The following is a 57,671-nucleotide window of genomic DNA, read 5'->3' as shown; positions in this document are numbered from 1 at the left end:
GCGACCCAGGAGCAGACCGACACCGACTCGTTCCGGGTCCTGGAGCCGCGTGCCGACGGTTTCCGCAACTACCTGCGTGCCGGCGAGAAGACCCAGCCGGAGGTGCTGCTCATCGACCGTGCGTACATGCTCAACCTGACCGCGCCCGAGATGACCGTCCTCATCGGTGGTCTGCGCTCTCTCGGCGCCAACGTCGGTGGCAGCCGGCACGGTGTCCTCACCGACCGGCCGGGCGTGCTCACCAACGACTTCTTCGCCAACCTGCTCTCGCCGGGCACCCGGTGGAACGCGTCGAAGTCCGACGAGCACGTGTACGAGATCCGCGACCTGGCCACCGACGAGGTGAAGTGGACCGCCACGGCTGTCGACCTCATCTTCGGGTCCAACTCGCAGTTGCGCGCCCTCGCCGAGGTCTACGCCAGCCAGGACGCCCGTGACAAGTTCGTGGGCGACTTCGTGGCCGCCTGGACCAAGGTCATGGAGCTGGACCGCTTCGATCTCGTCTGACCGGTAACCACCGACGAGCCCCGGCCGATCATTTACTGATCGACCGGGGCTCGTCCGCGTCCGCGGGCCGTTCGACGCGGCACCTGCGCCGTGCACCTCGATGTCATCTCCGGTGCCATTCCCTTCGCAAAGAATCCCATGGATGATTTTCTTGTCTCATTGATCAGCTCGCGGACGGCCCCATCCATGGCAAGGTGTTGACCCTGTCCGGGCGGCGGGCGCGGGTCTAGTCACGCAGGGAGTCAACGTGGGCCATCCCCACCTGCAGGCCGAGGACGTGGACCAGCACGCCGGGAGCCCGCCGATTCCCCGACAACGGGTGCTCCCCACCCCGGTGCCCACGCTGGGCGCCGCCGACAGCGGCACCACCTGGCGTCCACTGCGGATCGCGATGATCGGCCAGAAGGGGATGCCGGCGACCTACGGCGGGATCGAGCGGCACGTGGAGGAAATGGCCAGCCGCCTCGCCAGCTACGGGCACGAGGTCACCGTCTACTGCCGCCGCAGCTACGGCGAGACACCCGCCGACGGCTACCGGGGCGTACGACTGCGCCAGACCCACACGATCGCGAGCAAGCACCTCGACGCCATCGTGCACGCGGCGATCTCGACAGTGGCGGCGATGACGGCACGACCCGACATCGTGCACTACCACGGGCTCGGGCCGGCCCTCGTCGCCCCGCTCCCGCGGGCCCTGTCCCGGGCGCGCGTGGTCCTGACCGTGCACGGGTTGGACAACCAGCGGGGCAAGTGGGGGTTCGCGGCGCGGGCGGTGCTGGGCAGCGCCCACTGGTTCAGCGGGTACGTCCCGCACCAGCGGGTGGCGGTCTCCCAGGGGCTCGCCGCGCACTACGGCGCCCGGTTCGGCCGTCCGACGACCTACATCCCGAACGGCGTGAACCCGGCCCGACCAGCGCGGACCCGTCAGCTCCAGGACCGGTTCGGGCTGATCCCCGGCGGTTACCTGCTGCTCGTCGGTCGGTTGGTCCCAGAGAAGGCAGCCGACCTGCTGATCCGGGCCTTTCGCCGGACGAGGACCCCGATCCGCCTGGCGATCGTCGGCGGGTCGTCGTTCACCGACGACTTCGTGGACCGGTTACGTCGGCAAGCCGGGACGGACGACCGGATCGTCTTCACCGGATTCGCCTACGGCGACCTGCTCGCCGAGCTGTACAGCGGGGCGGCCGGCTTCGTGCAACCGTCCCGGTTGGAGGGACTGCCGTTGACGTTGCTGGAGGCGGCGGCGTACGGGCTGCCGGTGGTCGCGAGCGACATCGCGCCGCACGTCGAGGTGCTGGGGTCCGACGGTGCCGGCGGGCGGTTGTTCCGTGACGGCGACGAGGACGACCTGGTGCGGGTGCTGACGTCGATGCTCGCCGACCTTCCCGGTGAACGGGCCGGTGCCATGGCGCTGGGCGAGCGGATCACCGGCAGGTACAGCTGGGACACCGCCGCCCGCGAGTTGGAGGGGCTCTATCTCCGGCTGTCGCCGGAGCCGGGCCGATGGGCCAGGGCACGAAGCGCCGAGGTCGCCGGCTGACCGGGCGGCCTTCATCGTGACGAGCTCGGGTCAACCAGCAGGAGGACGGAGCGGTCGGTGCAACGGCCCCTTCTGCCGCCGGGGTGACCGGGGCTAGATTGAACCGATCTTGTGCCGGGAGGACATCGGTGGGCCGCGCCCGGCAGCGGCCGGGCAGCGCCGATTCAGTTCAGTGGGATCAGTGGAACAACACACGCAGCAGGTCACCCCGCTCCTGACCAGGCGGCTCGACCCGACCCGCCTGTTCACCGTCGGCGCGGCGCTCGCCGCCGCGGTCGTGGCGGTGATCGCCGGCGTCTCCCTGGCGGCCGGTGACCGTCGGGGCATGGTGCTGCCGCTCGCGGCGGTCGCGGGGATCGCGGTGGCCGTCCTCGCGCTGACCCGGTTCGCCGCGTACGTGCTGTTGATGCTCGCGGTGCGCTCCTGCGTCGACCTGTTCAAGCTGACCGGCCCGAGCGCCGGCCAGGCCGACCCGGCCGGATCGGCGCGGGCGGTGGACCCCTCCACACTGCTCGCGGTGCTGTTCCTCCTCGCCGCCGGGCTCTGGCTGGCCGCGCAGCTCAGCAGACACGGGCGGCTGCACGGATCGCCACTGAGCTGGGCCATGCTGCTCGTCGGCGTCAGCAGCGTGGTCAGCGCCCTCGGTGCCAGTCGGCCGGCGAACAGCCTGTTGGAGGCGTTGCGGATCCTCACCGTGGTGGTGATGTTCGTGGTGCTGGAACAACTCATGCCGGACACCGCGGCGATCCGTCGGGTCCTGCTCGCCTGCTACGCCTCGCTGGTGCTGGCGCTGGGCTACACCGTCGTGCTGTCGCTGCTCGGCAACCCGCCGGCCGAGGTGAAGGGCGACTTCACCAGGATCAGCGGCACGTTCAGCCAGTCGACCACGTTCGGCCGCTACCTGATGTTCATGGTGATCTTCGGGTTCGCGGTGTACCGCTTCCTGGATCGTCGACTGCGGGTGTCCCTCGGCGTGCTGCTCGCGCTCTCGCTGCTGTTCCTGCTGCTCACCAACACCCGCAGCGCCCTGCTCGGCGCGGCGATCGGTCTGGTGGTGGTAGCGGCCCTGCACCGCAGCAAGCGGATGCTCGTCACCCTCTGCGTGGTGGCGGTCGCCGGGGTGGCACTGGTGCCCGCCGTCGGTGAACGCTTCGCCCAACTCGGTACGTCGCGCGCCGTCGGCGGAGACCCCACCGGAAACACCCTGGCCTGGCGGATCGGCTACTGGACCGAGATCGTCACGCTCGCCGACCGGAACCCGGTGACCGGCATCGGGCCGAACATGACCCAGCGCGAGACCGACGAGGCGAAGAAGCCGCACAACGACTTTCTGCGGGCGTACGTGGAGACCGGACTGCTCGGTCTCGGGGCGTACCTGCTGATGCTTGTCGCCTTTCTGCACACCGCGCGCAGAGCGCTGCGGCGTGCGCCTCCGGGCAGCTTCGAGCGTGGCGTCGCGGTCGGCTTCGCCGGCTGCGCCGCCGCCTTCGTGGCGGTCAGCGCCGCGTCCAACGTCATCTCCAACGTGGTCACCCTCTGGTACTTCGTCGCGTTCGCCGCGGCGGCAGGTGTGATCGCTCGCCAACCGGCTCCGAACCCGACCGGCGAGCAGCCACGAGGCACGTCCGTCCCGGTTTGACTGAACGACAGCATTGGGGAAAAAGTGGAGATCGTCGACTACCTGCGGGTCGCCCGGCGGCGCCTCTGGGTACTCGTGGGGGTGCCGGTGCTCGCCACCGGCGCCGCGGCCGCCATCGTCCTGTTCGCGCCACAGCAGTTCAGCGGGACCGCGTACGTGGCGGCGCCGGCGCTGGTGGGCGGCGCCGCCGGGACGCAGTACACAGGTACGCAGGCGGCGAACCAGTTCGTGGCGGCGTTCGGCGCGGCGGTAACCTCGCCCCGCGTCCTCGCCGACGTGGCCGGTGACACCGGGGTGCCGCCGGAGCGACTGCGCGACGGGCTCGCCGTCACCCAGGTCGGCGCGAGCAGCCAGTTGGAGGTGACGTACGCCGCCGGTGACCGGGCTTCTGTCGCACCGGTGCTGACCGCGACCACCACCCGGGCGTTGGCCTTCCTCTTCTCCTCGCAGGTCGGCATCGCCACCGGTGAGGTCGAGGCGGCCAACGCGGACGTCACCGCGGCGACCAGGGCGATCGGCGATTGGGAGAAGACGAACAAGGTCTCCCAGCCGGACCGGATCTACCAGGCGACGCTCGGCGAGCTGACGAGCCTGCGCCAGCAGCAGCTCTCCATGCAGGCGGTTGGCAACAGCCGCGGCGTCGACGCGGCGACCGCCGCGATCACGACAGCGCAGAAGAAGCTCGACCAGTTGGGGCCGAAGCTCCCCGACTACCAGGCCCTGCTCGCCCAGCGGGACGCGGCGACGAACGCCCTGTCCCAGGCGCGGGAGGGGTTGCAGGCGGCGCGGGCGCAGGCCCAGGCCGCCGACCCGAAGCAGGTGACGAGTATCGGCGAGGCGCACGAGGTGAGCCGGGTGACGGAGCTGGTGCGCACCGCCCTGCCGGTCGGCGGCGCCGGTCTGCTGCTCGGCGTGCTGCTGGTGGGCGTACTCGAACTGCTCTCCCGGGGTCGTGCCGCCGCCCGGCCGGTGTCCCCGGCGGCTCCCTCGGTGCCGGCGGAGACCGTGACCGCGGCACGACAGTGACCGTCGCGGAACGGGCCGCCGGGTGGGCGCGGTGACCGGCCGGTCAACGGCCGCGCCGGAGGCCGGCGACCAGCAGGTACGCGGCATGGCCCGCGGTGGTGTGCTGAACCTGGGCACCGCCGTGCTCAGCCAGGTGGCGCTCTTCCTGGTGATGCTGGTGCTGGCCCGGGCCCTGGGGGTACGCGAACTCGGCCGGTACGCCCAGGTCTACGCGGTGCTGTCGTTGCTGGGGTTGCTCTCGCTCTCCGGCTTCCGGGCCGGGCTGACCCGGTTCGTGGCGGTGCATCTCGCCGACGACGAGCCGGCCGCCCTCCGGGGCGCGATCCGGCTCGGGATCGGCATCTCGGCGGTGGCGTCCACTGTGCTCGCCCTGGGCCTGGCGATCGGTGCGCCGTGGCTGGCCGACGCCCTGCACGACCCGCGGCTCACCACCGGGCTGCGGTTGGTGGCGTTGTGCCTGCCCGCCTCGACCGTCTGCGAGGCCGCGCTCGCCGCCACCCGGGGGTGGCGCACGCAGCGGGCGTACGCGCTCATCGGTCAGGTCTACGAGCCGGCCGCCCGGCTGGTGCTCACCGCGCTGGCGCTCGCCCTCGGGGCGGGCCTGACCGGCGCGTTCTGGGCGCTGGTGGTGGCGAGTTGGAGCGCGGCCGGTCTCGCCCTCGTGGCACTCGCCCGGATGGTGCGCCGGGTGCCCGCCGCCCGACCCGCGTACCGGCCCGGCGAGTTGTTCCGGTTCTCGACAGTCAGCTGGGTCTCGTCGCTGTCGTCCACCGGGCTGATCTGGGTGGACGCCCTGCTGCTCGGCTTCTTCGACTACGGTCCCGACGCGATCGGCGTCTACCACGTGGCGACCCGGCTGGTCACTATCGCGGTGTTCGTGCTGGCACCGGTCAACGCCTCGTTCGGTCCGCACCTGGCGCACCTCTACCACCAGGGCCGGTGGGACGAGGTACGCCGGATCTACCGGGTCGCCACCGGTTGGGTGCTGCGGCTGTCGCTGCCGGCCTTCGTGGTGTTGCTGGTCTTCCCGGAGCAGTTGTTGCGGCTGGTCGGCGGGCCGGGTCTGGCCGGGGGAGCGGCGGTGACCGTCGTGCTGGCGCTCGGCCAGCTCGTCAACGCCGCGACCGGGCCCTGCGGAACGCTGCTGAACATGTCCGGCCGGGTCTCGGTGAACATGGTGGACAATCTCGCCGCCCTGCTGCTCAACGTCCTGCTCAACCTGTGGCTCATCCCGGCGTACGGCATCCTCGGCGCGGCGGTGGCCTGGGCGGTCTCGTTGGCGGCGGTGAACGTCGCCCGGGTCTGGCAGGTACGTGCGCAGGTGCACACCGTTCCGGTGACGGCGGGCATGGTCAAGGGCCTGGTCGCCGCGCTTGCCGCGATGGGAGTCGGGTTCGGTGTGCGCTGGCTGGTCGAGGGTTGGACCGCGCAGCTCGTGGTCGGTCTGGCCGCGATAGCGGCGGTGTACCTCGCCGCGGTGCTCGCCCTCGGGCTCAGTCGGGAGGACGTCATGGTGCTGCGCTCGGTGACCCGCCGGGGTGGTCGACGCCCCGACGCCCCTCGCCAGGCCGCCCGGGCCGGCTCGTGACCGGCGGCACGCGACGTCAGGTGACCGACCGGCTGCGCCGGGGTGTCCGCGCGGCGCGGGCCTGGGGACGGGCGGCCCGGCCGGGGGAGCCGGGCCCGTTGCCCGACTTCCTGGTGATCGGTGGGCAGCGCTGCGGCACCACGTCGCTGTACCACCACCTCGCGGCGCATCCCCGGGTGCGGGCGGCCAGCGGCAAGGAGTTGCAGTACTTCAGCGTGCACCACGATCGGGGGGTGCGGTGGTACCGGGGGCACTTCCCGCGCCTCGCGCCGGGTGAGCGGACGTTCGAGGCGAGCCCCTACTACCTGTTCCACCCGAGCGTGCCGGCCCGGGTCGCCGCGATCCTGCCGCAGGCCCGCTTCGTCGCGCTGCTGCGGGACCCGGTCCAGCGGGCGTACTCGCACTACCTGCACACCCGCTCGTACGGCGTGGAGCCGCTGTCCTTCGCCGACGCCCTCGACGCGGAGGAGGAGCGGCTGGCGCGGGCGACGCGGGGTGGCCCGGACACCCCCGCCGCGCACCGGGCCTTACGGAACTATTCGTACGCGGCCCGGGGCCGCTACGCCGAGCAGGTGGACCGGTGGTTCGCGCACGTTTCCCGGGAGCGGATCCACGTCGCCCGGACCGAGGACCTGCACGCCGACCCGGCCGGGACGTACGGCGACATCGTGCGCTTCCTCGGCCTGCCGGCCTTCACCCCCGAGGCGTTCACCAGGCACACCCGTCGCGTCGACACGGGCGTCTCCGAGCTGACCCCGGCGCTGCGGGAGCGCCTGGGTGAGCACTTCGCGCCGCACAACGAGCGCCTGGCCACCCTGTTGGGCTGGCCCGACACCTGGCCCGACTAGCGGACGGTGGCGAGGATCCGCTCCACCGGCTGGTCGGCGCGGAGCAGGACGGGAACGTCAGTCACAGTGGTGCCGCCACCGGCCGCGCGAAGCGGGGAACCCACCGCCCCGGTTCGTCCGCCCGGTGCCGCGGGCACTGTCACCGGCGTTTTCGCCGCCGACCAGAGCACCAGCGTGCTCTGTCCACCCCGGACGAACGCGACCCCGCTCAGCCGGCCAGCGACCGATGCGGGCAGCGGCGTCACAGTGGCGTCCCGGGCCGCGTCGGCCAGGGCCGCCAACATCCGGCCGGCCTCCCGTTCGGTGCCGTCCGGGTCGAGCAGGCCGTAGCGGACCTCGCTGCCGGCCGCGTTGTTCGGGTTGTACGCCAACGGCAACCAACTGATCTCACCGATGCCACCGGCGGCCAACAGGGTGACCGTCTTGACCATCTCGGCCGCCCGGCTGGCCGGGTCACCGTCGCCGTCACGCCAGAACTGCCCGACCTCCCAGGCCTGGATCGGCGTACCAGCCGGTGTGGTGGCGCGCAGGTGGTCCAGCAACGGTGCCACCCCGCTGAAGTGCTCGTAGAAGTGCACCTGCCGGACGTCGACGGTGCGGTCGGCCAGCAGCGACTCGGTCACCGCCAGGAAACGCAGACTGCGGCTGTTGGTCTCGGTGCCGAGCGCCCGGCGTAGCTGCGCCTCCCCGGTCACCGTCGGGATCTGCTGCCCCCGGGTGCCGACCCGGCGCTGGAAGTACGCCTGGTAGGCGCTGACGGCCTCGGGCACCCGACCGGCGCGCACCAGCCGGTCGGCAACCCCCATTCCGTACGCGACGCTGCTGATGCCGGAGTCGACCACCAGCGCCTTCGGGTCGGTCGCGCGGATCGTCTCGGCGGCGGCCCGGACCAGCCGCGCGTAATCCTCGGGACTGCCGGCCCAGTAGCTCGGCGCGTTCACCTCGTTCTCAATGGCGTACTCCCGCACCCCGTACGGGCCGTAGCGCTGCACCACCGAGCGGACGAACCGTTGGTACGCGCCGAGGTCGGTGGGCATCGCCGACTCGGTCTTGTTGGCCGCCCCCCGGGTGTGGCGGGCGGTGCCACCCGTCGCCCAGCACACGCCGGTGCGGATCTTCAGGTGCAGTGTGATCCCCAACTCCCGGCTGCGCGAGGCGATCTCGTCCAGGCCGGCCCAGTCCACCTGCCCGGCGGTGCGTTCGATCTCGCACCAGGAGATCTCCTCGTACGTCGCGGAACCGGCGAGCCGGCGCAGGTACGGCTCGAACTGCTGGTACCGCGACCAGTCCCAGTGCGCGCCGAAGGGGTTGCCCACCCCGTCGACAGTGCCGGTGGCCTGCGGTGCCGCCGTCGGGGAGGGGGTGGCGGCCGGCGGCGGGTCGTCGTCGTGGGCGGTGCAGCCGGCGGTGAGCAGGAGCGTGGCGGCGAGGGCGGCGACGGCGCGGAGCCGCAGCGGGCGGGTCACCGGTAGCCCAGCGCGCGCAGGGTCGGGCCGGAGAAGACCCAGACCAGCAGACGCAGGAACGGGTCGAGTTCGCGGCGGTGGCTGCCCACCCGGGAACCGTAGATCGGTGCGGTGTCGCCGGCCGACGCCCGCCGCCGCTCCGCCTCGGTGGTGTACTTCTGGGCCACGTCGTGCTGCTTGCTGTCGTAGTCGAGGATGCCGTCCTCCCACGGCTCGCCGAGGAACTCGAAGAGACCCCGCATCGTCTTCTCCGGTTCGCTGACCGCCTGCTCGTACCGCAGCTCGTGGTAGCGGTCCGCGGGCAGTGTGGCACCGACAGCCCGCGCGGTGCGGATGTAGCGTGGCCACTTCACCACGCACTTCACGGCGGACCAGTAGCCGAAACGCTTGCGGTGCGAGACCACCACGTCGCGCCCGTCCCGGATGAGGTGCACGATCTGGGCGTCCGGGAAGACCTCGGTGACGAAGTCCAGCGACATCGCGTACAGCGGCGTCTTGTCGGCCCACCGGCTCTTGCCCCGCGCGGCGGCGTAGTCGGCGTGCACGCCGCCGAAGAAGTCCCGGATCCGGCGGAGCCAGTCCTCCCGCGGAAAGCCGAAGCGGGCCAGCCGTTCCCAGTCCTGGCCGACGATCCGTCGCAGGTCCGGCAGGAACCGGGTCTCCGGGCCGCAGCTGATCCGCGAGTGCGAGTCGAGGACGAGGCGCACCATCGTGGTGCCCGACCGCTGGCAGCCGACCAGGAAGATCGGCGCGGTACGGGTTCCGGTGTCAGCCACTGTCGACCGCCTTCGTCGTCTCGGATCGGGCGTCGGCCGCGGCGCGGTCGAGCCGTTCGCTCAGCTCGTCGCAGCGGGCCCGGACGCGCCTGTCGACGGGTAGCCGTCGGTCACCGGTCGCGCCGTGCGACAGGCGTGGGGCGATGTGCGCGTGCAGCCGGGGATGGTAGGGGAAGTCGAGGAAGGCGCAGAGCCGCCGTAGCTGCGCGGCGGGCTCCGCGACCAGGCTGTCGTAGCGGCAGAGCAGCACGTCCGCCCGCCGGTCGAGGCCGAGCTGGAAGACGAGCGAGTTGCGGACGTACCAGAACAGCGCCGCCCCGCTGTGCGGGTCCAACCGTTGCGGGTCGTGGGCCCGGATCAGCTCGACGGTGTCGGTGTCGAGCCGTTGCCCCTGCCACCGTCGCCCGATGCTGCCTTCGGCGATCGCCCGTAGGGCGCGCAGGTTGGCGTCGCCGAACTTGGCGACCTCGGAGCGGGCCCGGTCGTCGACGTCGCGGTAGACCCAGAGCGCCCGCCCGGGCGTCAGCCCCGCAAGGGCGAGCAACTCGTCCACGCGGTGGCTCTCGCAGAGCGGCTTGACCAGGACGTACGCGTGCCGGCTGCGCCGCACCGTGGCGGTCAGCACCGCGTCCGGGCGGAGTTGGAAGCGGTGGAACACCGCCCTGTCGTTCTCGTTGTGGACTTCGAACTCGGGGGCGGCGTCCAGGCCCCGGACCAGCATGTTCGTGCCGGAGCGTTGCAGACCGACCAGGTAGACCGGCATCGCCGTGCCGGGTGGGCGGCCGGCCCGCCGTCGCCAGCGCCGCTTCGCCAGGGCCGTGCCGATCCGGTCGACCGGGTTGAGGCGGTCCTCCTCGACCAGCCGTCCGATCCCCTCGGTGCGTGCCCAGCGCAGATGCCGCCGGACCCGCCGGGCGGTGTACGCGAGCGCGGAGACCTCGTCGTCGGCTGCCACGGGTCCTCCTCGTCGGGCACCGGCCCGGCCCGACACCAGAGCGGGTGCGACCGGCGGCAGCCAGGCTATCGGGAGATCATGGCGGGAGGCCAGGCTGCGGACCGCACGGGTAGACGAAGATCAACCGTTCAGCCACATGCGAAACGTGAGCTGGACTCGCCGACTCAGCCTGCATACCGTGGGCCCTGGCCGGGGCGGGCAGACCCCGGTCATCACCTCCGGGCCGGTTCGCCCGATCGACGTGAGCAGGCCGAGTCGATGCGCGTGCTGCATGTGAACAAGTTCCTCTACCGCCGTGGTGGCGCCGAGGGGTATCTGCTCGATCTCGCCGACCTGCAACGGGCCGCTGGTGACACGGTCGCCTACTTCGGCATGAGCCACCCGGAGAACGAGTCGCCGCTGCCGTACGCCGCGCGGTTTCCGTCCGAAGTGGAGCTGGAACCCGCGCCGAGCGGCCTGCGGCCCCGCGCGGTGGCCGTCGGCCGGATGCTGTGGTCACCGACGAGCCGCCGCGGGCTGGCCCAGGTGATCGACGACTTCCGGCCGGACGTGCTGCACCTGCACAACATCTACCACCAGCTCTCCCCGTCGGTGCTCGCCGCGGCCCGCGCGGCCGGTGTGCCGTGCGTGCTGACCATGCACGACTACAAGCTCGCCTGCCCGAGCTACCAACTGCTCGACCGGGGCCGCCCCTGCCAGGCGTGTGTGACCGGTGGCCCGTTGCAGGCGGCCCGTCGCCGCTGCAAGGACGGATCGCTGTCCCGCAGTGGCCTGCTCGCCGTCGAGTCCTGGTTGCACCGCAAGCTGGACGCGTACGACCCGGTGCAGCTCTTCGTCAGCCCGAGCGGTTTCCTGGCCGACGTGATGCGCCGCGCGGGCGTGTACCCGGACCGGTTGCGGGTGGTGAACCACTTCGTCGACCTGTCCGGCGTGGCCGCGAAGCAGACGCCGGGCGGCGGTGTCGTCTTCGCCGGCCGGCTGGCGGCGGAGAAGGGCGTCGACGTGCTGATCGAGGCGGCCGCCGCGCTGCCCGACGGGGTGAGCGTGGACGTCGCCGGCGACGGCCCGGCCCGCCCGGAGCTGGAGGCGCTCGCCGCGCGGCGGGTGCCCGGCCGGGTCCGTTTCCACTGTCGTCTCGACAAGCCGCGCCTGCACGAGCTGATCCGGTCGGCGGCGGTGGTCGCCGTCCCGTCCCGGTGGCACGAGAACCAGCCGATGGCGGTGCTGGAGGCGTTCGCCTGCGGTGTGCCGGTGGTCGCCACCGACCTGGGCGGGCTTCCCGAGCTGGTCGAATCCGGGGTGGACGGTCACATTGTCGCCTCCGACGACCCGACGGCCCTCAGCGACGCGCTGAACGACGTCCTGGCCGACAGTGAGCGGGCGTACCGGATGGGTCGGGCCGGCCGGGCGAAGATCGCCGCCCAGTTCGCTCCGGACCGGCACCTGGAGCGGATCCGTGGGCTGTACGCGGAGGCCGCCGAGGCGATGCCGTTGCGGCGGCGGTCCGGCCGGGCAGCCGTCGGCGGGGGAGCGGCCCGGTGAGCCAGGTGCGGGTGCTCTACCTCGCCGGCAGCGGTCGCAGTGGCAGCACGCTGGTGACGACCGTGCTGGGACAGGTGCCGGGCTTCTTCGCGGCCGGTGAGCTGCGCTACCTGTGGCGGCGCGGCCTCCTGGAGAACCGGCAGTGCGGCTGCGGCTCCCCGGTGGCCGACTGCCCGCTCTGGAGCCGGGTGCGCGCCGACCTGACCGACGCCGACCCGACCGGGATCGCCGCCCGGTTGGCCCAGCGGCTGCGGCTGCGACGGCTGCCCACCCTGCTGCGTCGCCACCGTCGGGGGCAGCCGCCGGTCGCGGCGCACCCCGACGACACGCAGGTGGCCCGGCTCTACGCCTCGATCGCCGCACACGCCCTGGCCGGCCGGCCGGACGGTGTCATCGTCGACTCCTCCAAGCTGCCGCCGTACGGGGCCCTGCTCGGCAGCCTGCCCGGCATCGACCTGTACGTCCTGCACGTGGTGCGCGACCCCCGCGCCACCGCGTACTCCTGGCGTCGCCGACGCCCCCTGGACGGGCCCGCCGACGACCAGCTCATGAGCCGACCCCCGGTGGGCAAGGCCGCGCTGCTGTGGCTGGTCTGGAACACCGCGACCGTACGACTGTGGGGCGACCCCCGCCGTGCGCCGGGCCGCTACCTGCGGGTCCGGTACGAGGACTTCGTGGCCGACCCTGCCGGCACCACCGCCCGGATCGCCGGCTTCGTCGGCGCGACCCCCGACGAGCTTCCGTTCCCGACACCTGCCACGGTGCGGCTCGCTCCCACCCACTCGGTGGCCGGCAACCCGTCGCGGCACCGCACCGGGCTCATCGACGTGGTCGCCGACAGCGAGTGGGTGACCCGACTACCCACCAGCGCGTACGCGGTGGTGACCGGGCTGACCGCCGTGGCCCTCACCCGGTTCGGCTACCCGGTGCGCCGCCCGGCGTCCGTGCCTCCGGCCACCCGCCTCGCCGCGGAACCGGCCGTGTCCCCGTCACCCGCCACCCGGCAGGAAGGCTGAACGATGCTCTCACTGGTGGTGGGCACCGGTCGCTGCGGTTCGACACTGGTCCAGGAGTTGCTCTCCCGACATCCCGCTGTCGGCTTCGTCTCCGGTCTGGACGACAAACTGGCCCGGCTGAACCCCAGGGGCAGGTTCAACGGCGCGCTCTACCGGCGTTCGGCGCCGCGCCCGGCGGGGATGACCTCGCTGCGGCACAGTCGACGGTTGCTGGAGCGGGGTCGGCTCCGCGTGGCGCCGTCGGAGGCGTACCACCTGCTCGACCGGCAGGTGCTCGCCGGTTTCTCCCGACCCTGCCGGGACCTGCTGGCCGAGGACCTGACGCCGTTCGTGGCCCGGCGGCTGCGGGCCTTCTTCGACGAGCGGATCGCGCGGCAGGGCTGCCAACAGTTGGTGCAGCACGTCACCGGGTGGCCGCGGACCGGCCTGCTGCACGCCGCGTACCCGGATCTGCGGGTGGTCAACGTGGTGCGCGACGGCCGGGCGGTGGCCAACTCGTGGCTCCAGATGGGCTGGTGGGACGGGTGGCGCGGGCCCGACAACTGGATCTACGGCCCACTCCCGTCCGACCTGCGGGAGGAGTGGCTCGAGTCCGGTCGCTCGTTCCAGGTGCTCGCCGCGCTGGGCTGGAAGATGCTGATGGACGCGTTCGCGCAGGCCCGGCTGCGTCACCCGGCCGGTCAGTGGTTGGACGTGCGCTACGAGGACCTGGTCGAGCAGCCGCGCGAGCAGGTCGGCCGGATGCTCGACTTCCTCGGCCTCGACTGGTCGGTCGCCTTCGAGAAGGGCTTCTCCCGGTACGACTTCACAGTGGGTAGGGCGGAGGCGTACCGGGACGAACTCAGCCCGGCGCAGCTCGCCGCCGTCGAACGGGTGCTGGAGAAGTCGCTGGCCGAGTGGGGTTATCCGGTCTACGGCACGCTGCAGGAGTAGAGGATCGCCGTCAGCATGCCGAGCGTGCCGGTGACCGGTGTCGACGTCCAACCGCCCGGGCCGTTGGCCACCAGTCGGAAGGTGCCGCTTCCGATGCCCAGCAACCCCCCGGGGACGGTGACCGAGGTGGCGGTGGCGCCGAGGGTTCCGCCGCCGGTGAAGCCGCCCGACAGCGACCAGGTGAAACCGGTGCGGGTCAGACCTCCGGCGGCGGGCAGCGTCCAGGTGAAGGTCGGCGGGGTGAGGACGCCCGCCGAGCACTGAAGGTTCGTCGGCGGATTGACAGTGCCGGCTTGGAGGGACCCACGCCCGTACTCGGTGGCGGTCCAGGCGGCTAGCGTCGACTGTGGTGAAGGAAGCACGACGACGGTGCCGACGAGGAGCACTGCCACGGCACCTGCGAGCCGACGCATTCGGACGGGGCCGGTCGGCTGCCGGAGCGGCGGGGACGGCACGCGGGGCCGCCTCACGGCCGCTCCACTCTGACCCGGTGGCGGCGTGCGGCGAGCCTCAGCAGCAGACCGGTGCAGAGCGCGCCGCCGCCGGCCAGCAGCGGGGTCCACAGATTGGTGCCGGTGCGCGGAAGTGGGCCGACAGTGCCGCCCGCCGACGCGCTGTCGCCGAATCCGGTCGCCGTGACGATCAGGTCCGCCGACCCCGAGGCGACCGAGTTGGCGAGCAGGCTCGCGGTGACGAGCACCCACCGCTGCTGGTCGGCGCGCATCGCGCTGATGGTGACGGGGCGTCCGGTCAGTCTGGTGGCGGGACCGTCGGCGAGAACCTGCTCGCCCCGGCCGGTGGGGCAGGCTCCGTTCACCCAGCGGAGGGCGCAGATGGCGGCAGCGACCTGAAGTCCGTCCGGCCGGACGGTGAGGGGGCCCAGCGCCGACAGTGAGATGGTCACCTCGCCGGGCTGCCCGGCGTGCGCCGAGACGCCCACCTGCCAGGGCACTGGCTGCTCCGGTGCCAGGTTCGCCATCCGGTCGTCGTCACCGATCGAGACCACTGTGAGGTATCTGCTCCGGGTGACCTCCTCGGTGGTGTCCGCGCGGGCCTGGCCGGGCGTCGCCAGGAGCGCGGCCGCGACGCCGGGCAGCACGGCCAGCACGACGAACATCCGCCCCACTATCGACTCGCCGTGCGCCGCCGTGCCGCTCGGCTCGCCCTCCGGCACCGATCCCGCTTCCTCCGGCACCGCCGAACCCGACGGCCGGCGCCGCCACGTCCCGCGCCGCCGGGCCCCCGGCTCGCCCCCGCGCGGCCAGAACGCCCACGTCACGATCACCGCGGCGCCGATCGTGATCAGACTCGTGGCGTACACGTTCGACACGGAGCGCACCGCGTACCCCAGCCTGGGTGCCGAGAACTCCACCAGCCGCACCTGGTTGACCGCGTACGGCGCGGCGTCGTTCGACTGGTTCGCGTCGCCCCGCAGGGTGAGCAGGCGAGTGGGTCCACCGCCGTTGACGATGTCGACCACCCGGTGGGTGATGGGTGGCAGCGGCGTGCGGTCGACGGTGACGACGTCTCCCACGTGGACCTCGGACGCCGGGATCTCCCGCACCACGGCCAGTGAACCGGCGGGAATGGTGGGGCTCATCGACCCGGTCTTGAACAGGATGAGCGTGATGTCGAAGACGAACGCCAGCGGGACGAGGACGACGCACACCGTCCCACCGACGGCGAGCACCGTCAGCACCAGGTCGCCGACACGGGCGAGGGTGCCGTGCCGTCGACGTGCGCGTCCCACCATCTGAAGGTCCTTTACGTAGACGTGGCAGTGAATTCCCAGGTGACGATCCCGGTCGTGCCCTGGTACGTGTTGCTGGCGCCGGACTGGACCCGGACCTCGAAGCAGAACCGCAGCTGTGGAGTCGCGCCGGCCGGCACGGTGATGGCCGACGAGACCGGCGAGCCGGGCACCGCGGTGATGGCTGAGTAGCTGGGCCCGACGATCCAGGTGGGCGAACCGGAGAAGGCGGCGGCGGCACACGTGGTGCTCGTGGTGGCGGTCCGCACCGCCCGGTACTCGAGCGCGGGCAGCAGGGCACCGGAGTTGTTCGACGAACTCGTCAGCGCGACAGTGCCGCCGACATTCGTCGTGGAGGTCGTCCGGATGTCGAGGAAGGCGTAGAACGACACCGAGGGGGACATCGCCGTCGCGTTGAACGCCAGCGTCGCCGCGTTCGCCACTGGTGTGTGGCTGGCCCAACTGCTGGAGGCGGTCTGCGATTCGGTGCCGAAGATGCTGGCACCGAACGACCCGGTGCCGTACTCGCTGTCGGTCCACGCGGCGAGCGTGGACGTCGTTCCCAGACCGAGAACGAGCGCGCCAGCGAGTACGGCACGGGTCCGGCGAAGCCGTGGTGTTCCGGCCGGCGTACGACGGTTGACCACGGCCACCACCTAGACGGACTCGGCCAGGAGTTGCCAGGTTTCCGTTACCGACGTGCCCTGCACGAGGGTGCCGCCCGCCGTGACGACGAAGCAGAGGTTCACCGCAGCGCCGGGCGTGGTGGGTGGAGTGCCCTGCGTCAGGTTGAACGGCACCGCACCGGCCACCGAGTTGAGCGGGGTGCCCTGCGCCACGATCCAGGTCGGGGTGGTGGGTGTCGCGCTGCAGTTGGCGAAGGCCGGGACCGTCGCGATCCCGTAGGTGAGGCCGACGAAGGCGGGTGGAGCGGGGCTGGCCGACGCCACGGTGACGGTGGCGTCGTACGTGGTGGTCGCGGTCAGCCGCACGGCGAACGGTGCCGCGACGACGTCACCGGGGCTGATGTCGTCGAAGCCGGTGCTGAAGGTCAACGCGGCCGCCGTGCCGGCGGTGGGGTGTTCGGCGTAGGTGGTGCCGTTGGTGCTGCCCTCCATGCTGAACGTGCCCGCCGTGAACGTGCCGGTGGCGTATTCCGAGTCGTTCCAGGCGGCGAGGGTGATCGTCGCGCCGAGGCCGAGGACGATCCCTCCGGCCAGGATGGCCTTCAGCTTGCGGCGAGAGCCTCGACCGCTCGAACTCTGCACTGCCGTCCCTGTCGGTTCACTCAATTTGTCCTCCTCGGTGCAACGCGGTTGGTTGTCGTGGGCCGGTGCCAGCGGCGCAAGCATCACGATAAGGATCAAAAACCCATAAAACGCCCAAAGACCCCAAGTCACCCCGAGGGGGTACGTGGGCGCGCGCGGCCCTATCGACGGGCGTCCAGACCGGCGGCTACCCTGTGGCCCCCAGACCATCGATGTGAGGAGATGCGATGGCGCGCCGCACCGGCCGACCCTCCTACCAACTGGACAAGGCCGACTCGCGCCACCGACGCACAGTGCGCTTCGCGGCCGTCGCGGGCGTGATCGCACTTGTCACCGCACTGCTCGGTGGGCTGATCGGCTACCAGGTGGGCCGTCCGGACGCCACCGAGGCGACGATCGCGAACCTCAAGCAGGACGAGGCGAAGCGGGATGCCCAGCAGATCGCGGAACTGATTGAGACGGCCCGACGCGTCCGCGACCAGGTCGCCCCGGTGTTGGCCGCGATGAAGACGGAGGCGACCGGTGGACGTGCGCCGGACCCGGCGAAGGCGCGCCAGTGGCAGGAGGTCATGCGCCAGGCGGCCGAGCCGTTCGCCGACCCGCCGTCGGGAACCACCGCCACGAACGTGGCGCGGGGCGGGTTGCGCGGAGCGGTCCAGCAGGCGTCACTGGCCGTCGACGCCTACGCGCTGGCCGCCGCCGTCCCGGCCGCGCATCGTGCGGCAGTGCTGGACGTCAGCGCGCGGCAGGCAGCCGAGGCCGCGACCATCTGGTCGGTCGCGGCGACCCAACTCGACCAGATCGGCGTCGATGCCGGGCAGGGCCACCAGCACGTGTTCCTGGACACAGACCCGCACGGAGGGGCCCTCACCCCGGACGGGGCAGCCGAGGGAACCGGTGGCTGAGGCCCGTTGCGGGGCAACTGTCGGGTTTCCCGGCGGGGCTCGACGTGCCGCGTCGGACGAGCGGTCGCCGCGCGATCTGGGGCCGACGCGCCGAATCGGGTACGGTCGCTATCGCAAAGTCTACGAACCAGATTGGCTTTCTAGGTAATGGAAGCCGAATCGGAGGGGCACAGCCGTGAGGTTCCCAAGCGTCGTCCGTCAGGCCGGCCTCGTCGCAGCCGTCGCCGCCCTCGCGCTGACAGCGGGTTGCGCGAAGAAGGACGACAGTGAGGTCCAGGCGAGCGGCGTCAAGCTGGTCGCGGCGGGCAAGCTGACCGTCTGCACCCACCTGCCGTACCCGCCGTTCCAGTCCAAGGACGCCAGCGGCAAGGTGACCGGCTTCGACGTCGAGATCATGGACCTGGTCGCCAAGGACCTCGGCGTCGAGCAGACGATCATCGACACCCCGTTCGAGGGGATCAAGTCCGGTCAGGACCTCAACACCGGCAAGTGCGACGCGGCCGCCGCCGGCATGACCATCACCGAGGAGCGGAAGAAGGTCATCGACTTCTCCGATCCCTACTTCGACGCCACCCAGGCGATGCTCGTCAAGACCGGCAAGACCTACAAGTCGCTCGACGACCTCACTGGCAAGAAGCTCGGCGTCCAGGCGGCCACCACGGGTCGTGACTACGCCAAGAAGCTCGAGGCGGAGAAGGGCCTGAAGCTCGTCGAGTTCGAGGACCTCGCCGCCCTCCAGCAGGCGGTCGCCAACGGTCAGGTCGAGGCCGCCATCAACGACCTGCCGGTCTGGACCGAGTACCTGAAGAAGAACCCGGGCGGGTTCGAGGTAGCGGCCGAGTTCGACACCGGTGAGCAGTACGGCTTCCCCGTCAAGAAGGACGCCAACCCGGAGCTGCTCAAGAAGATCAACGAGGTGCTGGCCAAGGCCAAGCAGGACGGCACGTACAACACGATCTACGAGAAGTGGATCGGCAAGCAGCCGAGCGCCTGAGCCGCAGCGCGGCCGAGCGCCTGAGCACCGCGCAGTACCGGAGGGCGTGCGTCCCGCGCGCCCTCCGTGTCGGTAACCTCCGGGAAGGCAACGAGCGAACGTGAAGCTGCGACGCCGCCAGCGGGAGCGGCTGTCCCTCGGGCTCCAGTACCTGGTCTTCATCGCCATCATCGCCACGGTGCTCGTCGCCGCGGACTGGGACAGGCTGGCCGACGCGTTCTTCCGCGTCGACATCATCAAGTCGATGTTCCCGACGATCATCACCGTCGCGCTGCGCAACACCGTCCTGTACACGCTCGGCGCGTTCGCCTTCGGGCTCGTGTTCGGCACCGTCCTGGCGCTGATGCGGCTGTCCCGGGTGGCGCCGTACCGCTGGGTGGCGACGGCGTACATCGAGCTGTTCCGGGGCCTGCCCGCGCTGCTGGTGCTGTTCCTCGTCGGGTACGGCATCCCGATCGCCTTCCCGGAGCGCGAGATCCCGGGCGGGGTGTTCGGATCGATAGCTATCGGCCTCGGGTTGACCGCCGCGGCGTACATGGCGGAGACCATCCGGGCCGGCATCCAGGCCGTGCCGAAGGGGCAGATGGAGGCGGCGCGGACCCTCGGCATGTCGCACTTCACCGCCATGCGCACGATCGTCGTCCCGCAGGCGTTCCGGATCGTGATCCCACCGCTGACGAACGAGCTCATCCTGCTCACGAAGGACTCGTCGCTCGCCTACGTGCTCGGGGTGACGGCGCAGACCATCGAGATCACCAAGTTCGGTCGGGACATGCTCAACGACCGGGTGAACGCGACCCCGCTGCTGGTGGCCGGACTGGCCTACCTGGTGATCACCCTGCCGCTCTCGCAGGTGGTACGACGCCTCGAACTCCGCTACGCCAAGGCTCGGTGACCCCGATGACGACAAGCCCGTCCCGCCCCGCAGTGGAGATCCGCGACCTGCACAAGTCCTTCGGCCCGCTCAAGGTGCTCAACGGCATCGACTTCGAGGTCGGCCAGGGTGAGGTGGTCTGTGTCATCGGCCCGTCCGGCTCCGGCAAGTCGACACTGCTGCGCTGCGTCGATCTGCTGGAGGAGCCGACAGCCGGCAAGATCTGGGTGAACGGCGTCGAGATGACCGACCCGGACGTCGAGATCGACGCGGTTCGCCGGGGCATCGGCATGGTGTTCCAGTCGTTCAACCTGTTTCCGCACCTGACCGTCCTGAACAACCTCACCATCGCCCAGCGGCGGGTGCTCCGGCGAGGTCGGGCCGAGGCCGAGCGGATCGCGCGGGCCAATCTGGAGCGCGTCGGGTTGACCGACAAGGCCGACACCTTCCCGGCCCAGCTCTCCGGCGGTCAGCAGCAGCGGGCGGCAATCGCCCGGTCGCTGTCGATGGAGCCGAAGCTGATGCTCTTCGACGAGCCGACCTCGGCGCTCGACCCGGAACTCGTCGGCGACGTGCTCACCGTCATGCGCAAGCTGGCCGAGGACGGGATGACGATGATGGTGGTCACCCACGAGATGGCGTTCGCCCGCGACGTCGCCGACCGGGTCGTGTTCATGGACGGTGGCGTGGTGGTCGAGCAGGGCCCGCCGCAGGAGGTGCTCGGCGCGCCGAAGCACGAGCGGACCCGCGCGTTCCTCTCCCGGGTTCTCGACCCGACCCGCGTCGCGCAACTCGGTCAGCCCGACCAGTCGCCCGAGCCACCGCAGGCGCTCGGCCTGCCGGCGGACGACCGCCACCACCTCTGACCCACACTTTCCGTACGCCTGACCGCCGGGTTGCCGCATTGACGGTAGCCCGGCGTCTGCTTGTGTGTCAGCTCCATGTCAATCGATGGACGTCGTGATGTCAAGGTAATCTTTTTGCAATCAGAGCTTTACTTACGTCGATGGATTACATAAGTTGCTGACATCCATCGAAAGTTCTGAGTCTTCCGAGCAAAGTCCGCGACGAGCCTCACCCTCGGTCGTGCCACCGCCCCGTGCTCGGCGGTCGATGCACACTGCCCTCGTCGCGTCTTCGCCCGGTCGGGAACGGAGACCCGTGGACGATCACGCTGGTGGCCCCCACCGCCACCTGTCCCGCAGATCGCTCATCGCCACCGGCGCGCTCGCCGCCGGGGCGTTGGGCGCGTCCGCCCCAACGATCGGCACCGCGTTCGGCGGCAGCCCCGCGCGGGCCGCCGCCGGTGTCACCAAGAAGATCACCATCTACGCCGAGCAGTTGCCCGGCAACCTGTTCGGCTACGGCCTGGCGCCCGGTCAGGCCACCGTTCCGGGCCCGATCCTGGAGATGTACGAGGGTGACACACTGGAGATCACCCTGGTCAACACCACGAACCAGCGGCTGTCGATCCACCCGCACGGGGTTGACTACAGCACCGACTCCGACGGCAGCCCGTTCAACGCCTCGTTCAACGATCCGGGTGAGACGCGGACGTACGTCTGGCGCTCTCACGAGATGGTGGCCGCGGCGGGCCGGCGGTACATGCCGGGCAGCGCCGGCTACTGGCATTACCACGATCACGCGATGGGCACCGACCACGGCACCGGCGGTGTCGCGAAGGGACTGTACGGCGCTCTGATCGTCCGTCGGCGCGGCGACATCCTGCCGTCGAAGCAGTTCACTGCCGTGTTCCACGACATGATGATCAACAATCGGATGGCTCCGGCGACCCCGATGTTCGAGGCGAACCTGGGCGAGCGCGTCGAGTGGATCGCCATCGGCCACGGCAACCTGTTCCACACCTTCCACCTGCACGCGCATCGCTGGGCGGACAACCGCACCGGGATGTTGGAGGGGCCGAGCGACCCGAGCCTCGTGGTCGACAACAAGGACCTCAACCCCGGCAGCTCGTTCGGCTTCCAGGTGCTGGCCGGGGAGGGCGTCGGACCTGGCGCGTGGATGTACCACTGCCACGTGCAGACGCACTCCGACGGCGGCATGGCCGGGATCTTCCTGGTGCGCAACGCCGACGGCAGCATGCCGCCGGGCGCCGAGGAGGCGATCCACCGGTTCCAGGGCCACACCCACACGCACGGAAGCTGACCGAACCGAAAGTGGGGACGGGCATGACCCAGAAGTTTCGACGAACCCTCGCCGCGGTAGCGGCCTTCGCGACTCTGATCCCGGCGACGACGACGGCGGCCGCAGCCGCACCACGAACGGCTGCCGCTCCGCAGGCGGCGCAGCCACGGCAGACCGCTGTGCTGGTGTTCCACGGCCCGGTGGCCGAGCAACAGGACCCGGTCTCGCGCGCGGTGGACACCATCGAACAGCTTGGTGCCGTCCATGACATCGATGTCACGGCCACCACGGACCCGGCTACGTTCACGGCGGCCGGGCTGTCCGCGTACCGCAGCGTGGTCTTTCTCTCCGCGGCGGGCGCCGCGCTGAACCGCGACCAGGAGGCGGCGTTACAGAGCTACGTCAAGGCCGGCGGCGGTTTCGTCGGCATCGCCGACGCGGCCCGCGCCCAGGTCGACTCCACCTGGTTCACGGGACTGATCGGCACCCGCCCGGCCGGCGCCATCCCGGTGGCCGAGCCGGTGGCCCGGGTCACCGCCAGCGGCGAGAACGCACCCAACGAGACCAAGGAGAAGCTGACCGACGGCGACGCCAACACGAAGTGGCTGGTCCGCACCCCGACCGCGTGGGTGGCGTACGAGTTGGCAGCACCCAAGCGGGTCACCGGGTACGCGCTCACCTCGGCGAACGACTCGGCCGGTCGGGACCCGAAGGACTGGACCCTGCAGGGCTCCACGGACGGTCAGAGCTGGACCGACCTGGACCGCCGCACCGGGCAGACCTTCCCGGACCGGTACCAGACCCGGCGGTTCGACATCGCGACGCCGCAGGAGTTCGCGCGCTACCGGCTGAACGTCACAGCGAACAGCGGTGAGCCGTTGGTCCAACTCGCCGACCTGCGCCTGTTCACCGGCAGCACCACAGTCCCGGAGCCGCCCGCTGTGAACCGCGCTGTGGTTGACATCCTGGACCGCAGGCACCCCGCCACCGCGTCGCTGCCGCTCACCATCACCCGGTCCGACCGCTGGGAGAACTGGGACCCGAACCCGGTCGGCACCGTGCACACGCTCGCCCAGGTCGAGGAGCGGCACTACAACCCGGGGGTCGGCGCCAACGGCGCGTTCCACCCGGTGTCCTGGTGCCGGGACTACGACGGCGGCCGGTCGTTCTACACCGGCATGGGCCACACCGAGGGCAGCTACGGTGAGGAGGCGTTTCGCACCCACCTCGCCGGGGCCCTCAACTGGACCACCGGTCGGGTACGCGGTGACTGTCAGGCCACCATCGCCGCGAACTACAAGGTGGAGCGACTCACCGCCGCCAACCAGACCGGGCAGCTGGACCAGATCGGCGAGCCGCACGGGCTCACCATCGCGCCGGACGGCACCGTCTTCTACGTCGGCAAGGCGGCCTGCCCGAGCGGCCCGATCGCGGACTGGAACAACCCGAAGGTCGGCCTGGGCTGCGGCACCATCCACTCCTGGGACCCGCGGACCAGGCAGGTCAAGCTGCTCACCACGCTTGAGGTGATGGGCAACCGGGGCAGCGGCTCCGAGTTGGTCAAGAACGAGGAGGGGCTGCTCGGCATCGTGCCCGACCCCTCGTTCGCCGAGAACGGCTGGCTCTACGTCTACTGGATGCCACACGACTCGGTCGACAGTGTGAAGCGGGTCGGTCAGCGGACCGTCTCGCGGTTCACCTACGACCGTCAGGCGCAGACCATCGACCAGGCCACCCGCAAGGACCTGTTGCAGTTTCCGGTGCAGGTCCACAGCTGCTGCCACGCCGGCGGCGGCATGGCGTTCGACGCCAAGGGCAACCTCTACGTCGGTTCCGGCGACAACAACTCCTCGGAGGGGTCGCAGGGCTACGCCGGCAACAACTGGACGCAGGAATACCAGGGGATCTCGTTCCAGGACGCCCGCCGCACGTCGGGTAACACGAACGACCTCGCCGGCAAGATCATCCGGATTCACCCGGAGCCGGACGGTACGTACAGCATCCCCGAGGGCAACCTGTTCCCGCCGGGCACCGAGAAGACCCGACCCGAGATCTACGTGATGGGCGTGCGCAACATCGCCCGCCTCCAGATCGACCCGAAGCACCAGTGGCTGACCGCCGGCTGGGTCGGCCCGGACGCCTCGTCACCAAGCCCCACCCTGGGCCCCGCGAAGTACGAGACGGCCACGATCATCACCTCGGCCGGCAACCAGGGTTGGCCGTACTGCATGGGCAACCGGCAGCCGTACCGCGACCGCAGCACCACCGACGCGACGGTGCTCACCGGCTGGTACGACTGCGACAACCTGAAGAACACGTCACCGCGCAACACCGGGCTGGAGAACATCCCGGCGGCCCGCGACAACATGATCTGGTACTCGCCGGACGGTGGCGGCCCGGTGTTCCCGAAGCGCACCGACGGCAGCGGTCTCCCGACGTACGTCGCCGCCGACGCCACCTACACGCAGCCGTACCTGCGCGGCGGCGGGCAGGCCATCATGTCCGGCCCGACGTACCACCGCAGCCTCGTCGACACCGCCAGCGGCGTCGCCTGGCCGGAGCACTGGGACGGCAAGTGGTTCATCGGCGACCAGTCGAACGCCACCAACCGGGTCGCGGTCACCGTCGACCCGGCCGGTGTGCCAGTGGCCGCCCCACCGGTGTACGCCGAGTCGCTGCGGGCCATCATCCCGGGTGGGAACGGCGACACCAAGTTGCAGAGCTGGATGGACGCGACGTTCGGCCCGGACGGCGCGCTCTACCTGCTCGACTACGGCGGCGGGTTCTTCAGCCTGCATGCCAACCAGAAGCTGATCCGGATCACCTACACGGGCGGCGCGCCCACCCCGGCACCGGCGGCGACCTCGACCGCCGTCCAGAACAAGCCGCTGACAGTCGCCTTCACCGGTTCCCGCTCCGGCGGCGTCAGCCACCGGTGGGAGTTCGGCGACGGCACCACGTCGACCGAGGCGGACCCCCGGCACACGTACGCCAGTGTCGGCACCTACACCGCGAAGCTCACCGTCACGTACGCCGACGGTCAGACGGCTACGGTGCAGACACCTGTGACGGTGGGCTGTGCGGTGCCCGACGACCGGGCGACAGTGTGGCTCGGCGACACGGACACCGGGGTGCCCAGTCGCACGGTCGGGCAGGGCTGCACGGCCAACGACCTGATCGACGACGAGAGCACCTGGGCCGACCACAACGGTTTCGTCCGCCACGTCACAGCGGTGGCCCGCGCGTTGCAGGACGACGACCTGCTCAGCACCCGCGAGGTGGGCACACTGACCCGCCTGGCGGCCGCGTCCGAGATCGGCCGGGACGGCCACACCGGTTACGAGCCGCTCTTCGACGGCACCACCGAGTCGCTGCGGGGTTGGCAGCAGGCGCCGTCGGGGCAGTTCACCATCCAGCCGGACGGGTCGCTGCGCTCCAGCGGTGGGCTGGGCATGCTCTGGCACACCAGGGAGCTGGGCGACTTCTCGCTGAGGGTGCAGTTCCGCGACATCGCACCGGGCACCGGCCGGGCCAACACCGGAGTCTTCATCCGGTTCCCGGACCTGCGAACCCCCCTCGACCAGCGTCCACCGGACAGTTGCGGCACTGTCGGGTCGGCGCGGACCTCGCCGGCCTGGATGGCGATCTACTGCGGACACGAGATCCAGATCTACGACGGCGACACCGGCGAGCCGCAGAAGACCGGCTCGGTCTACAACTTCGACCCGGTGCCGCTCGCTCAGGCCGGCGTGACGCCGAAGAACGAGTGGAACGACTACGAGATCCGCGTCGTCGGGCAGCACTACACGATGATCCGCAACGGCGTGGTGATCAACGAGTTCGACAACACGCCCGGCAAGCAGTCGTCGCGCGCCGGTGACCCGCCGACCGACCTTCGACAGTTCCTGCGCGGCTTCATCGGCCTGCAGAACCACGGTGACAACGACCTGACCGAGTTCCGCAACATCCGTGTGCGGGAACTCTAGGAGTGACGATGACCCGACGACTCACGGCCGCACTGGCGGCGCTCCTGCTCACGGTGATCCCGTTGACAGTGGCACCCGCCTCCGCCGCCCCGCGTGTCGCCGCCGACCAGGTGTTGACCTGGACCGCCGACGACAGCATCACCCGCTACAAGTCCACGCCCACCACCGCCGTGGCCGGAGCGACCACGATCATCTGGGAGAACAGCGCGGCCACTGGCAACACCACCGGGATGCCGCACACGCTGACCTTCGACACCAGCACCGAGGGCTACAACCACGACGTCACACTCAACATCCTGGCCAGCCCGTTCGACGCCAACGACGGTCGCCACCAGGCGACAGTCACACTGACCCCGGGTCGGTACCGGTACTTCTGCTCGATCCCCGGGCACAGCGCGATGGTCGGTGAGCTGGTGGTCACCGAGGGCGGTGGCGGCGGCGACACCACAGCGCCGACGGTGACCGCCACAGTGGCGGGCGACCAGGACACGGACGGCAACTACCTCGGCGCGGCCACGGTGACCGTCACCGCCACCGACGCCGACTCCGGCGTGGAGACCATCGAGTACCAGGTCGACGACACCAGCTTCACGCCGTACACCGAGCCGGTGCGGGTGACCGCGATCGGTGACCACGCGGTGCAGTTCCGCGCCACCGACCAGGCCGGCAACACCAGCACCGTCGGCTCGGTGTCGTTCCGGATCGTCGAGCCGGGGGAGGAGGACACGACCGCGCCGGTGGTCACTGCCGCACTGGCTGGCGACCGCGACGACGACGGCAACTACGTCGGTACGGCCACCGCCACGGTGACCGCCACCGACAGCGGGTCAGGTGTCGCCACCATCGAGTACGCGCTGGACGGGGCGGCCTTCACCCCGTACACCGATCCGATCGTGGTGAACACGGCCGGGATGCACATGTTGCACTACCGGGCGACCGACGTCGCCGGGAACACGTCAGCCGAGCAGATGGCCCACTTCACGGTCGTCGAGCCGCAGGCCGAGGACACCACCGCACCCACCGTCGGGGCCACCGTGGCCGGTGACCGCAACGAGGACGGCGGGTACGTAGGTGGCGCGACGGTGACGGTGACCGCCACCGACACCGAGTCGGGGGTGGCGACTGTCGAGTACGCGCTCGACACCGGAGGCTGGACCGCGTACACCGCTCCGGTCGCCGTCCGCGCACCCGGCGCGCACACGGTGCGGTACCGGGCGACCGACACGGCGGGGAACTCCTCCACCGAGCAGTCGACCAGCTTCACGGTGGTGGCCGACGGCACCGACCGCTGCCCCGACTCGGACACCCGGGCCACTGTGGTCATCGACGGCGACGACACACGTGTGGCAAACGTGGACACCGGCGACGGCTGCACAGTGAACGACCTGATCGACGAACACGCCGACTACCCCGGTCATGCCGCGTTCGTCAGGCACGTCGAGGCGGTCACCGCCGCGCTCGTGACCGGCGGCACGCTCGACCGGCGGCAGCAGGGCGCCATCGTCCGGGCCGCGGCCCGATCGGACGTCGGCGCATGAGTCCCTCAACCTCACCCACAGGGAGTACGACGATGCCCGGACGTACCGTCGCCAAGCTGGCCACCGTGAGCGCCGTCATCGCGGCCTCGGTGCTGGCCGTGGCACCCAGCGCCCACGCCGACCTGGTCACCCACTGCATCGGCACCGGCGGTGCGGTGACAGTGCCCAACGACCTGCTCGTGCCCGCCGGCGAGTCCTGCGCGCTGACCGGCACTACGATCACCGGCAACGTCACAGTCGCGGCCGGCGGCAACCTGGTGGTGACCGGTGGCCGGATCAGCGGTGAGGTACGCGTCGCCGACGACGGGTACCTCGACGCGACCGAGACGACCGTCGACGGCCAGGTGGTGCTCGCGGCCGGGGGGTACGGCATCTTCCTGAAGGACGCCCGCACCGGCACCGTGACCGTACGGCCGAAGGGCGCCACGACCATCGACAGCTTCCTGTTCGCCGAGCAGTCGACTGTCGTCGGGAACGTCACCGTCGGTGCCGGTGAAGTCCGGCTCGACCGGGGCACCCAGGTGCAGCGCAACGTCAGCAGCACCGGCACCTACTACACCGACCTGCACGACTCGTTCGTCGACGGCACACTGTCGGTGCTCAACAGCGCCACCGGAAGTGTGGTGTGCGGCAGCGCGGTGCGCGGCAAGGCCACGTTCGCCGGCAACCTGGGTGGTGTGCAGCTCGGCCCGAACGGTGGGCTCGACAGTTGCGCCTCCGGTGGCTACTGGGGTGCTGACGTCAGCATCACCAGCACCACCGGTGGTGTCACGGTGGACGACAACATCATCAACGGCCAGTTGACTGTCACCGGCAACGACCCGGTCGCCCAGGTGGCCGACAACAACCGGATCCGTGGTGGCGTGACCGGTGACCAGGCGGCGGCGACCACCAACCGGGCGGCGCGGGTGGCCGCTCCGGACCGGGAGAACGCCGGCGACCAGCGGGCCGAGGTTCGTCGCACCTCGGCGGTGCAGGAGGCCACCGAGGCGGGTGCCGCCCGGCTCTGACCGATCGACGCGACGGTGGCCGGTCACTCCTCGGGGTGACCGGCCGCCTCCGTCGGGCCGGGTGCCGGAGCGTCGCGAGCCGCGCTTGCGGGCGGCGCTCCGACTTCGCCAGCAGGAAACTGGCGGAGCTCGACGAGGCCAGCCGGAGCGCCCAGAACGTGCAAACGAGGGGTTATGAGGATCTTGGCTGCTCGGTAGCGTTGACGCTACGTCGGCCCTGGATACGGCTGGTGCTTCCGCGCTAAGAGGAGGTTCGGGATGGATCCCCTGCCGGAACTGACCTTCGGGCAGCGGTTGAAGGCATACCGTGAGCGGTCCGGCAAGACCCGCGCGGTGCTCGGGGGATTGGTGGGCCGCAGTGCCGAGTGGGTCAAGGCGGTGGAGACCGATCGGATCCTGCCGCCGCGCATTCACATGCTGGACCGGATCGCGCGTGCTCTGAAGGTCGACGTGTCCGCCCTTGCCGGCGAGTTGGGGGCCCGGTCTGCTGTGGTGAACGGGCCCGAGCATCCGGCGCTGCCGTCCGTCCGGGACGCGGTCAACCGCTTCGCACTTTCCGAGGATGTTTGCCCGGAGCCGTTGACGAGCCTGAGGGACCGGCTTGCCATGGCATGGCGTGCGCGTCATCAGGCGTCGGACCACCGCACCGTGCTGGGCGGGTTGTTGCCGGGGCTGCTACGCGACGTGCAGCGTGCCGCGTTGGCCTACGAGGGTGATGAGCGGCGGCGGGCTCAGGCCCTGTTGGCGGAGACGCTCGGGCTGACGCAGATGTTCCTCGCCTATCAGCCCGCTGCCGAGTTGTTGTGGCGGGTCGCGGACCGGGCGATGGTGGCGGCGCAGGAGTCCGGCGACCCGGAGGCGGTGGCGTGCGCGGGGTGGTTCCTGTGCCAGGTGCATCGGGATGCCGGTGACTGGGACACCGCGATGTCGGTGACAGTAGACCTCCTGTCGGCGCTGGAGTCGCGTGCGGCCGACGGGAACACGAACCTGTTGGCGCTCTGGGGCGCGTTGAACTTCGAGGCCGCGTACACCGCCGCCCGTGCTGGTGAGGAAGGTCGGGCCTGGCGGCACTGGGATCGCGCCGATCGGGTGGCGCAGCGCCTGCCGCAGGGTTTCTATCAGCCGCAGACGTCGTTCTCGCAGGTCATCATGGGCGCTCACGCGGTGACCGTGGCAGTGGAGTTGCAGAAGTCCGGTGAGGCGGTGCGACAGGCACGCCGTCATGATTCCGCGGCGATCCCGTCGAGGCCGCGCCGGGCACGCCATCTCATCGAGGTCGCGCGGGCGCACTACGGCAAGGACGACAAGGAAGCGGCCGTGATGACCCTCCGGCAGGCGTACGAGTCGGCACCGGAGACGATTCGCTTCAACGGGTACGCCCGCCAGATCACCTTGGATCTGCTCGACGGCCCGCGTTCCACGCGTGACGACGCCCGAGACCTCGCGATGAAGGTCGGGCTGCTGTCCTGAGCCAGGGGTAGAAACCCTACCCATCCCGCTCCGATACCCACCGAAGCTTCTTGCTCACGGGATGCGGCGGGCGGTGCGGGTATCGCCTGGTCGCCGCGTCCCTCAACGACACGCTGAAGGGCCAACTCGACCTCGAACTACACGGCGGACGCAGCATCGAAGGCGTCGCGGCACGCGTCGCGCAACGCCTCCTCGCAATGACCGCCGCGATCTGGCACAACCGAGCCACCGGCCAACCGCTGACCAGGTCCCTGATCGCCTACGACCACTGACCAGACTTCGGACTTACTCGTCTAGGTCAAAGCGTGTCTCGTCCAGTTCGGATGCCTATGCCCGGCACGGTGACCAGTACAACGCCAAGTGTTGAAGGCTTACTGCTGTGGCGGGGGAGTGAGCCAGGCGAGGGGTTGTCCGGTGAGGGCGGCGTCGGCGAGGCGGTGGGCGCTGGCGGTTTTCAGGGCGGCTCGTGAGCTGTCGATCCAGCGCTGCACGTTGTCGATGCCCTGGTGGCGGTACTCGACGGCTTGGACGAGGCATTCCAGCTTGTCGGCATCACGGGCGACGGCAGCTTCCAATGTCTCGCCGGCTTCGTATTCGGCGACGGCGGCGGTGATGACGTCGGCGACGGCTGGGGGACAGGCAGCGACTTGGTCGGCGGTGACGGCGGTGTTGGGTACGGCGGTGAGATAGCGCTTGGCGATGTGTGGGATGTCGGTGATTCGGGTTTCCTGGGTGTCGTGCAGGGTGCAGAGCATCGATACTCGGGCTGGGTCGGCGCCCTCCATGGCGGCGAGCATCATTCCGATGAGCGCTGTTCGGAAGGAGTGTTCGGCGATGGACTCGGGTTGTTTGACGCCGGCGAACCACCAGCCGGTGCGGGCGGCGCGTTTGAGGACGCCAGCTTCGAAGATGAAGTTCATCGCTCCGGCGGCGTCGTGGTCGTCGGTCATTTGCCCGTCCCTGTGCCGGTGAATCCGTCCGCCCGCAGGCTGTAGACGATAGAGGTTAGTTCCTTGCATGACTGCGCGGAGATCCGGTCACTGTCCAGGAGCGGGACACTGCGGTTGAGGAGCGCCCGAGTCACGGCGAGGTTGTCGAGAGCGAGACCGCGTCGTGCAGCCAGCAGAGCCCAGGCGTTGTGGATGTTGAGGTCGACGAACGGGTGCCCTGGTTCGAGGCGAGAGACCAGGTGCCGAAGAAGGATTGAGCCGTGCCAGTCCGCGAGCGCTTCGGGCATGAAGGAGTCGTCGCGGTGGCGGTACGGGATCTCGCCCACCCAGTAGGCCGAGTAGTTGAGGGCTGCTCGCTCGCAGGCGTCATCGGGATGTGCGCGAGCGATGAAGTCTCGTAACGGCTCCGGGTCGCCCTGGTTGGCGAGGGACGTGACGACGGAGCGGGCGTCGGGCCACAGCGGTGACCACGTGCGAAAGGTGGTCGTGCGGTGTGCTCGGGCGGTGGTCTGGGCGAGCCAACCTGCTGCCGCCTTGCTCGGGTCCATGCCGGCGAGGAAGCAGGCTTGCCGGTGCAGCAGCACGCTCCGGTGCCGTCCGGCTGCGGCGCGATCGGCGAGGACGTGAAGGTGAGCGAAGAATGCACGTTGCTCGTCGGCGGGCAGGGTCGGCCCGGAGGCGACTGGACCCCGCCGGGGATGGGTGATGCGTAGCCCTCTGGTGAAGGTCGGTGTCTGCCCGAGGACGGCCCAGAGGATCAGGTCGGTCAGGCGGTGGGTGAGTACGGACCAGCCCAGCGGCTGTTCGGCGAGGTCGCAGCGGTCCACGTGTTCGTTGAGGACGGCGGCGAGGATGAGATCCGCCTCGGCGGCATCGTCAAGTGCTGCGAGTAGGAGCGTGTTCGCGCCGAGCCGTCCGAGCCGTCGTCGGACGGCGATCGCCTGCCCGAGCGGTACCGCGGTGAACGGCCGGCGCCCGGATTCCCAGCTCTGCACGGTCACCCGATCGACGTCCAGGTCGACGGCAAGCTGCTCCTGCGTGAGCGGGATCGACTCGCGGATCAGCTTGAACAGGTAGCCGGTCACCGCGCCGCGATGTGGTGCTGATCGTCCGCGACCTGTCATCCGTCACCCCAAACGTTGACCCGTGGTCGACGTTCCGCCGTGAAGCCAAAGCTGCGGCAGCCCATCTGGCCTGCTCACGCGTACTGCGGGTTAGTCCCACCGTCGTCGTCGTGATCGTAGCGTCGCAGTTACCGAACGTCCCAGATCCGGACGCGTCGTTTCGGGGTCGGCCATGGACTGCTGCCCGGTGGAGGGAGCCAGCGATGCGAGACAGAACACCACCATGGCGACGAGTGACCTACGACCAGTACCTGATCGCCGTCGCGATGACCCTGGCACGGCGACACCGCCCGGCATGGTCGTGGCCGAATTGGAGGTGGACCTGCCGCTGCGGGGCGGAACTGCCCTGCCGCAGCCGACACCGCATCCCCATCAAGCGGACGCACTGGCCCGCCGAGGAGGAGCAGTGAGCAGCGAAGCGGAGCAATGGATCCTGGTCGCGCATCTGCCGGGCAAAATGGCCTGTGCAACGGCTGCTGGGCATCGTGGTCACGGCTCACGCCGTACCCGTGCTGGCAGGTGGATTGGGCGACCAGCCGGCAGGCGCGGTCGATGACGGCGGCGCTGCTCGGAGACCGCGCATGACCACGCACGGCCCTGTGCTGCCGATCTGGAGCTGCGGTGGCTGCGATGCGCCCTGGCCCTGCCGCACGCGGCAGCGCGAGCTACACGCCGAGTTCGATGACGCTCCGATCTCCCTGGCTCTCTATATGGGTGCGCAGCTGGTGCGGGCCTCCGAGGACCTGAGCTGGGTGCCGGCGGATGCGCTGCACAGACGCTTCCTCGGCTGGCTCCGATGAGCATCCTGCGGGTGGGTGACGAGAAGTTCCACTACAGCGACGGCTCGCACAAGTGGATTCCGCCGGACCCGGACTACGACCAGGAAGTTTGGAACGAACAGGTCCGCCAACACAAGCACAGCCACCTGAGAAATGTGCACCCGAAGGTGCGGATCCAGCGCCTCGTCTGATGCATGGCTCTGACTAGGCGAGGTCCCCGGTCTTCAATTCCGCCCGGTGGCTGAGCCGTCCACCGGAGACCTCGCTACGTCTCGATCACTGGCCCGCGACGATCCGCGGGCCAGCTCACATCGACGACCGCCCTAGAAGTTACCGGCCGAGTTGCACTTCACGCCCTGGTCGAGGCAGTTGCGCACCCGGGCGGCGAGCGCCTCGTCCTTCCACGCGTTGAAGAAGTCCGCGTGCATGGAGAACGACGTGCCGGACGCGAGGGTGATGCCGTCGGTGTTCGCGCTCAACGGGTACGAGATCACGAAGGACACCGACGGGACGGGCACCGGGTGGCTCTTCGGGCACGCCCCGGTGTGGTCCCCGTTGGCCATGTGCGCCTTGTGGTCGGGGCTGTCCAGGTGCTTGCCGTCCCAGCAGTCCGGAAAGGTGACCTGCCGGACGATGTTCGCGGTCTTGGCGCAGACCGGGAACGTCTTGTCGGCGCTGCGGCCGATCTCGCCGCCGATGCCGGCGCACCAGAAGTGGTTGCCCTGCTTGTCCGGGGTGTCCACCTGGTTCTTGGCGTTACCGGTGATCATTCGCAGGCCGAACGGGAAGGGCTGGGTCTTGCTCGGGTCCTTCAGGCGGGAACCGTAGTAGACGGTCACCTCCTTCGGGTCCACGACCTTGCCGTTCTGGTACATCGTCGGCACCCAGTAGGCGGACTGGTCGTCCGGCGAGTTGCAGGTGGTCTTCTTCGACGCCCGCAGCGACTCGGCTGTCGAGTTGGCGTCGGTCGACTTGTTGCCCCAGAACGTGTGGTTGTGCGAGCCGCCCGCCAGTTTCGGCAGCACGATCGGGTCGTCGCTGTTGTGGTGGCTGGTCGTGCAGCCGACGTTGAATTCGGGCACCTTGACGGGGTTCCCGGTCACCGCCTTGGGCTTGCGCGCGAAGAACGCCTTCGTCGCGGCGGCCTGCGCGGCGGCGTCGATGGTGATCCAGCCACCGGACGCGGTGGGCGGGGCGGCGCTTGTCGCCGGGGTTCCCGGCTTGCCCGGCGCGGACGGGGTGGCCGAGGTGCCCGGGGCGCTCGGCGTGGCCGACGGGTCTCCCGGGGCACCGGCCGTTGGTGCGTCGGGGCCGGGCGAGCCGATGCCGGTGTCGCTGGACGGGCCGGACGCGCCGGGAGTGCCCGGCGCCTCCTTGCACCCGCCGGCGAGCGCCACAGTCACCAGCAGCAGGGCGGCGACGGACCGGGGGTGTCGAGGGGTGGAGCGGAGATTCATCAACGGGGGCGCACCTTTCATCCGAGCACGAAGAATACGAGTCGGCGCCTTGCCCGTTTCCAACTGAGACGATTAATTCTCCCTTAAATATCGCTCAGCGATTATCTGGTGAGCGTTGCGGAGCCGCCTGGATGTCGGCCCGATCTCATTTACTTGATTCTTCTCGAAAAACTGTAATCGCCGACCCGCTGCGACGCTCGACATTCTTGGGTGGTCTGCCCCGCCCTCGTGCACCTGCGGCGGCGGGGCAGACCATCTCGATGCCCGGAGGCGCCCGCGAGGGACGCACCACGGACAGACCGGCGACGCGCACCGTGCCCGGCCCTCCCCCGTTCGCTTCGTGATTGCCGGAAACAGCGCAGGGTGCCGCCGTCGCGGAGAGAATTGCCGCCACGGAGCACACGGAAGCCGGGGGACGTTCGATGGGGTTACGAAGGCGCACGGCGCTCGTGGCGGTGACAGTAGTGGCGACACCGCTGGTCGTCGGCGGGTGCACCACCGACCGGAAGCCCGTCGCACGCCCCGCCGAGCAGGTGGTGCCATCACCGGAGGTGACCCTCACCCCCGCCGACCTGTCCCGGAACGTGCCGCTCAGTGCCGAGGTGGTGCCGCTCGTCACGGGCGGGGAGATCACCGCGGTGCGCCTCGTCGACGACACCGGCACCCTGGTCAGGGCGGAGCCCCGCGAGGACGGCTCGGCCTGGGTGCCGACCGTTCCGTTGCGGCCGCAGCGCACCTACACCGCGGCGGTGACCGCCACCGCCGACTCCGGACGGACCACCACCCGCACCACCACCTTCACCACCGCGGCACCGTCGACGAAGCCGCAGGTGACCAGCACCCTTCACCTCGCCGACAAGCAGACGTACGGCACTGCCATGCCGGTGACCATCGGCTTCGACCCGCCGGTCGCCAGGGCGGCCCGCGCCGACGTGCAGCGTCGGTTGTTCGTCACCACCAACCCACCCCAGCCGGGTGCCTGGTCCTGGGTGGACGACGGCAGCCAGGTCTCCTACCGGGCACCCGACTTCTGGCGGCCCGGCACGACGATCAGTGTCCGGGCCGGCCTGGCGGGTCTGCCGATCGGCAGGAGCCACACCGGTGACGCCGATCGGACCGCGACGTCCCGGATCGGGCGTCAGGTGGCTCTCGAAATCGACAACGCCACCAAGCAGATGCGCGTGCTGCGGGACGGCAAACTGATCCGCCGGATCCCGGTCAGCCTGGGCAAGCGCAGCACCCCCACGTCCAGCGGCAAGATGGTAATCATGGAGAAGCACCAGTACACCACGTTCGACACGCGCGGCGAGCCGAACGGCGGCTACGTGGTGGACGTCGAGGACGCCCAACGGCTCACCTGGGGCGGCGAGTTCATCCACGGGGCACCATGGTCGGTATCGGATCAGGGACACCGCAACGTCTCGCACGGCTGCACGAACATCTCGGCAGCCAACGCCGACTGGTTGATGGGCGTCACCCAGGTCGGTGACCTGGTCACCGTCACCGGCACCGAGGTCCGGCTCGAGTCGGGCAACGGCTGGACGGCCTGGAACACCAGTTGGGGCCAGTTCGTCAAGGGCAGCGCACTGCCCGTACCCCCGGATCTTCGCCCGGCTCGGGCGCGTGCGCTCGCCGGTGGCGTGCCGACGCCGGGGCCGTCCGCCTCAGACGGCTGAGCCACCGGGTCGGCACGCGGGTCACCGTGCGGTCGCGGTGTAGAACTCGCTCGGGTCCTTGGCCAGGGACGCCTTGACGTACGCGCTCCACTCGTCGGCGAGCACCTCGACCCGGCCGGCCTCGATGCCGTCCAGCGCCGCGCGCACCACGTCGGCGGGGTCCATCTTGTCGCCGTCGTAGCCGGCCATCATGTCGGTGTCGGCGCTGCCCAGGTGCAGGCCCGTCACGAGGGTTCCCTGGCCGGCGAGTTCCAGTCGGATGCCGTTGGTCAGGCTCCACTCGGCTGCCTTCGCCACGCCGTAGGCGTTGGCCCCGTCGTAGGAGAACCACGACAGCGCCGACAGGACGTTGAGGATCCCCCCGCCGCCGTTCGCGCCGAGCACCGGCGCGAAGGCCCGGACCATGCTCAGCGTGCCGTAGAAGTGGGTGTCCAACTCGGCTCGGATCTTGCTGAGATCGCCAGTGACGAGGTTGGTGAAGGTGGAGATGCCGGCGTTGTTGACGAGCAGTGTGACGTCGGAGGCGACGGCTGCTGCCTCCTCGACGGAACGTGGGTCGGTGATGTCCAACCGGAGCCTCTCGACGCCGGGGACGTCGATCTGCTCCGGGTTGCGGGCCGTGGCGTACACCTTGGCCGCTCCACGTTCCACCAGTTGCCCGGCGAAGTGCCGGCCGATGCCACGGTTGGCGCCGGTGACGAGTGCGATGGAACCCGAGATCCGCATGGTTGCCTCCTGGCAGGTTCAGGTCGGGCGGTACGCGAGCTACGGTAAAACCTGACGCGCGTGTGAGGGACAAGGTTGTGTGGCTGGCGTCACCAACCGGGGGAGGGGCCCATGCGGATCGGGGAACTGGCCACGAAGACCGGGGTGTCGGTACGAGCCCTGCGCTACTACGAGGAACAGGGCCTGCTGGCCGCCGCGCGAAGCAGTGGCGGCCAGCGCCACTACCTCGACGACGCGATCGACCGGGTGTACCTGATCCAGATGCTGTACGCCGCCGGCCTGTCCAGCCGAACCATCCTTGACCTGCTGCCCTGCGTCGACGCGAAGGTCAACACACCGCAGTCGCGGGCCCTGCTCCGCGCCGAACGCGATCGCATCGATCGGCAGATCACCCAACTCCGGCAGGCGCGCGAACGTCTCGACGCGGTCATCGAATTCAGCGAAAGCTCTGCCAGCGGCTGCACCCGAACGGACTCGGAAGCGCTGTCGACACCCGCCACCGTCTGACCTCGCGTCGATTGGTGGCAGCTCAGCGGGGCAGCGCTCGGCGTGTCGAACTGCTCGACCGCCAGCGATCAAGGAATGACACCGGCCCACGCGGCAAGGTGGGGGTCAGATCGGGCTCAGCTCGGGGATGCCGTAGTGCCTGTCGAGGATCTGCATGGCGGCGCCCGCGGCGATCACGTCCGCGCCGAGGCTGGACAGCGCCACGGTCGTGCTCGACCAGGAGGCGCGTCGCGCGTCGGCCTGGACGGCCTCGGTGACCGCCGTGAGGTAGGTCTGCGGGTGGCGGAGGAGGTCGGCGCCCGCCAGCACCACGTGGGCGAGGTCGAGCGTCTGGAGCAGGTTGACGACGCCCACGGCCAGGACGCGGGCGGCGTGCGCGACGTCCCCGGCCTCGACGGCGTGGTGGTGCACGATCTCCAGGCACCCGTGCCGGCCGCAGACGCAGCGGGGCCCGGACAGGTCGACGACAGTGTGACCGAACTCGCCGGCGTTCGTGTGCGCCCCCCGGTGGGCCGCGCCACCCAGCCAGAAGCCTCCACCGATGCCCGACTCGACCATGATCAGGGCCGCGTCGCCGAACGTCGCGCCGTGCCGCCAGGCCTCCGCCGTGATCCCCGCGGTGACGTCCTTGTCCAGGTGGACGGGGAGGCCGAGGTGCTTCTCGGCGATCTCGCGCAGGGGTACGTCGTGCCAGTGCCGCAGACCGTGGGCGTCCCGGACCAGGCCGTTGGCGTGGTCGAGTGGGCCGATCATGCCGATGCCCAGCCCGCTGAGTCGGCCCCGCAGGTCGCCGATGCCGGCCATCGTGTCGATGCCGACGCCCAGGGCGTCGAGGAGCTGTTCCGGGGTGAAGTCGCGGGGTAGGGGGCTGACCGCCGAGCGGTGCACGGCACCGGCCAGGTCGACCAGGACGAGGCGCAGGCTGCGCCGGGCCACGTGGGCGCCGATCGCGTACCGGCTGTCCGGGACGAGTTCGTAGACGACAGCGGGCTTACCGATGCCCGGACGTCGTACGCCGGCGGGGCGGATCAGGCCGTCGGCGGTCAGCCGGGCGATGACCTTGGACACCGCCTGTGGGGTCAGGCCGGTGGCCTCGACCACCGTCGCCCGCTCGAACGTGCGAGCGGTACGCCCCACCGCCATGACACGTGCCTGGTTGTAGCCGCGCAGGAAGGTGACGTCGGCAGTGACGCGAGTCATCTCACCACCCTATTACGCAACGCTGTTGCTAAATTTTTTCGGTGATCGAGTTGAGTAGAGGTCGACGGTTGGCGGCGCTTGCCGCCCTGGCCCTGGGCGGCGTTGCGGTCGGCCTGACCGAGTTCGTGGCGATGGGGCTGCTGCCCGACATCGCCCGCGGTCTGCTCCCGCAGGAGTACGCGCGGTCGTCGTCGGACGCTGTCGCCCAGGCGGGCTGGATGATCACCGCGTACGCGCTCGGCGTGGTCGTCGGCGCGCCGTTGATCGCCGCGTTGAGCGCGCGCCTGCCCCGCAAGAAGCTCGTCCTCGGGCTGCTCGTGCTGTTCGCCGTCGGCACCGTCGCATCCGCGATCGCCCCCACCTTCGACCTGGTGCTGGTGGCCCGGTTCGCGGCGGCGCTGCCGCACGGCGCGTACTTCGGTGCGGCAGGTCTGCTCGCGGCGACCCTGATGGGTCCCGGTAACGAGGCCCGTGGTTTCGCCACGGTGCTCGGCGGTCTGACAGTGAGCAACCTGGTCGGCGTACCTCTCATCACCCGGCTCGGGCAGGCCGCCGACTGGCGGGTCGCGTACCTGGTCATCGCCGGCTTCTTCGTGCTCACCCTGCTGGCGGTGCTGGCGGTCGTGCCGGAGGTCGCCGCGGCTGTCGACGGCTCGCCGGCCGCCGAGTTGCGGGCGCTGCGGACCTCGCAGGTCTGGCTGGTCGCGGCGACCGGCGCGGTCGGGTTCGCCGGGTTCTTCGCGGTGAACACCTACATCGCTCCGGTCACCACCGACGTCACCGGTCTCTCCGCCGCGACGGTGCCGTGGGCGTTGGTCGCCGTGGGTCTCGGGATGACTGTCGGCAACGCCCTGGGTGGCTGGCTGGCGGACCGTGACCTCCAGCGGAGCACGCTCATCGGCTTCGTGGCGATGATCGTCAGCATCGCCGTGTTCAGTCTCGTGGCGTCGTCACCCGTCGGCCTGTTCGTGGGCGCGTTCCTGGTCGGTGCGACGAGCCTCTACCTCGGCCCGGTGCTGCAAGCGCGCCTCATCACCGTCGCCCCGGGAGCGCAGCTGATGGGTGCGGCGCTCAACCAGTCGGCGATGAACATCGCGAACAGCCTGGGTGCCGCCCTGGGCAGCGTCGCCATCGCCGCCGGCCTCGGTTATCTCGCGCCGGCCCGGGTGGGCGTGGCGCTGGCGATCGTCGGGTTGATCCTGGGACTGGTCAGCTTCGCCGTCGCGCGACGGACGCGCGACCGGGTTCCGGCCACCGTCTGACCGGGTGAGCGGCCCGGCCACCGTCTCGAAGCCAGGTGGCCGGGCCGCCCACGAGACGCGGTCAGAAGTCGTCGACGCCCACCGTCACCCGGTCGGTGCTCGACCTCCAGTTCGGCACGTTGATCACCTCGTAGCCGCCTCCGCGTTGGCCCACGGTGATCCGGACCAGGCCGGGGTGCTTCGGCGTAGCCGGGATGAAGACGTCCATGCCGGTGATGAAGGTCTGGCTGAAGAACTCCGGCAACGGGGCCGTCAGGTCAGTGACGCCGTCGCTGCCGTCGTCGAAGGCGAAGATGCCGATCGTCCTCTTGGCCCGCGGTGTGTTCGCCGCGTTCAGCACGTCCCTGCCGTTGATCCAGAGGTGGTCGCCGGCGTCACCCTGGTCGCCCCACCACTCCTTCTGGCGTTGGATCGTGAGCGCCGTGTGCCGGTCGCTGGTGTCGACGAGAGCGCTGAGACCCTCGCCCGGCGCGCTGGTGGCGAGGCGGACGAACGAGTCCGAGCGGAGGAACGGCTGGAAGTAGAAGTGGTGGGTGGCGGCGCCGGAGCGCACGATGGCGAACTCGTAGCGGGCCGTAGCGAGCACCGGGAGGGGTCCGAACGAGCCGTCGCCGGCGAGCGGCAACCGGTACGCGGGCCGCTGTGACAGCCGGTTTCCGGTCAGCGGGCCGACCGGCCAGACCTCGAGGGTCGCACCTGTGACACCGACGTTGCTCGGAAAGAGCACGGCGCGGCCCGAGACCCGGGCGGTGCCGAACAGTTGGGGCACGATCCGCGTCGTGTGCGGCGCGCGGCCCCGGAGAAACCCGAAGATCTCGCCGAACGACTCGGCCGACGACACGGTCTGGGTGTGCGACTGGTCCGGCAGGTGCACGTTCGTCGCGCCGACGATGCTGCGGGCCGGGTCGCCCTCGCCCCAGATGGCGAGCGTGGGCACACCACCGGGCGGGGAGGTCGCGGTGCGCCCGTCCAGGTTGACGTAGTGCGCCACCCGGGCGGCACGCTCCGGAGAACTGCTGAGATAGCCCTGGGTGACGAAGGTGCCCAGCGAGTGTGCGAGCAGGTCCACCCGGTCCGCGCCGGTGGCCGCCAGCAGTCGGGCGATCCGTGCGTCGAGCCCCGCGTACACCTGCTGCAGGATCGCCGCGATGTTCGGGGAGTCGTACTCGTGGGCTTCGATGATGTCGATCGGGTACCCGTTGCTGGCCAGCCGCTTGGCCTGGGACTCGAACTGCGCCGCCGAGCCGGCGCTGCCGTGCACGAAGATCACCGGACGGTACGTCGGTGTGGCCGAGGCTTCGGCGGCGTGTGGGACGGCGACGGCGGACAGGCTGGCCGCGAGGGCGACCCCGACCAGCACGGAGAGCATTCTCCGGCGAGATGTGTGCATCGATCCTCCACCTGGACGACGAAGTATTTGCACTACTAGCGCAAGTATCGTGTCAGGGTGCGGCGCGATGGTCCACACCTTCCGGTCAGGTGACCTTCGAGGCGAGCAGGTCGCCGACGGCGGCCCGGACCGGATCGGGGTTCGACCAGCTCCAGTTCGGGTGCGCGCGGTTGGTGAGCAGTGCCAGGACGAGTTTGCGGTCCGGCGCGACGAGCAGCGAGGGGCCGGCGAACCCGGTGTGGCCGAAGGTCCGGGCCGAGGCGAGCCTCCCCATGAACCAGCTTTGGTTGAGGACGACCCCGAGGCCGTGCGCCGAGGTCCGGTTGGGTCGCTCGGGGTCGATGGCGGGTTTGCCGGCGTTGTGGTTGGTGAGCATCCGACGGACTGTCGCCGCGGCCAGGATCCGCTTGCCCTGGTAGGTGCCCTCGTCGAGGAGCAGCTGACCGATCGCCGCGAGATCGGCGGCGGAGGCGAAGATGCCGGCGTGGCCGGCGATGCCGCCGAGGTGGTTGGCGACGTCGTCGTGGACGGTGCCCCGCAGCAGGCCCCGGGACGAGCGGGCGTCGGTGGCGACCAGCCGGCTGGCCTTCGAGGAGGTGGACATCCAACTGCTGGCGTTGAAGCCGGTGTCGCGCAGACCGAGCGGGCTGGTGAGGTTGGTCCGGAGCGCCTGGTCCAGTCGTTGGCCGGTGACCTTCTCGACGATCTTGCCGGCGACCATGAGCCCGACACTGGAGTAGCGGAACGTGGTGCCCGGCACCGCACCGGAGACCAGCGGCGTCGTGAGCACCGCGTTCCACCGGGCCGCGTTGTCGGGCAGCCCGGTGACCTTCGCGCCGACGGGGAGGCCGCTGGTGTGGGTGAGCAGCATCTCGACGGTGATCTGCTCCTTGCCCGTGCCGGTGAACGCGGGCAGATAGTCACGCACCGGAGCGCCGAGGTCGACCTGCCCCTTGTCGACCTGCTGCAACAGCAGGATGGCCGTGTAGACCTTGGTGACCGAGGCGAGGTCGAAGATGGAGTCCGGGCGCATCGCCACGCGCTGGCCCGCCGCCAGCAACTTCGGGCCCGCGCCGTAGCGCAGCGCCTCGCCGACGGCGGTGTGCACGGTCATCTTGCCGTCCACCAGGACGAGAGCGACAGCCCCGGGGAAACCCTTGTGCTGGAAGGTCTGCGGTGTGGCGGGCAGGTGTCGCCGGAGCAGGGCGGTCACGTCCTGCGCGTAGGCAGCCTGACCCGCCGGCGTGGTGCCGCCGCTCGGGCGGACCGGGGCGCCGGGCACGGCTGACGGCGACCTGAGGTTCCCCGCCGAACCGAAGCCGACCCGGTTGCCGGCGGCGTCCGTCCCGGTCACCGCGTCGCCGGAACCGGCCGAGCCGGGGCCCGACGCGCCATTGTCGCCGCAGCCGGTGAGGGTGGAAGTCGCGGCGGCCAGTCCGGCCCCGAGCAGAGTACGACGCGCAACCGGCATGCCGGAGATGGTGACAGCCGACCGGCGGGCACGCCACCTGACCGGTCCGAACGTCGAGCCCGTCCGGCCCATCGGTCAACAGGTGGTCATCTGGCGGACACACGCGGTCGACGTTCAGGCGGTTGTGCGACGATCGGCGGGCATCATGTCGAACGGCCCGTCCACCCGGTGTGTTCGCAAACGGTAGCGGACAGTGACCGGGGGTGGGCACACACACCTCGTTACCCCCTTGGAGAGCACGATGTCCCTCTCCCCGTCCCGGGTCTTCGCAGAGCTGAACGCGGCTCGACCCCCTGACCAGCCGTCCCCGACGATCGAAACGGCCGTTGTGGTCGGCGGCAGCGTCGCCGGTCTGCTGGCCGCCCGGGTGCTGTCCGACCACGCCGACACAGTCGTCATCGTCGACCGCGACGATCCGCAGGTGGCCGGCGCGCGTCCCGGCGTACCCCAGGGCACTCAGCTGCACGCGTTGCTGCCCGGCGGCCTCTTCCAGCTGGAGCGGCTGTTCCCCGGTTTCCGTGACGAGGCACTGGCCCGCGGCGCGATCGAGGCGCCGCCCACGGCCCGGCGCAACTACCTCGACGGCCGCCTCAAGGTCGTCGTCCCCGACGACGCCGACAGCCTGGCGGGCAGTCGGCCACTGCTGGAGGGCCTGATCCGCCAGCAGGTGCTGCGACTGCCCAACGTCAAGACCCTCACCGCCCGCGCCACCGGCCTCGTCTTCGACGGCACCGCCGTCACCGGGGTCCGCTGCGAGGTCGGCGCAGTGCCCGGTGTCGAGAGGGCCGACCTCGTGGTGGACGCCATGGGGCGCTCCAGCAAACTGTCCGACTGGCTGGCGCAGGCCGGCTGGGAACGGCCCGTCACCCGCCGGATGACAGTGCACCTCAACTACGCGACCGCCCTGTTCCGTCGCCCGGAGGTCACCCCCGCCTCGACTGTGGTGCTGGCACTGAACACCGCCAAAACGGCGACGGACGTGGCCGGGGCCGCGTTCTTTGCCATCGAGGACGGTCAGTGGATGGCGATGATGGCCGGTTACGGCAACGACCGCCCCGGGCGCACCGCGACGGACTTCGTCCGCCGCCTGCGGGAGCAGTTCCCCCCGGAGTTCGGCGAGGTCGCCGACCAGGAGATGATCGGTGACGTCCAGACCTACCACCACGCCGACAGCCGGCGCCGGGACTTCCACGCGCTCACGCGGTTCCCGGCCGGCCTGATCAGCGTCGGCGACGCCGTCGCGTCGTTCAACCCGGTGTACGGGCAGGGCATGACGGCGGCGGCCCTGCACGCGGCCTGCCTGTCGACGTACCTCCGGTCCGGCCCGGACCTGCGGGCGCCCGCGCGCCACTACCTCGCGCTCCAGAAGGTAGTTGTCGACGCCGCCTGGTCGCTGTCGACCTCGGCGGACCTTGCGTTGCCCCACGTCGACGGGCCCTACCCGCGCGGCTACCGGCTCTCCACGTGGGCCAGCGGGCAGATCATCGCGGCGACAGTCACGGACGTGACGACCGCGCGGCGGTTCAACGACGTGGTCTCCATGCGCGAGCACCCGCGCTCACTGGCCCGGCCGGGCGTGCTCCTGGGCGCCCTGCGCGCCAACCGGCGCGCACGCTGAACGGCTGACAGGGCCGACCCGGCGGCCTCGTCGCGAGGCCGCCGGGAACGCCCTAGCGGGGAAGCTTGCGCAGGATGTCGACCACGAAGCGGTGGTCGTCCAGCTGCGGCAGCCCGGAGACACCGACCCAGCCCACCACACCGGTGCCGCGTACGCGCAGGGGCACCGCGCCCCCGGCCGCCGCGTAGCGCGAGGCCGGCAGGCCGAACCTGTCGGCCAGCGTCACCTGCTTGTCCTGGCACAGCCGGGCCATGTACAGCGAGGAGTGCTCGAACCGCATCACCACCCGCCCCTTGCGGCGCAGCCACGCGTCGTTGTCCGCAGTCGACCCCGGCAGACCACAGTGGAACAACTGGCGTCCGGCCCGCCACACCCCCACCGAGACCGGCAGCCGCTGCTCGGTCGCGGCGGCGACGGCACGCATCCCCAGCTCGTACGCGTCGGTCTCGGACAGGCCCGGAAGCTCCAGCTCGTCCTCCTCGCGCAGCAGCTCGTCGAGCGTCGGCCACGATCCACTGTCAGCTGACATGTGTCTTCTCCTCATGGTGTGGGCGATGATCTCGCCCTCCGGGGCGAACCTCTCGCCGTGCGGGGTGAACCTCTCGCCGTGCGGGCCGAACCTGCCGCCCGTGCGGGGCGGTCACCAGGCGCAGGGGGCGTAGTCCTTCAGGAAACAGCCGTACAGGTCCTCGCCCAGCTCGCCGCGGACGATCGGGTCGTACACCCGGGCCGCACCGTCGACCAGGTCCAGGGGGGCGTGGAAGCCCTCGTCGGCCAGCCGCATCTTCGTCGGGTGCGGCCGTTCGTCGGTGATCCAGCCGGTGTCGACGCTCGTCATCAGGATGCCGTCGGTGAGCATCTCCTCGGCGCTGGTACGGGTCAGCATGTTCAGCGCCGCCTTGGCCATGTTCGTGTGTGGGTGCCCCGGCCCCTTGTAACCGCGGCCGAACTGACCCTCCATGGCCGACACGTTCACCACGTACTTGCGGCGGGCCGCCGCGGCGGCCATCACCGGACGCAGTCGGCTGACCAGCACGAACGGCGCGGTGACGTTGCACAGCTGCACTTCGAGCAGCTCGACCGGGTCCACCTCCTGCACCCGCTGGACCCAACTGTTCACCGAGTCGAGGTCGGGCACGAGGCCCCCGGCGTCGATGGCGGTGGACGCCGCGATCCGTTCCGGCGAGGCGGAGCCGCTGGTGAGGGCCAGCGCGGTGAGCGCGTGCGGGGTGAGCGCCGTCGACTGTGATCCGGCGGTGAGGCTTCCCGCTGGGGCGCCCTGCCCACCCGGCTTGGCGAACGTGATCAGCTCCGGCAGTGGGCCGTCCGGCAGGGCCGCCGCCTCCGCTGCGACGAGCTGCGCGTACGCCCCGGGGGAGCGGCGGACGGTCTGCGCCGCGTTGTTGATCAGGATGTCCAGCGGGCCCTGGCTGCCGACGTCGTCCGCGAGAGCGATCACCTGGGCCGGGTCGCGCAGGTCGATCCCGACGATGCGCAGCCGGTGCAACCAGTCCGCGCTGTCGGGCATCGCCGCGAACCGGCGGACCGCGTCGTGCGGGAACCGCGTCGTCACCGTGGTGTGGGCGCCGTCGCGCAGCAGGCGCAACGCGATGTACATGCCGATCTTGGCCCGGCCGCCGGTGAGCAGCGCGCGCCGGCCGGTCAGGTCGGTACGGGCGTCGCGGCGCTCCCGGTTGAGGGCGGCGCAGGACGGGCAGAGCTGGTGGTAGAAGGCGTCCACCTCGCGGTAGCGCTGCTTGCAGACGTAGCAGCCACGGGGGTTGTGCAGGAAGCCCGCCGTCTCGCCCGCCGCCGACGAGGCGAGCGGGATGCCCTGCGTCTCGTCGTCGATCCGCCCCGGAGCACCGGTGGCGGTGGCCTCGGTCACCGCCCGGTCGGCGGCGAGGATGGCGTCCCGCCGCTCCTCCCGCCGCCGCTGCTTGATCACCTTGTAGAGCCGGGCGGTGGCCCGTTGCACCTGCACCACGTCGGGGTGGTCGGAGGGCAGCGCCTCCAACGCCTCGAAGACGCTGAGGCAGGCCTCCAGCCGGCTTCGGTCAATGCCCTCTTGACCGTTTTCGGTAATGTTGTCCACCGTCATGCGTCGTTGTCTCGTCCCGTATCCCGTGCCGGCTCCCGCCGGTCCGCCCCAAGTCCGACCCGAAACGGTACGCGCCCTCCGGGCTCCGACGCACCTCGCGGCCGCCCCGGTGTGGCGCGAGTCGGGGCGCTGTCAGTCCGCGTCGACGTGACCGAGACGCCAGTAGCCCATGAAGGCCACCGCCCGCCGGTCCAGACCCCGCTCGGCGACCAGGTGTCGGCGCAGGGTACGGATCACGCCCGCCTCGCCGGCCAGCCACGCGGAGAGCGGCACCGACGCCACCTCATCGGGCACCTCCCAGAGGATCTCGGTGTCCACGTCCACGGCCACGTCGACGTCCGGCACGGTCTGGGCGGCTGCCGATGCGCCGGGGGCCAGCAGTTCCCCGGCCGCGGCGCGGACGGCGGGCACCAGTCGGCTGCCGTGACCGTCGGCGCCCCGCGCCAGCCAGCGGACCTCGACGCCGGGAGGCGTCACCAGCGGCAACACGTCGGCGGCGTCGGGCACCTCCAGCACGACGGTGCCCCGGGCGTCGAGGGGGAGCCGCTCGCAGATGCCGCTGATCGCCGGCACGGCGGTCTCGTCCCCGGCCAGCAGCAGGGCGCCGCCGGTCGACTGTCGAAACTCGATCCCGCCGTGGTTGCCGTCGAAGCCGGCGTCCGGCCCGACCAGGGCGATCTCGTCGCCGACGGTGGCCCGCCGAGCCCAGCGCGTCGCCGGACCACTGTCGCCGTGCAGCACCAGGTCGACGTCGACCTCGGCCAGGTGTGGTCGGACCGCCCGGACCGTGTAGGTACGGATCGGGTTGCGCAGGTGCTCCGGCAGGGCCCGCCACGTCGCGTACCAGTCCGGGCCGTCCGGCAGGCTCGCCCCGCGCTGACCGGACAGCGGCAGCGCCAGTTTGATCCGCTGGTCGTACCCGTTGTCGGCGAAGCGGTCGAGGTCAGCCCCGGTGAAGGTCACCCGGGTGAACGACGGGCTGAGCCGGCGTACCGCGCGGACGGTGACGGCGAACACGCGCCACGGGGCGATGGGCAGGGTCTCGGTCATGGTGCCTCTCTCGGCTCGGGCCGGCGTCTACCGGGTGGTGCTCGCCACGGCGCGGGACCGCCACAGCAACCAGACGAAGTACGGGGTGCCGATCATGGCGGTGACCAGGCCGGCGGGGATCTGGGCCGGAGCGATGACCGTCCGTCCGAGGGTGTCGGCGATGCTGACCAGCGCCGCGCCGAGCAGGGCGGCCACCGGGAGCACCCTCGAGTGCCGCCCACCGACGAGCGCCCGCGCGGCGTGCGGGGCGACCAGGCCGACGAAGCCGATGACCCCGACTGCCGAGACGGCGGTGGAGGTGAGCAGCGCCGCCGCGCCGAGTGCGACCAACCGGGTGCGTTCCAGCCGGACGCCCAGCACCCGGGGGGTGTCGTCGTCCAGTGCCATCAGGTCGAGTTCCCGGCGGGCGGCGACCACTGCCGGGGTCAGCACCAGCAGGGCGATCAGCACCGGCAGCACCTGGGTGGGCATCCGGCCGTAGGTGGAGCCGGACAGCCAGGTCAACGCCTTCCCGGTGTTCCACGGGTCGAAGGCGACGACCAGGTAGGTGATGACAGCCATGCCGCCCTGCCAGGCGCCGAAGCCGATCAGCACCAGCCGGTCGGAGCTCAGCCCGCCGCGCCAGGCCAGGCCGTAGACCAGGGCGAACGCCACCATCGCGCCGAGCCCGGCGACGCCGGACACGGCCCACACCCCGGCCAGCGGCACGAACGTGAGCAGGGAGACGGCGCCGAGTCCGGCGCCGGCGGTGATGCCGAGGATGCCGGGTTCGGCGAGCGGATTGCGGCAGACCGCCTGCACTGTGGTGCCGGCGACCGCGAGCGCCGCGCCGGCCAGGACCGCCGCGGCGACGCGCGGCCACCGCTGGTCCAGCACGAAGGTGTACGCGGGCCCGGTGCTGCCGTTGACCCAGTTGACGACGTCACCGAGCAGCACCCAGGTGTCACCGGCGAGCATGCCGACCGCCACGGCGCAGACGGTCAGCACGGCGGTGGCGGCGACGATGCCCCGGTGGAAGGCGGCGGAGCGGACGGCCGCGTGCCCGCCGGGCGGACGACGGGTGGGGCCCGCGTCGCGGTGTCGGCGCGCCAGCCAGATGAGGATCGCCGCGCCGAGCAGCGTGGTGACCACACCGGTGGGGATGTCGACGCCGGCCTGCCCGCCCATCACGGCCCGCAGCAGCACGTCGGAGCCGAGGACGATGATGACCCCGGCGATGCCTGACAACGGCAGCAGGACGCGGTGCCGGTGCACCCCCGGCACCACCGGGGCGAGCAGCCGGACGATCACCGGGGCGCACAGGCCGACGAAGCCGACCGGCCCGGTGAGGGTGACGGCCGCGGCGGAGAGCAGCACGGAGAGGACCATGACGGTGAGCCGGGTGCGCCGTACGTCGAGGCCGAGCACCGTGGCGGTGTCGTCGCCGAGGGCGAGGATGTCGAGGCGGTGCCCGAGCAGCACGAGCACGACGGCGGCGCCGACGATCACCGGCGCGAGCTGGGTGAGCGCGGTCAGGTCGCTCTGCACCAGCGAGCCGTTCCCCCAGGCGAACAGCCCGATGGTGGCCTGCTCGAACAGGAGGAGCAGCAGGGTGGTCACCGACCCGAGCGCCAGCGCGGTCGCCGAGCCGGCGAGGATCAGCCGGGTGGTGCCGGCCTGCCCACCGGAGGACATCGCCATCACCAGGCCGGCGGCGGCCAGCCCGCCGCCGAAGGCGAGGCCACCGGCGGGCAGCGCGGGCAGCGAGACGCCGAACGCGGCGACGGCGACGATGGCCAGGTGGGCTCCCGCGTTGACAGCGAGGGTGTCCGGGGAGGCGAGCGGGTTGCGGGCGATCGACTGCAACGCCGCGCCGGCGAACCCGAGTGCCACGCCGATGGCCAGCCCGGCGAGCAGCCGGGGCAGCCGGGAGGCGATGAGGACGCGGGCCGCCTCGTCGTCGGCGCCGGTATCGAGCCGCAGCAGGTCGAGGGCGCCGACGTTCGACGTGCCCTGGGTGAGGTGCACCGCGCCGACGACCAGCAGCAGCAGGATCGCGGCGACGAAGACACCGGCGAGGCGGGGTACGGCGGGGCGTCCGCCCGGAGCCGGCCGGGTGGCCGGCTCCGGGCGTGGGGGTGCGTTCAGCACGCTCACACCGTGTACGTCTTGACGAGTTCGTCGATGTACTGCTTGCCGGAGAGCGGACCGCCGAAGGTCCAGACGCCGTTGGGCATCTTGTGCAGGTTGCCCTGCCGCACGAAGGGCAGTGACTTCCAGATGGCGTTGGCGGCGAGACCGTCGGCGAACACGTCGTCGCCGTCGGAGGCGTTGTAGAAGAGGTGCGTGTTGGGGTCCTTGAGGACCGTCATGCCCTCGACGTCGGTCTGGCCGAGGCCCCACGCCTCGTCGGTTTTGCCGGTCCAGGCGTTGGTGAGACCGAGCTGGATGCCGATCTGGGACACCAGCGCGCCGGTGCCGAACATCCGGATGCTGACGGTGCTGCCTTCCTTCCAACCGTCGGCGATGGCGAACGGACGGCCGGCGGCGCCCGCGTCGGCGATCTTCTTCCGGCCGTCGGCGAGGGCCGCGTCGAAGTCGGCGAGCAGCTTCTCCGCCTCGGTGGTCTTGCCGACCGCCTTCGCGATCATGGTGAGGTCGTTGCGCATCCGGCCGAGGTTGTCGGTGGCGTCAGTGCCCTTGGCGACCACGACGGGCACGAACTTTTCGAGCTGGCTGACCATGTTGGCGCCCCGGTCGTCCTCCATCACGACGAGGTCGGGTTGGAGGGCGACGATCGAGTCGACGCTGGGCTCGCCGCGCGTGCCGACGTCCTTGACGCCCGGGTCGAGCTTCGCGGAGGTGACCCAGGTGCCGTAGCCCTTCGGGTCGGCGACACCGACGGGCATGACGCCGAGGCTGACAAGCATCTCGACCTCGCCCCACTCCAGCCCGACGACCTTCGTGGCCGGCGCCTTGAGGGTGATCTGCTTGCCCCGGCTGTCGGTGAGGGTGACCGGGCCGCTGGCCGCCGAGGCGGAGGTCTCGGGGGAGGCGGTGTCCTCGGTGGTGCCGCAGGCGCCGAGCGTCAGCGCGGCCACGACGGCGAGAAGGGCTGTGAAACGGGTACGGGTCATGACGGTCTTTCTCTGCTGGGGATGAGGGGTGTTCAGACCAGGGCGCGGGTCTGGTGCCGCCCGACGGGGCGGGTGGTGACCAGTCCGCTGACCGGATCGGTGGTCACTTCGATGCGGATCCCGTAGGTCTCGGTGAGGGCGTTCTCGGTGAACACCGTTGCCGGAGTGCCGGTGGCGCGGACGCGGCCCTGGTGCAACAGGACCACCTCGTCCGCCACGGCGGCTGCCTGGTTGAGGTCGTGCAGCACGACGCCGACGGCGACGCCGTGATCGTCCGCGAGGTCACGGACCAGGTCGAGGATCTCCACCTGGTAGCGCAGGTCGAGGAACGTGGTGGGCTCGTCGAGGAGCAGGACCGGAGTGTCCTGGGCGAGGCAGGTGGCCAACCAGACCCGCTGCAACTCGCCCCCGGAGAGTTCGTCGACGGGACGGTCGGCCATCGCGGCGACGCCTGTGACGTCCATGGCGCTGGCGATGGCGGTAGGGCCCTCCGGGTCCTCCGTACGCCAGCGTCCCCGGTAGGGATGGCGGCCGTAGCCGACGACGTCGCGGACGGTGACCCCGCTGGGCACCGGCCGGCTCTGGGCGAGCAGGGTGACCCGCCGGGCGAACTCCCGGGCCGGGAGGCTGGCGGCCGTGACACCGTCGGCGAGGTGCACGGTGCCGGCCTCGATCGGGTGCAGTCGGGCCAGGGCCCGCAGCAGCGTGGACTTGCCGCTGCCGTTGGGCCCCACGAGTGCCGTCACGGCACCGGCGCGGAGGTTGATGACCGCGCCGTGCACCACCGGCACGCCGTGGTAGCCCAGACGGAGGTCGACGCCGGACAGGCTGTGCTCCCCGTTGACCGACGCCAACTCGTTCTGCATGAGGTTAGGCTAACCTAACCCGATCGCGCCTTGTCAAGCCGGTCGCGACCCGTTGCCGACGTGGAGGACCGGTGGTCGTCGGGCCCGAGCGCGCGTGGGGGATGCTGGGTCCGTGCAGATCGCCACCCTCGGCCCACTCGCCGTCGACGGCCAACCCGTTCGGGGTGAACGGCTGGCGGCGGTGCTCCGCGCGCTCGTCGACGCGCGGGGTCGGGCGGTCTCCGTGAACCTGATCGTGGACGCCGTCTGGGACGGCGCACCACCCGACGACGCGACCGGCGCCGTCCAGGCACTCGTGTCCCGGGTACGCCGTCTCGGGTTGCCGGTGGTCGCGGTGCCGGGCGGATACCGGCTGCCCGCCGAGGAGATCACCGTCGACGCGGTCGAGGCGCGGGCCCTCGTCGACCGGGCGCGTACCGTGCTCGGATGCGGTGACCTCCGGGCCGCCCGCGGCCTGGCCGACCAGGCTCGGGCGCTGTTCCCCGAGGTGCCGGAGCTGGCCGGCGCCGACGACGCCCGGCTGTTCGCTGACGTCGCCGCGCTGCGCGCGCAGGCGGCACTCGCCGGCGTGGGCCCGTTCGACGAGGTCGACCTGGGCCGGCTCGTCGCGCGCACACCGCCGGACGAGCCGTCTGCCGCCCTGCTCGTCCGGGTGCTGGCCGCGCAGGGGCGGGAGGCCGAGGCGCTGGAGGTGGTCGAGCGGTTGCGCGCCGACCTGGCCGACCGGTACGGCACCGACCCGTCACCGGTGATCACGGCCGTCCACCTGGCGTTGCTGCGCGGTGAACTGAGCGCCCCGCCGGTCGCGCCGCCGCCCCGGCAGTCGGCCCGGATCACGCTGCCCGCCGCGTGGCGTCGTCCGATGGCCACCCTCGTCGGGCGGGAGCGGGACGTCGAAGCCATCACCGTCGCGCTCGTCGAGACACCCGTCGTGACGATCGTGGCGACCGGCGGGGCGGGCAAGACCCGGCTCGCCGCCGAGGTGGCGAGGCGCACCGCGGCGGCCGGGCGGGCGGTCCGCGTGATCGAACTGGCCGGCCTCCGCTCACCCGACGAGGTGCTGCCCACTGTGCTCTCCGCGCTCGGCGGTGCGGACACCACGGCCACCGGCGGCAACCTGGGTCTGGAACGGCGGGTCCTCAACCCCGAGGAGCGGCTGCGCGCCGTCGCGCCGGACCTCGACGGGCTGGTGGTGCTCGACAACTGCGAGCACGTGCTCGACGCGGTCGCCGTCGTCGTCGCGGACCTGGTCGCGGCGGCCCCGCCGGAGGTCGCGGTGCTCGCCACGAGCCGCGCCCCACTGGGCCTGGTCGGAGAGCTGGTGCACCGGCTCACCGCGTTGCCGGACGCCGACGCCCTCGCGGTCGTCGAGTCCCGGGCACGGGCCGGCGGTGCCGTGCCGACCTGGGACACCGAGCGGGCGCTCGTCCTGTGCCACCGGCTCGACAACCTGCCGTTGGCCCTCGAACTGGCCGCCGCGCGACTGCGGCACATGCCGATCGACGACGTACTCGCCGGGCTGACCGACCGGTTCGCGCTGCTCGACGACGCGTTGCGGGGCCTGCCGGAACGCCACGCGAGCCTGTGGGCGCTCGTCGACTGGAGCAGGGAACTGCTCACCGAGGACGACCGCGACCTGCTGCAGCGGGTCGCGGTCATCCCCGCGCCGTTCACCGCGGACCTCGCCGCCGCCGTCGCGCAGGCCCGGGACGTCCGTCGCGGCCTGGCGACCCTCGTCGAACAGTCCCTGTTGACAATGGTCGAGGGGGACGGTCCGCCCCGCTACCGGATGCTCGAAACGGTCCGCGAGTACGGCGAGGCCCGGCTGGACGCGGCCGGTGACCGGGAACAGGCGATGGCCGGCCTGGTCAGCTGGGCGCGGGAGCAGTCGGTCACCCTCGCCAGCCGTTTCATCGGCCCCGGTCAGGTAGCGGCGCTGCACCGTTGCGCCGCCGAGCAGGACAACCTGGTCGCGGGCCTGCGATGGGCGTTGGCAGCGGACGACGAGCCGACCGCTGTCGACATCGCCACCGCGCTGTTCCACCTCTGGTCGGTGCGGGGCCTGCACCTCGAGGTCCTCGCCTGGGCGCGTGGGCTCCTGCACGTCGACGAGCCGCAGCGACGGCTGCGATCGGCCGTCCTGCGCGGTGCTGCCAGCGGCCGGCCCCTGCCCAACGCCGACCGGCTGGCCTGGATGTGCGTGGTGATAAGCGTGAACGCCGGCATCACCGCCGACCTGCGGCCAGCGGTGCTCGCCCGGCAGGCGCTGCGGACGCTGCTCGCCGAACGCGCCGACCGGGTGTCGCCCCGGCTGGCGGTCCTCGCGTCGGCGCTCCCCGGCTTCGACATGTCCGACCTGGACCAGAACCTGAAGACCGCGACCGAGATGATCGCCCACCCGGACCCGTACGTGCAGGGGCTCGGGCTGTTCGCCCGCGCGGCCGTACGGGAGAACGGTGGCCTGCCGGAGGCGTCCATCGGCGACGCCGAGCAGGCGTACCACCGTTTCGAGGCCGCCGGCGACCACTGGGGCATGGCGATGGCCGCTGGTGCGGTCGGGCAGTTCCTGGTCCCGGGCGGGGACGCCCGGTCGGCCGAATGGCTGACGCGCAGCGTGCAGCACATGGAGTTGATCGGCGCCGCGCAGGACGCCCGGTCGATCCGCGTCCGTCTGGACGTGCAACTGGCTCTCGACGGCGACGCCGAGGCGGAACGGCGACTGGGTGAGACGGCCGCACTCGGCCAGGCCGAGGAGGTGGACTCCGCCCAGGCGTTGCTCGGCCTGGCCCGCCTCGCCTGGCAGCGGGAGCGTTACGACGAGGTGCTCGCCTTCGCCGACGAGGTGACCCACATCCTCGCCCGCTGGGCGGGGCCGCTGCCGCAGCCGCGCGTGATGCTCCGGACCACAGCGGCGGTCCTCTACCTGCGGGTGGCGCAGATTCGGCGGGTGTCGGGGAGCCAGGTCGCCGCCCAGGCCGCGGCGATGCTGTCGCTCGTTCGCGACGACGCCCTCGCCTCCCGGGACCTGCCGGTGATCGGGGCGTGGGCGTCGGGCGGCGCGGAGCTCGCGGCGTACCGGGAAGACGACGCCGCCGCCCGCGAACTGTCCGCACTCGCCAGGCGGATCGGCACCCAGATGGAGATGTTCTTCCCGGCCGAGAACGGCGAACGGCTCAACGCCATCCTCGGCGACGAGGAGCAGCGCGAGCCGTTGCTGGCCGTGTGGCGGGCGCGTCCGGCCGCGGCGGCCGTCACCCGGATCCGCGAGCTGATGGACGACCTGCTCGGCTGACTCAGATCTTCTTGCGGTACGCCCGCAGCGCCAGCGGCATGAACACCGCCACGAAGCCGGCGCACCAGGCGAGCGTCCACCACACGTGGTCGCCGAGCGGGGTGCCGAGGAACAGTCCACGTACCGACGCCACCAGGTGGGTCATCGGGTTGACGTTGACGAACGCCTGCATCCAGCCCGGCAGCGTGTTGGCGCCGACGAACACGTTCGACGCGAAGCTCAGCGGCATGATCAGCGCGAACATCACCCCCTGCACGGCGCCCGGCGTCCGCACCTTCATCGACACGAGCACCGGCAGCCAGCTCAGGCAGAGCGCGAACAGCACCGCGAGCAGACACCCGGCGATCGCCCGGAACGGGTCGGTGTCGATCCGAAAACCCATCACGTAGCCGATCGCGAGGGTCGACACGGTGACGATGACGTACCTGACGACGTCGCCGAGGACCGCGCCGACAAGTGGTGCGGAACGGGGGATCGGCAACGACCGGAACCTGTCGAAGATGCCCTTGGCGATGTCGGTGTTGAGGTTGACACCGATCGCGATGGCACCCGTCGCGATCGTCTGCGCCAGGATGCCGGGCAGCAGGAACTGCAGGTAGTCGTGGGTCGAACCGGCGACCGCGCCGCCGAAGACGTACACGAAGATGATGAGGAACAGCACCGGTTGCAGGGTGACGTCGATGAGTGCCTCGGGCGTACGCCAGGTCTTGATGAGGCTGCGCTTCGCGAGCGCCAACGAGTGCCGGACCAGCCGGAACGGCCGCGGGTTCGGGGCCGGGTTCGACAGCGCGCGACTTCTCGTCGGCGCTGTGTCGGTCAGAGTGCTCATACCGCGACCTCCAGGGGGCGGGTGGTGTCGTCTTCGGACGCCGAACGCCCGGTGAGGGTGAAGAACACCTCGTCGAGGCTCGGCAGGTGCAGGGAGAGTTCGGTGACCGAGATCCCGGCCGCGGCGAACCGCGCGACGCTCTCGGTCAGGGCCGCGTCGTCGGTGACCGGCACCGCGAGTACGCCCTTGCGGATCTCGTCGGCCTGCGCGCCGGAGCCGACCTGGGTCAGGATCTCGGCGGTACGGGGCAGGTGCGCCGGGTCGGACGGGCGGACCTCGAGGGTCTGCCCACCGACCACCCGCTTGAGCCCTTCGGGGGTGTCGTGGGCGATGACCCGGCCGTGGTCGATCACCGTGATCGCGTCGGCGAGCGCGTCGGCCTCCTCCAGGTACTGGGTGGTGAGCAGCACCGTCGAGCCGTTGTTGACAAGTGAGCGGACCACGTCCCACATGTCCTCGCGCTTGGCCGGGTCGAGCCCGGTCGTCGGCTCGTCCAGGAAGATCACGTCCGGGGAGCCGACGAGGCTGGCGGCCAGGTCCAGCCGTCGTCGCATACCCCCGGAGTAGGTCTTCGCCGGACGGTTCGCGGCATCGGTCAGGTCGAACCAGTCGAGCAGTTCGGCGGCCCGCCGTCGCGCGCCGGTACGCCCCAGCTCCAGCAGGGTGCCGAACAGTTCCAGGTTCTGCCGCCCGGTCAGGTCCTCGTCGACCGAGGCGTACTGGCCGGTGAGGCCGATGCTCTGCCGCACGCGCTCGGCGTCCCGCACCACGTCGAAACCGCTGATTCGGGCGGTTCCGCCGTCCGGGGTGAGCAGGGTGGAGAGGATGCGGACGGCGGTGGTCTTACCCGCGCCGTTGGGGCCGAGCACCCCGAGCACCGTCCCGCGGGGTACGGCGAGGTCCACGCCCTGCAGCGCCCTCGTCTTCCCGAATGTCTTCACGAGGCCCTCGGCCTCGATCACCAGGTCAGCTGTCATGCGCCAAGTCTGCGCGGGCCCGCTGACACCGCCCTGACACGCCACCGACACCCACCGACACGTGCTGACATGCGGGAGCGCGCGCATCCACACCGATGGTCGGCGTCACGATATGCTGGCCACGGCAGAGCGCCTGCCAGCGCCCGATGTGGTGGCCCACGCCCGACCGCATGCCCGGGGCCAAGAGTCTCCGACTCCGCGCGCCGATCTGTCGACCCCCGGTGTGCCGGTCACGCCGGCTGTTCGGTTCAGTGCGTGGGGCTGCACCGGAGGCGTCATGTCTGATTCCACCCCCCGACGGACCCCGGCCCCGGGACGCGCCCGCAAGCGCGCCATCCGGGAGCACGCCGCCCGGGCCGGCGTCGCCTACTCGGAGGCCGCCCGGCAACTCGAGTCGGTCGGCCTCCGACCCGGCGAAACCCTCTCCGGGTACGGGCGGACGATCTATCCGATCGGGTTCGATCCGCATCGCCAACTGCTCGTTGAACGTCGTGAGCGGCGGTCGTTCGAGGAACGGGTGTCGGACACCAGGCGGGCCGCTCTCCTGCCGCAGGGCCGCGCGCGGCACCTCGTCGAGCGGTTCCCGCCCAGCCGTGGGCGTACCGGCAGCGGGGTCGGTCCGCTCTATCACGGCGAAGGCCGCGAGGAACTGCTCGCGATGCTGTACATCGTGATCGTGGCCGAGTCGCCAGGGCTGCTGCCCGAGGTGGGGGACCTCGCCTGGATCGCGGAACTCGGCGAGGACACCGCGCTCGACACGGCCTGCGCCGACGTCGACCGGGAGGCCCGCCGCCTGCTCGACCAGGAACCACTGTCCCTCTGGTCGCGCATCCAGCAGGCGTTGACAGTTGCCGAACGCGGTGTCGACGGGCAGGTCCGCCAGGAGGCGACCCGGCAGACCGCGCTGTTGCGCACGATGATGACCCCGCGTCTGGGATACGCGGGCGACCCGTACGTTCCCGGGCTTCCCATCACCGGTGCCCGGCAGATCCTCGACGCGCTGCTCATCGTCGCCGACGACGGACACGCACCGGGCACCCGGGTACGCCTGCTCAGGCCGCCCCACCAGGCGAGGTCGGCCACGATCATCGGCGCCCGCTGGGGTCGGTCCGGTCCACCGGTGGGCTATCTCGTGTGGCTCGACGGGGCCACGGCGCTGCTGTCGGCTCGCCCCGACGACCTGATCGTTCTGGCCAACCAGGAGATCGCTCCGCGCTGAGCGTGACCACGTGGTGCGCCGCACCACCTCGTCGATCATGGAGTTGTGCTGGGCCGCAAAAGCCTCGAACAGCCACAACTAAGGCACCAGAACTCCATGATCCATGAGACTGCCCGGTCCCCGTGCCGCGATCTTGCACTCTCCGCCCCGACATAATGGTCATTCCACGTCTATCGCCAACCGAAAGTGCAAGATCGGCGGGGTGGGGGGGTGGGGGTGCCGGAGTTCGACGCCTCGACACCGATGCTCACGCCCATTTCGCCGGCCTGCTCCGCCACCGGGGCC

The 57,671-nt window shown here is 71.0% G+C and carries 48 protein-coding genes and 1 pseudogene (1 of these 49 running past the window's edge); 27 read left to right on the top strand and 22 right to left on the bottom strand.

The annotated features are described in order from the left end of the window. From katG to ABZ406_RS28455, 6 genes are all read left to right on the top strand, one after another. Window positions 1–507, top strand: the end of a protein-coding gene (katG, locus tag ABZ406_RS28480) for a catalase/peroxidase HPI (RefSeq protein WP_357768068.1). It extends 1,770 nt beyond the left edge of the window; the window shows 507 of its 2,277 coding nt (coding positions 1,771–2,277); its start codon lies off the left edge, out of view; its stop codon occupies window positions 505–507. A gap of 247 nt (window positions 508–754) precedes the next feature. Further along, window positions 755–2,047, top strand: coding sequence for a glycosyltransferase family 4 protein (locus tag ABZ406_RS28475; RefSeq protein ID WP_357768064.1), 1,293 nt, complete (start codon window positions 755–757; stop codon window positions 2,045–2,047). 181 nt (window positions 2,048–2,228) lie between these two features. Next, window positions 2,229–3,686, top strand: coding sequence for an O-antigen ligase family protein (locus ABZ406_RS28470; protein WP_357768061.1), 1,458 nt, complete (start codon window positions 2,229–2,231; stop codon window positions 3,684–3,686). Between the two features lie 24 nt (window positions 3,687–3,710). Then, window positions 3,711–4,712: a Wzz/FepE/Etk N-terminal domain-containing protein gene (locus tag ABZ406_RS28465; RefSeq protein ID WP_357768058.1), complete on the top strand. Its 1,002-nt coding sequence runs from the start codon at window positions 3,711–3,713 to the stop codon at window positions 4,710–4,712. A 31-nt stretch (window positions 4,713–4,743) separates the two neighbouring features. Continuing rightward, a complete protein-coding gene (locus tag ABZ406_RS28460) occupies window positions 4,744–6,300 on the top strand; it encodes an oligosaccharide flippase family protein (protein ID WP_357768055.1) in 1,557 nt (518 codons plus the stop codon). A 20-nt stretch (window positions 6,301–6,320) separates the two neighbouring features. Next, window positions 6,321–7,148, top strand: coding sequence for a sulfotransferase (locus tag ABZ406_RS28455; protein ID WP_357768052.1), 828 nt, complete (start codon window positions 6,321–6,323; stop codon window positions 7,146–7,148). On the opposite strand, the gene ABZ406_RS28450 is transcribed toward ABZ406_RS28455, so the two are convergent. From ABZ406_RS28450 to ABZ406_RS28440, 3 genes are read right to left on the bottom strand one after another with little or no spacing between them, the layout of a single operon-like run. Next, window positions 7,145–8,614, bottom strand: a complete 1,470-nt coding sequence (locus ABZ406_RS28450; protein WP_357768050.1) for a hypothetical protein — start codon at window positions 8,612–8,614, stop codon at window positions 7,145–7,147. The two genes, ABZ406_RS28455 and ABZ406_RS28450, sit on opposite strands and share 4 nt — an antisense overlap. Continuing rightward, window positions 8,611–9,390, bottom strand: a complete 780-nt coding sequence (locus ABZ406_RS28445) for a sulfotransferase (protein WP_357768047.1) — start codon at window positions 9,388–9,390, stop codon at window positions 8,611–8,613. Before ABZ406_RS28445 ends, ABZ406_RS28450 begins: the two co-directional genes overlap by 4 nt. Next, the gene (locus ABZ406_RS28440; RefSeq protein ID WP_357768044.1) at window positions 9,383–10,345 is read right to left on the bottom strand and encodes a hypothetical protein; all 963 of its coding nucleotides are present in this window, start codon (window positions 10,343–10,345) and stop codon (window positions 9,383–9,385) included. The genes ABZ406_RS28445 and ABZ406_RS28440 overlap by 8 nt, the downstream gene beginning before the upstream one ends. A gap of 258 nt (window positions 10,346–10,603) precedes the next feature. On the opposite strand from ABZ406_RS28440, the gene ABZ406_RS28435 reads away from it, so the two are divergent. Genes ABZ406_RS28435 through ABZ406_RS28425 form a run of 3 tightly spaced genes read left to right on the top strand, consistent with a single transcriptional unit; the run spans window position 10,604 to window position 13,836 of the window. After that, entirely contained in the window at window positions 10,604–11,887 is a 1,284-nt protein-coding gene (locus tag ABZ406_RS28435; protein ID WP_357768041.1) for a glycosyltransferase, read from the top strand. Next, window positions 11,884–12,903: a sulfotransferase gene (locus ABZ406_RS28430; protein ID WP_357768038.1), complete on the top strand. Its 1,020-nt coding sequence runs from the start codon at window positions 11,884–11,886 to the stop codon at window positions 12,901–12,903. The genes ABZ406_RS28435 and ABZ406_RS28430 overlap by 4 nt, the downstream gene beginning before the upstream one ends. 3 nt (window positions 12,904–12,906) lie before the next feature. Then, complete coding sequence (locus ABZ406_RS28425; protein WP_357768036.1) at window positions 12,907–13,836, top strand: sulfotransferase; 930 nt, start codon at window positions 12,907–12,909, stop codon at window positions 13,834–13,836. Here ABZ406_RS28425 and ABZ406_RS28420 read toward each other — a convergent pair. From ABZ406_RS28420 to ABZ406_RS28405, 4 genes are all read right to left on the bottom strand, one after another. Then, window positions 13,815–14,228: a hypothetical protein gene (locus ABZ406_RS28420; RefSeq protein ID WP_357768033.1), complete on the bottom strand. Its 414-nt coding sequence runs from the start codon at window positions 14,226–14,228 to the stop codon at window positions 13,815–13,817. The two genes, ABZ406_RS28425 and ABZ406_RS28420, sit on opposite strands and share 22 nt — an antisense overlap. 74 nt (window positions 14,229–14,302) lie before the next feature. Then, window positions 14,303–15,589, bottom strand: coding sequence for a signal peptidase I (locus ABZ406_RS28415; protein WP_357768030.1), 1,287 nt, complete (start codon window positions 15,587–15,589; stop codon window positions 14,303–14,305). 11 nt (window positions 15,590–15,600) lie between these two features. Beyond that, window positions 15,601–16,233 carry a SipW-dependent-type signal peptide-containing protein gene (locus tag ABZ406_RS28410; protein WP_357768027.1) on the bottom strand — a complete coding sequence of 211 codons (633 nt, stop codon included), beginning with the start codon at window positions 16,231–16,233 and terminating at the stop codon, window positions 15,601–15,603. A 9-nt stretch (window positions 16,234–16,242) separates the two neighbouring features. Further along, window positions 16,243–16,878 (bottom strand): SipW-dependent-type signal peptide-containing protein, encoded by a 636-nt coding sequence (locus ABZ406_RS28405; protein ID WP_357768024.1) that lies wholly within the window; start codon window positions 16,876–16,878, stop codon window positions 16,243–16,245. A gap of 203 nt (window positions 16,879–17,081) precedes the next feature. Between ABZ406_RS28405 and ABZ406_RS28400 the strand changes: the two genes are divergently transcribed. The 10 genes and pseudogenes from ABZ406_RS28400 to ABZ406_RS28355 form a co-directional block, all read left to right on the top strand. Continuing rightward, a complete protein-coding gene (locus ABZ406_RS28400; protein ID WP_357768021.1) occupies window positions 17,082–17,759 on the top strand; it encodes a hypothetical protein in 678 nt (225 codons plus the stop codon). Window positions 17,760–17,934: 175 nt separating this feature from the next. After that, complete coding sequence (locus tag ABZ406_RS28395; protein ID WP_357768018.1) at window positions 17,935–18,753, top strand: basic amino acid ABC transporter substrate-binding protein; 819 nt, start codon at window positions 17,935–17,937, stop codon at window positions 18,751–18,753. A gap of 100 nt (window positions 18,754–18,853) precedes the next feature. After that, window positions 18,854–19,648 carry an amino acid ABC transporter permease gene (locus tag ABZ406_RS28390; RefSeq protein WP_357768015.1) on the top strand — a complete coding sequence of 265 codons (795 nt, stop codon included), beginning with the start codon at window positions 18,854–18,856 and terminating at the stop codon, window positions 19,646–19,648. A 5-nt stretch (window positions 19,649–19,653) separates the two neighbouring features. Next, window positions 19,654–20,493 carry an amino acid ABC transporter ATP-binding protein gene (locus ABZ406_RS28385; protein WP_357768012.1) on the top strand — a complete coding sequence of 280 codons (840 nt, stop codon included), beginning with the start codon at window positions 19,654–19,656 and terminating at the stop codon, window positions 20,491–20,493. 295 nt (window positions 20,494–20,788) lie between these two features. Next, window positions 20,789–21,793, top strand: a complete 1,005-nt coding sequence (locus tag ABZ406_RS28380) for a multicopper oxidase domain-containing protein (RefSeq protein WP_357768009.1) — start codon at window positions 20,789–20,791, stop codon at window positions 21,791–21,793. A 23-nt stretch (window positions 21,794–21,816) separates the two neighbouring features. Further along, entirely contained in the window at window positions 21,817–25,758 is a 3,942-nt protein-coding gene (locus ABZ406_RS28375; RefSeq protein ID WP_357768006.1) for a ThuA domain-containing protein, read from the top strand. A gap of 8 nt (window positions 25,759–25,766) precedes the next feature. Beyond that, complete coding sequence (locus tag ABZ406_RS28370; protein WP_357768004.1) at window positions 25,767–27,296, top strand: plastocyanin/azurin family copper-binding protein; 1,530 nt, start codon at window positions 25,767–25,769, stop codon at window positions 27,294–27,296. A gap of 32 nt (window positions 27,297–27,328) precedes the next feature. Further along, on the top strand, window positions 27,329–28,306 hold the full coding sequence (locus ABZ406_RS28365) for a hypothetical protein (protein ID WP_357768001.1): 978 nt from the start codon (window positions 27,329–27,331) through the stop codon (window positions 28,304–28,306). A 258-nt stretch (window positions 28,307–28,564) separates the two neighbouring features. Beyond that, complete coding sequence (locus ABZ406_RS28360; protein WP_357767998.1) at window positions 28,565–29,776, top strand: helix-turn-helix transcriptional regulator; 1,212 nt, start codon at window positions 28,565–28,567, stop codon at window positions 29,774–29,776. 98 nt (window positions 29,777–29,874) lie between these two features. Then, window positions 29,875–30,048: pseudogene (locus tag ABZ406_RS28355) on the top strand (IS982 family transposase); the annotation flags it as partial. 99 nt (window positions 30,049–30,147) lie between these two features. Here ABZ406_RS28355 and ABZ406_RS28350 read toward each other — a convergent pair. Further along, complete coding sequence (locus ABZ406_RS28350) at window positions 30,148–30,726, bottom strand: HD domain-containing protein (RefSeq protein ID WP_357767995.1); 579 nt, start codon at window positions 30,724–30,726, stop codon at window positions 30,148–30,150. Continuing rightward, the gene (locus ABZ406_RS28345) at window positions 30,723–31,850 is read right to left on the bottom strand and encodes a helix-turn-helix transcriptional regulator (protein WP_357767993.1); all 1,128 of its coding nucleotides are present in this window, start codon (window positions 31,848–31,850) and stop codon (window positions 30,723–30,725) included. The genes ABZ406_RS28350 and ABZ406_RS28345 overlap by 4 nt, the downstream gene beginning before the upstream one ends. Before the next feature lie 581 nt (window positions 31,851–32,431). On the opposite strand from ABZ406_RS28345, the gene ABZ406_RS28340 reads away from it, so the two are divergent. Both ABZ406_RS28340 and ABZ406_RS28335 read left to right on the top strand, forming a co-directional pair. Beyond that, window positions 32,432–32,650: a hypothetical protein gene (locus ABZ406_RS28340; RefSeq protein WP_357767990.1), complete on the top strand. Its 219-nt coding sequence runs from the start codon at window positions 32,432–32,434 to the stop codon at window positions 32,648–32,650. Then, window positions 32,647–32,820, top strand: coding sequence for a hypothetical protein (locus ABZ406_RS28335; protein ID WP_357767987.1), 174 nt, complete (start codon window positions 32,647–32,649; stop codon window positions 32,818–32,820). The genes ABZ406_RS28340 and ABZ406_RS28335 overlap by 4 nt, the downstream gene beginning before the upstream one ends. Window positions 32,821–32,952: 132 nt before the next feature. On the opposite strand, the gene ABZ406_RS28330 is transcribed toward ABZ406_RS28335, so the two are convergent. After that, the gene (locus ABZ406_RS28330; RefSeq protein WP_357767984.1) at window positions 32,953–34,086 is read right to left on the bottom strand and encodes a DUF1996 domain-containing protein; all 1,134 of its coding nucleotides are present in this window, start codon (window positions 34,084–34,086) and stop codon (window positions 32,953–32,955) included. Window positions 34,087–34,508: 422 nt separating this feature from the next. On the opposite strand from ABZ406_RS28330, the gene ABZ406_RS28325 reads away from it, so the two are divergent. After that, window positions 34,509–35,762, top strand: coding sequence for an Ig-like domain-containing protein (locus ABZ406_RS28325; RefSeq protein ID WP_357767981.1), 1,254 nt, complete (start codon window positions 34,509–34,511; stop codon window positions 35,760–35,762). Between the two features lie 21 nt (window positions 35,763–35,783). Here ABZ406_RS28325 and ABZ406_RS28320 read toward each other — a convergent pair whose 3' ends face one another. Continuing rightward, window positions 35,784–36,488 carry an SDR family oxidoreductase gene (locus tag ABZ406_RS28320; protein ID WP_357767977.1) on the bottom strand — a complete coding sequence of 235 codons (705 nt, stop codon included), beginning with the start codon at window positions 36,486–36,488 and terminating at the stop codon, window positions 35,784–35,786. Window positions 36,489–36,599: 111 nt separating this feature from the next. Here ABZ406_RS28320 and ABZ406_RS28315 point away from each other — a divergent pair, with 111 nt between their 5' ends. Next, window positions 36,600–36,995 carry a MerR family transcriptional regulator gene (locus ABZ406_RS28315; protein ID WP_357767974.1) on the top strand — a complete coding sequence of 132 codons (396 nt, stop codon included), beginning with the start codon at window positions 36,600–36,602 and terminating at the stop codon, window positions 36,993–36,995. Between the two features lie 105 nt (window positions 36,996–37,100). On the opposite strand, the gene ABZ406_RS28310 is transcribed toward ABZ406_RS28315, so the two are convergent. After that, window positions 37,101–38,195 (bottom strand): ROK family protein, encoded by a 1,095-nt coding sequence (locus ABZ406_RS28310; RefSeq protein ID WP_357767971.1) that lies wholly within the window; start codon window positions 38,193–38,195, stop codon window positions 37,101–37,103. A gap of 41 nt (window positions 38,196–38,236) precedes the next feature. Here ABZ406_RS28310 and ABZ406_RS28305 point away from each other — a divergent pair, with 41 nt between their 5' ends. Continuing rightward, on the top strand, window positions 38,237–39,457 hold the full coding sequence (locus tag ABZ406_RS28305; RefSeq protein ID WP_357767969.1) for an MFS transporter: 1,221 nt from the start codon (window positions 38,237–38,239) through the stop codon (window positions 39,455–39,457). Window positions 39,458–39,518: 61 nt separating this feature from the next. On the opposite strand, the gene ABZ406_RS28300 is transcribed toward ABZ406_RS28305, so the two are convergent. Both ABZ406_RS28300 and ABZ406_RS28295 read right to left on the bottom strand, forming a co-directional pair. Beyond that, window positions 39,519–40,847: an alpha/beta fold hydrolase gene (locus ABZ406_RS28300; protein ID WP_357767966.1), complete on the bottom strand. Its 1,329-nt coding sequence runs from the start codon at window positions 40,845–40,847 to the stop codon at window positions 39,519–39,521. 85 nt (window positions 40,848–40,932) lie between these two features. After that, on the bottom strand, window positions 40,933–42,318 hold the full coding sequence (locus ABZ406_RS28295) for a serine hydrolase domain-containing protein (protein ID WP_357767963.1): 1,386 nt from the start codon (window positions 42,316–42,318) through the stop codon (window positions 40,933–40,935). Window positions 42,319–42,559: 241 nt separating this feature from the next. On the opposite strand from ABZ406_RS28295, the gene ABZ406_RS28290 reads away from it, so the two are divergent. Beyond that, window positions 42,560–43,936: an FAD-dependent oxidoreductase gene (locus ABZ406_RS28290; protein ID WP_357767960.1), complete on the top strand. Its 1,377-nt coding sequence runs from the start codon at window positions 42,560–42,562 to the stop codon at window positions 43,934–43,936. A 52-nt stretch (window positions 43,937–43,988) separates the two neighbouring features. Here the strand turns inward: ABZ406_RS28290 and ABZ406_RS28285 are convergent, their stop codons facing one another. The 6 genes from ABZ406_RS28285 to ABZ406_RS28260 form a co-directional block, all read right to left on the bottom strand. Beyond that, on the bottom strand, window positions 43,989–44,465 hold the full coding sequence (locus tag ABZ406_RS28285) for a heme-degrading domain-containing protein (RefSeq protein ID WP_357767957.1): 477 nt from the start codon (window positions 44,463–44,465) through the stop codon (window positions 43,989–43,991). A 111-nt stretch (window positions 44,466–44,576) separates the two neighbouring features. Further along, window positions 44,577–46,037: an SDR family NAD(P)-dependent oxidoreductase gene (locus tag ABZ406_RS28280; protein WP_357767954.1), complete on the bottom strand. Its 1,461-nt coding sequence runs from the start codon at window positions 46,035–46,037 to the stop codon at window positions 44,577–44,579. A gap of 132 nt (window positions 46,038–46,169) precedes the next feature. Next, window positions 46,170–47,087, bottom strand: coding sequence for a siderophore-interacting protein (locus ABZ406_RS28275; protein WP_357767951.1), 918 nt, complete (start codon window positions 47,085–47,087; stop codon window positions 46,170–46,172). Between the two features lie 27 nt (window positions 47,088–47,114). After that, a complete protein-coding gene (locus tag ABZ406_RS28270; protein WP_357768077.1) occupies window positions 47,115–49,214 on the bottom strand; it encodes an iron ABC transporter permease in 2,100 nt (699 codons plus the stop codon). 5 nt (window positions 49,215–49,219) lie between these two features. Further along, window positions 49,220–50,203: an iron-siderophore ABC transporter substrate-binding protein gene (locus tag ABZ406_RS28265; RefSeq protein WP_357767948.1), complete on the bottom strand. Its 984-nt coding sequence runs from the start codon at window positions 50,201–50,203 to the stop codon at window positions 49,220–49,222. A 32-nt stretch (window positions 50,204–50,235) separates the two neighbouring features. Then, window positions 50,236–51,069: an ABC transporter ATP-binding protein gene (locus ABZ406_RS28260; RefSeq protein WP_357767945.1), complete on the bottom strand. Its 834-nt coding sequence runs from the start codon at window positions 51,067–51,069 to the stop codon at window positions 50,236–50,238. A 112-nt stretch (window positions 51,070–51,181) separates the two neighbouring features. Between ABZ406_RS28260 and ABZ406_RS28255 the strand changes: the two genes are divergently transcribed. Beyond that, window positions 51,182–54,361, top strand: a complete 3,180-nt coding sequence (locus ABZ406_RS28255) for a BTAD domain-containing putative transcriptional regulator (protein ID WP_357767942.1) — start codon at window positions 51,182–51,184, stop codon at window positions 54,359–54,361. 1 nt (window position 54,362) lies between these two features. On the opposite strand, the gene ABZ406_RS28250 is transcribed toward ABZ406_RS28255, so the two are convergent. After that, window positions 54,363–55,190: an ABC transporter permease gene (locus ABZ406_RS28250; protein WP_357767939.1), complete on the bottom strand. Its 828-nt coding sequence runs from the start codon at window positions 55,188–55,190 to the stop codon at window positions 54,363–54,365. Beyond that, window positions 55,187–56,167, bottom strand: a complete 981-nt coding sequence (locus ABZ406_RS28245; protein ID WP_357767936.1) for an ATP-binding cassette domain-containing protein — start codon at window positions 56,165–56,167, stop codon at window positions 55,187–55,189. The genes ABZ406_RS28250 and ABZ406_RS28245 overlap by 4 nt, the downstream gene beginning before the upstream one ends. Before the next feature lie 277 nt (window positions 56,168–56,444). Between ABZ406_RS28245 and ABZ406_RS28240 the strand changes: the two genes are divergently transcribed. Then, entirely contained in the window at window positions 56,445–57,386 is a 942-nt protein-coding gene (locus ABZ406_RS28240) for a hypothetical protein (RefSeq protein ID WP_357767933.1), read from the top strand. Window positions 57,387–57,671 lie beyond the last annotated feature (285 nt).

Source organism: Micromonospora sp. NPDC005710, from assembly GCF_040630995.1.
In the GTDB taxonomy this organism is placed as follows: domain Bacteria; phylum Actinomycetota; class Actinomycetes; order Mycobacteriales; family Micromonosporaceae; genus Micromonospora.
The sequence above is the reverse complement of the archived record's forward strand: the minus strand, read 5'-3'. Positions and strand labels throughout refer to the sequence as shown.

Bases quoted from the DNA above. Each gene is read 5' to 3' on its own strand.
- ABZ406_RS28435 (WP_357768041.1), top strand. From the start codon at position 10,604: ATGCGCGTGCTGCATGTGAACAAGTTCCTCTACCGCCGTGGTGGCGCC.
- ABZ406_RS28425 (WP_357768036.1), top strand. From the start codon at position 12,907: ATGCTCTCACTGGTGGTGGGCACCGGTCGCTGCGGTTCGACACTGGTC.
- ABZ406_RS28415 (WP_357768030.1), bottom strand. From the start codon at position 15,589: ATGGTGGGACGCGCACGTCGACGGCACGGCACCCTCGCCCGTGTCGGC.
- ABZ406_RS28400 (WP_357768021.1), top strand. From the start codon at position 17,082: ATGGCGCGCCGCACCGGCCGACCCTCCTACCAACTGGACAAGGCCGAC.
- ABZ406_RS28385 (WP_357768012.1), top strand. From the start codon at position 19,654: ATGACGACAAGCCCGTCCCGCCCCGCAGTGGAGATCCGCGACCTGCAC.
- ABZ406_RS28375 (WP_357768006.1), top strand. From the start codon at position 21,817: ATGACCCAGAAGTTTCGACGAACCCTCGCCGCGGTAGCGGCCTTCGCG.
- ABZ406_RS28370 (WP_357768004.1), top strand. From the start codon at position 25,767: ATGACCCGACGACTCACGGCCGCACTGGCGGCGCTCCTGCTCACGGTG.
- ABZ406_RS28365 (WP_357768001.1), top strand. From the start codon at position 27,329: ATGCCCGGACGTACCGTCGCCAAGCTGGCCACCGTGAGCGCCGTCATC.
- ABZ406_RS28360 (WP_357767998.1), top strand. From the start codon at position 28,565: ATGGATCCCCTGCCGGAACTGACCTTCGGGCAGCGGTTGAAGGCATAC.
- ABZ406_RS28350 (WP_357767995.1), bottom strand. From the start codon at position 30,726: ATGACCGACGACCACGACGCCGCCGGAGCGATGAACTTCATCTTCGAA.
- ABZ406_RS28345 (WP_357767993.1), bottom strand. From the start codon at position 31,850: ATGACAGGTCGCGGACGATCAGCACCACATCGCGGCGCGGTGACCGGC.
- ABZ406_RS28340 (WP_357767990.1), top strand. From the start codon at position 32,432: ATGACCACGCACGGCCCTGTGCTGCCGATCTGGAGCTGCGGTGGCTGC.
- ABZ406_RS28335 (WP_357767987.1), top strand. From the start codon at position 32,647: ATGAGCATCCTGCGGGTGGGTGACGAGAAGTTCCACTACAGCGACGGC.
- ABZ406_RS28330 (WP_357767984.1), bottom strand. From the start codon at position 34,086: ATGAATCTCCGCTCCACCCCTCGACACCCCCGGTCCGTCGCCGCCCTG.
- ABZ406_RS28325 (WP_357767981.1), top strand. From the start codon at position 34,509: ATGGGGTTACGAAGGCGCACGGCGCTCGTGGCGGTGACAGTAGTGGCG.
- ABZ406_RS28320 (WP_357767977.1), bottom strand. From the start codon at position 36,488: ATGCGGATCTCGGGTTCCATCGCACTCGTCACCGGCGCCAACCGTGGC.
- ABZ406_RS28315 (WP_357767974.1), top strand. From the start codon at position 36,600: ATGCGGATCGGGGAACTGGCCACGAAGACCGGGGTGTCGGTACGAGCC.
- ABZ406_RS28310 (WP_357767971.1), bottom strand. From the start codon at position 38,195: ATGACTCGCGTCACTGCCGACGTCACCTTCCTGCGCGGCTACAACCAG.
- ABZ406_RS28300 (WP_357767966.1), bottom strand. From the start codon at position 40,847: ATGCACACATCTCGCCGGAGAATGCTCTCCGTGCTGGTCGGGGTCGCC.
- ABZ406_RS28295 (WP_357767963.1), bottom strand. From the start codon at position 42,318: ATGCCGGTTGCGCGTCGTACTCTGCTCGGGGCCGGACTGGCCGCCGCG.
- ABZ406_RS28290 (WP_357767960.1), top strand. From the start codon at position 42,560: ATGTCCCTCTCCCCGTCCCGGGTCTTCGCAGAGCTGAACGCGGCTCGA.
- ABZ406_RS28285 (WP_357767957.1), bottom strand. From the start codon at position 44,465: ATGTCAGCTGACAGTGGATCGTGGCCGACGCTCGACGAGCTGCTGCGC.
- ABZ406_RS28280 (WP_357767954.1), bottom strand. From the start codon at position 46,037: ATGACGGTGGACAACATTACCGAAAACGGTCAAGAGGGCATTGACCGA.
- ABZ406_RS28275 (WP_357767951.1), bottom strand. From the start codon at position 47,087: ATGACCGAGACCCTGCCCATCGCCCCGTGGCGCGTGTTCGCCGTCACC.
- ABZ406_RS28265 (WP_357767948.1), bottom strand. From the start codon at position 50,203: ATGACCCGTACCCGTTTCACAGCCCTTCTCGCCGTCGTGGCCGCGCTG.
- ABZ406_RS28260 (WP_357767945.1), bottom strand. From the start codon at position 51,069: ATGCAGAACGAGTTGGCGTCGGTCAACGGGGAGCACAGCCTGTCCGGC.
- ABZ406_RS28250 (WP_357767939.1), bottom strand. From the start codon at position 55,190: ATGAGCACTCTGACCGACACAGCGCCGACGAGAAGTCGCGCGCTGTCG.
- ABZ406_RS28245 (WP_357767936.1), bottom strand. From the start codon at position 56,167: ATGACAGCTGACCTGGTGATCGAGGCCGAGGGCCTCGTGAAGACATTC.
- ABZ406_RS28240 (WP_357767933.1), top strand. From the start codon at position 56,445: ATGTCTGATTCCACCCCCCGACGGACCCCGGCCCCGGGACGCGCCCGC.